The sequence below is a fragment of the Pseudomonas putida genome (assembly GCF_028682475.1).
Classification (GTDB): domain Bacteria; phylum Pseudomonadota; class Gammaproteobacteria; order Pseudomonadales; family Pseudomonadaceae; genus Aquipseudomonas; species Aquipseudomonas putida_AG.
Genome location: NZ_JANHLE010000015.1, coordinates 1 through 55,912 on the forward strand (window position 1 = coordinate 1; position 55,912 = coordinate 55,912).

Genomic DNA, 55,912 nt, shown 5'->3' on the forward strand with positions numbered 1-55,912 from the left:
TTGAAGATCGATGTCAGTAGCGTGGACCATCCGGTGGTCATTGATGGTCTGAGCGTCGACGGTGGCGAACTGACCGTCTACGAAAAAAATCTCAGCGACGGCAGCAGCCCGGATTCACCCGCGTTAGCCCACACGGGCAGCTTCACCGTGACCGCGCCGGATGGCCTGCAAACCCTGACTGTGGGGGGGATCAACGTGGTCAGTGGCGGCCATGTCGCCGGCTTCCCGCAAACGGGTACGACGCCCTTGGGTAATTCGTTGACCATCACCGGCTACAACGCCAGTACCGGCGTGGTCAGTTACACCTACACCTTGCTGGACAGCGAAAACCATTTGAATGCCAATGGCACCAACAGCCTCAACGAGCCCATCAATGTCACGGCAATCGATAAAGACGGCAGCACTGCCCAGGCAACCCTGGATGTAAACATCGTCGACGATGTAGCTGCGGTGGTGGGCGCCGAGCGCTCGGTGACGCCGGGGCAGGTCGATACCAACCTGCTGCTGATCGTCGACGTATCCGGCAGTATGAACGATCCATCCGGTGTCGTGGGCAAGACCCGTCTGCAACTGGCCAAGGATGCCATCAGCGCTTTGCTCGACAAGTATGACGAAATGGGCGACGTCAAAGTCCAGATCGTCACCTTCAGTTCCTCCGCATCTGAACAATCCGACGTCTGGGTATCGGTCGCCCAGGCCAAGCAGATCGTTGCCGGGCTGTCGGCGGGTGGTGGTACCAACTACGATAATGCGGTGGCCGAAGCGAAGTCCGCCTTTGCCAACGGTGGCAGTCTGACCGGGGCGCAGAACATCGGCTACTTCTTCTCCGACGGCAATCCGTCCTCGACCTCACAAGGCATCGGGACCGACGACGAGATTGCCTGGAAATCCTTCCTCGACAGCAACGGGATCAAGTCCTACGCCATTGGTCTGGGTGACGGCGTCAACGCCAGCAATCTCAACCCGCTGGCCTATGACGGTAGTACCCATACCAATACCAACGCTGTGGTGGTCACCGATCTCAATGCGTTGAATCAGGTGTTATCCGGTACGGTGCAAGGTGCGCCGATCACCGGCAGTCTGATGAGCGGCGGCACGTTCGGCGCCGATGGCGGCTTTATCAAAGCATTGCTGGTCGATGGTACGACCTACACTTATGACCCGAAAGGGCAGGGCAGTTACAGCGCCAGCGGTGTCGATCGCGGCTCCTTCGACACGGCGACCAACACCTTCAACATCAAAACCATCAAGGGCGGTACCTTGCTGGTCGATATGGATACTGGCGAGTTCACCTACACACCACCGAAAGACAACGGCAATACCGTCAGCGAGAACATCGGCTTCACTGCCAGCGACAACGATGGTGACCTGAGCAGCGCCAACCTGGTGGTCAACGTCTATTCCAATGCCGCGCCGGTGGCCGGCGCTGACCATATCATCACCAACATCCTCTCCAGCACCATCACCGTGCCGGCCGAAGCGCTGCTGGCCAACGACAGCGATGCCAACAACGATTTGCTCAGTGCATCGCCGATCAGCTTCACGACCAATTGGGCGGCCAAGGGGGCGGGGTTCACGGTGGGGTCTGGCACGCCTACGGTCAGTTTCTCGGGAACTTCCAGTAGCTTGGCCAACCAGTCGAAGGACTTGCTGCGCAGTGCCTTCCGCACCGCCACGAACACCACCACGGCAGCGCTGCTGATCAATGGTTATCTGGGCACGCTCGCCAGTGGTGCCAATGCCGAGGACGTACTGACCGTCACCCTGAAAAAAGGCGAGACGCTCAAGCTTGATCACGACCGCCCCCTCGGCAACATCCTGATGGAATGGAAGGATGAAAACGGCATTTACCAGACCATTGCCGATGGCAGTAGCTTTACCGCCAGTCATGACGGGGTGTACAGCATCCACGTGGTCAACCTGCTCAATCCTGTCGGAGGTAATGCCGACGGACTGGAAAGGTATGCCCTGACCATGACCGTCGACTACGCCAACGCCCAGAACGAAACCTACAACGGCACCTATACGGTCAGTGACGGGCATGGGGGTACCGGCACGGGCAATGTGGATATCACTTATCAGCAAGGCGGTGTGCTGACCGGGACCGATGGTCATGACACCTTGCTGGGCGGGACAGGTGCCGACACCCTCAATGCCGGTGCTGGCAATGATGTGCTGATCGGTGGCGACGGTAACGACATCCTCAATGCCGGCGATGGCGATGACTTGCTGATTGGCGGCAGTGGCAATGACCAGCTCAATGGTGGTGCCGGTATCGATACTGCCAGTTACGCCGGTGCCAGCGGCGGGGTGACCGTAAGCCTGGCGAACCTTGCAGCGCAGAATACCGGCGGGGCAGGGACCGATACCTTGAGCGGTATCGAGAACCTGATCGGTTCGGACTACAACGATAGCTTGACCGGCGACGCCAATGCCAACCTGCTCAGGGGCGGCCTGGGCAACGATGCGTTGAATGGTGGTGGCGGTAACGATGTGCTGATCGGCGGGTCGGGGAACAACACCCTCACGGGCGGTGACGGTAACGATCTCTTCCTCTGGCAGCAGGGTAATAGCGGACGTGACCTCGTCACTGATTTCACCCCGGGTACCGATCGGCTCGACCTGTCGCAGTTGCTCCAGGGGGAAAATGCGACATCGGCGTCACTGGATGATTATCTGCACTTCAAGGTCACCGGTAGTGGCGCTGGCGTGGTGTCGACCATCGAGGTGAGTGCGGTGGCGGGGGCTGCGCCGACCCAGATCATTGACCTGGCGGGGGTCAACCTGGCTCAGCATTATGGGGTGACGGCGGGGGCGGGCGGTCTGATTGCCGCCGGGCAGGATACCGCGACCATCATCAATGGAATGCTCAATGATCATTCATTGAAGGTGGATACGGTGTAGTGGTCGGGGGCACGGTGGGAGCGGGCTTGCCCCGCGAATGCGGTTTGTCAGTTACATCGCATCGCGGGGCAAGCCCGCTCCCACGGGCAGCTCGCAACAGAATCAGGACGGACGACGCAGGGTCTTTTGCCGCAAGATGTAAATGCTGACCAGCACCGCACTGGTCAGCATGAACCCGCGCGCCCAGATCAACGGCACCAGGTAGCAAGACAGGCCAATGCTCAGCCACATCAAGGCGATGGCGTAGACCTTGCCTTTGAGCGGAATCCCCTCACCACTGAGGTAATCACGAATCCACGGCCCAAGCCGCGGATGATTGACCAGCCAATGGTGAAAACGCGGAGAGCTGCGGGCAAAACAGGCCGCGGCCAGCAGCAGGAAAGGAGTGGTCGGCAACACCGGCAGGAAGATGCCGATCACTCCCAGCGCGACGCTGAGCCAGCCGGTGGCCAGCAGCAGGTAGCGCATTGACGCCGACTCAGTGGTGGCGTGGCTTGAGCAAAGCAGGTGCAGGTTTTTCGTCAGGCGCGTGCTGCAGCAGGTACAGCGCGGTCAGCGCCTCTGGAATCTGCACGATCATGTCGTCCATCAGGTTGTGGTCGCTGGCGATGTCGGCGAACTCAGGCTGTTCGTCGAACAGACCGGAGCCGACCATGATCGGCAGCAGCATCTCGCTGACTTCTTCCTCGGCGGTCTCGAACCAGGCTTCTTCGCGCATGAACACGCCTTCCATGAAGCCGATGCACCAGCCGCGCAGGTCGGAGTCGTCCGGCTCGTCGCCCAGGTCCAGGTCGCACGGCAGCTCGAATTCCTCGTCGCTGGCCAGCTGACGAGCGATGTGCGCCTTGAGCTGGATCAGCGTGGCTTCGATCTCTTCACGCTGGGCGGCGTCCTTGTAATGCGGCTCTTCGGCGAACAGGGCGTCGATCCATTCGCGCTCGGGAACCACCTCGGTACCAATCGACAATGCAGTCAGGTAGCCGTGGGCGGCAACGTAGTCCAGCGCTTCTTCGTGCAGCTCGTCGGCGTCGAGGAAGGCTTGCAGGCGGTTCAATTGCTCGGCGAAGGACATTACAGGGCTACCTTGGGAATAAACGATGATCGAATTCTAGCATCTTGCAGCGCTTGCGAGGCAAAGGATGACGCCTATCGCAGAGCGCCCTGTGCGAGGCGACGCTCGGGTATAATGCCCGGCTTTTGTACCTGGGCATGCTGGAACGGCAGCTCAGGTAAAAGCCGCTTACGCATTTTCAGGTGTGGCGGGGAAGGTTTTCATCCAGCCTGTGGCCAGGATGGTTCTGCGATTTATGGAGTTTTTATGCTCGAACAGGCTCAGCGCGTCCTCAAGGACATCTTCGGCTACGACAGTTTTCGGGGACGCCAGGGGGCGATCATCGAATGCGTGGCCAAGGGTGGCGATGCGCTGGTCCTGATGCCCACCGGGGGCGGCAAGTCCCTGTGCTTCCAGGTCCCGGCGTTGTTGCGTCCGGGCCTGGCGGTGGTGGTGTCACCGCTGATCGCGCTGATGGAAGACCAGGTGGCAACCCTGGATGAACTGGGTGTCGCCGCCGCCTCGCTGAATTCGACCCTGAGCGCGGAGCAGCAGCGTGAGCTGGCCGGGCGCATTCGCCGTGGCGAGGTGAAGATGCTCTACCTGGCACCGGAACGTCTGGTGCAGCCGCGCATGCTGGATTTCCTGCGTACCCTGGATATCGCCTTGTTCGCGATCGACGAAGCCCACTGTGTATCGCAATGGGGTCATGACTTCCGTCCCGAGTACCTGCAGCTGGGGCAACTGGCCGAGCTGTTCCCGCAGGTGCCACGCATTGCCCTGACCGCCACGGCGGACATGCGCACCCGCGAAGAAATCGTCACGCGCCTGCACCTGCAGAACGCCGAGCGTTTCCTGTCGAGTTTCGACCGGCCGAACATCTTCTACCGTATCGTGCCCAAAGAGCAGCCGCGCAAGCAGCTGCTGGCGTTCCTCACTGAGCGTCGCGGCAACGCCGGCATTGTCTACTGCCTGTCGCGAAAAAAGGTCGACGATGTCGCCGCCTACCTGTGTGACCAGGGTTTCCCGGCCCTGCCGTATCACGCCGGCCTGCCTGCCGAGACCCGCGCCTCCAACCAGCGCCGTTTCCTCAACGAGGAAGGCCTGATCATGGTCGCCACCATCGCCTTCGGCATGGGTATCGATAAACCCAACGTGCGCTTTGTCGCTCACCTGGACCTGCCCAAGTCACTGGAAGCCTACTACCAGGAAACCGGCCGCGCCGGCCGCGATGGCCTGCCTGCCGATGCCTGGATGGCCTACGGGCTGCAGGACATGGTGATGCTCAAGCAGATGCTGCAGAACTCCGAAGGTGACGAGCGCCACAAGCGCATCGAGCAACACAAGCTCGACGCCATGCTCGCCCTCTGTGAAGAAACCCGCTGCCGCCGGCAGATCCTGCTCAACTACTTCGATGAAGAACTGCCGCAGCCTTGCGGGCATTGCGACAACTGCATCGATGGCGTGCAGACCTGGGACGCTACCGAACCTGCGCGCCAGGCCCTGTCGGCGGTGTACCGCACCGGTCAGCGCTATGGTGTCGGCCACCTGGTGGATGTATTGCTGGGGCGCGACAACGAGAAAATCCGCAACTTCGGCCATGAGAAGCTAGCCGTTTATGGTGTCGGCAAGGCCCGCTCCGAAGGCGAATGGCGCTCGCTGTTCCGCCAGCTGGTGGCGCGCGGCCTGGCCGATATCGACCTGGAAGGGTATGGCGGTTTGCGTCTGTCCGATAGCTGCCGCCCGTTGTTGCGCGGCGAAGTGAGCCTGGAGTTGCGCCGCGACCTCAAGCCGCAGACCAGCAGCAAAAGCAGTGGCAGCGGCGGCAGCCCGGCCAGTCAGCTGGTGCGTGGCGAGGAGCGCGAACAATGGGAAGCGCTGCGTGCGCTGCGGCGCAAGCTGGCCGAGGAGCACGGCGTGCCACCTTACGTCATCTTCCCCGACTCGACCTTGCTGGAGATGCTGCGCAGCCAGCCGGGCAGCCTCAGCGAAATGGCCCAGGTCAGTGGCGTCGGTGCGCGCAAGCTGGAACGCTACGGTGCGGCGTTCCTCGACGTACTGGGCGGTGCCGCCGAGGCGCCACCGCAGGTGGCCGACCTGCGCCACGAACTGACCAGCCTGGCCCGTGCCGGCATGACCCCGGCGCAAATCGCCGGGCAGTTGAACTGCAGTGAAAAGAACGTCTACAGCCTGCTCGCCGAAGCCATTGGCCGTCAGCAGCTGTCGCTGGAGCAGGCCCTGGACTTGCCAGAGGACCTGCTCGCCGAAGTGCAGGATGCGTTCCTCGATGGCGAGGGCGAACTACCCCCGGTATCGGCGATTGCCGAGCAGTTTGGTGGCCGTGTGCCGGAAGGGGTTCTATATTGCGTTCGAGCGGCGTTAGCCGCTGAATTCGAGATGTAAACGGTGTTTTGTCATCTTTTATAACGATTGTCAGACAGGTTGAACCGTGGCGAGCCTTGCCTGTTGCGCAGGAGCATGGTTAGCTGACTAATAATTAGTACTGATGATGAGTTTTTTATGCCGTTGACCGATCACCACCGCTTCGGAATGCAGCTGGCCCAGATGTCGCGGGGCTGGCGTGCCGAACTGGACCGCCGCCTGGCTGGCCTCAATCTGTCCCAGGCCCGCTGGCTGGTGTTGCTGCACCTGGCCCGATTCGACGAGGCACCGACCCAGCGCGAACTGGCTCAGAGTGTGGGGGTCGAGGGGCCAACCCTGGCGCGTTTGCTCGACAGCCTCGAGTCCCAGGGGTTGGTGCGGCGTCAGGCTGTAGTGGAAGACCGCCGGGCGAAAAAGATCCTCCTGTGCCCACCGGCCAAACCCTTGATCGAGCAGATCGAAACCATTGCCAATGCCTTGCGCGTCGAACTTTTCACTGGGGTCGACGAAGAGGAATTGCGCGTGTGCATGAAGGTCCACGCGCGCATCCTGGCCAACCTGGAAAAGTCCTGAGCGGCCTCAGAAGGTGTGACCCAGGTTCAGGTACAACGCCTTCTGATTTTCGCTGTTGGCCCCGTAACTGAAGTTCAGCGGGCCCAGTGGCGTCTCGAAACCAACGAAAACACTGGCGGCATTGATATAGCCGCTGTCGAATTCGTTGTCATTGTTCCAGGCCCTGCCGCGTTCCAGCGAGCCACCCAGGTACAGCGGGAAGTCCAGCGGCAGGTAGGCGCGTGGCGTCAGCCGACGGTAGTAGACCACGCGCATCAGGCTGATGTTCTGCCCGGACACCGAATCCTGACGAAAGCCTGACAGCTGGCGGGCGCCACCGAGGACAAAGCTTGAGGTCACCACCTCGGCCTCATCCAGGGTCCGGCCGTACTGGCTGCCCAGGACCCAGGTATTGGCGCCGCTGCTCAGGGCCTTGTCGAGTTTGAAGTTCCACTGCCGGTAACGCTGGTCGGAGCCCAGGTCCGGTTCGAACTGGCGCAGTGTCAAACTGATGTCTTCCCCGCTGTGCGGGAAGTAGACGTTGTCCAGGGTGTCGAACGAATACTTCAGCTCGTAGAAACCTTCGTTGAAGCTGAAGTGCGGCAGATCCTGATCGCCAATGCGCACTTCGGCATTGCCCCAGGCCTGGCCGACGCCGAAGCGCACTTCACCGCTGTTGCCGATCTGACGCCCCAGGTTCAGGCCGAAACCGTAGCGTTCCAGGCGGTACTCGGCAATCGGGTCGTCGTCCAGCGTGGCTTCGATGTTCTGCGAACCGAGGTCCAGATAAGGCGCGATGAAGTAGCGTGAGCCGGCATCCAGTGGTTGGTAGAACTCGCTGTACAGCTCTTGCTGATCGCCGATCTGCGCCCGGGTCAGCCACTCGCCGCCCAGTTCGTTGATCCCGTTGACCCGATAGCTGGCGCCAATGTTGAAGGCGCTGTCGCCACGCATGTCATCCGACAGGTTCAGGCCCAGGCGCAGGTAGTCGGTACCGCCGCGGCGGCCACGGGCGTTGATCACCAGGGTGTTGTCGCTGCCCTTGTGCACCACCCGGTATTGCACCCGGTCGAAGTAGTCCAGCCCATAAAGGGTGCCCATGTCGGTCTGCAGACGTCCCAGCTCCAGAGGTTCGCCGATCGGCTGGCGAATGTAGAAGCGGATCACGTCGTCACTGACCTTCGAGTCGTTCTCGATTCTGATGGCGGTAATCACCGGCGTACGCTGGCTCGGCGAGCGCGCGATATTCAGTTCGGCGTCATCGCCGTCAGGGCGTTTGAGTAACGCCAGGCGCGGGTCCAGGGCTCGGGTGGCACGGTAGCCGGCATCGATCATTTCTGCGGCCCTGCCAAAATCGGTGACCCCGAAACTGGCCAGCGGCGGCTGGATCAGGATGTCGTCGCGATGCAGTTGGGCCAGTTGTTCCTCGGAATTGCGCCGGGTCATCAGGGTGATCGACTGGTTGAGCACATCGACCACGGTGGTCAGTTGCTTGCGATCGCGCAGCGGCGAGCCGATGTCGACCACAATCGCTATATCCACGCCCATCTCGCGGGCGACATCCAGGGGAATGTTGTCGACCATGCCGCCATCGACCAGCAGCCGGCCATCCAGATCGACCGGGGCGAATACCGCAGGAATCGACATGCTGGCGCGAATCACCTGGGGCAGGTGGCCGCGGCGGAACACGACTTTCTCGCCACTGGCGATGTCGGTGGCCACCGCGCGGAACGGGATTGGCAGCTTGTCGAAGTCGCGGGTATCGCTGGTGTGCGCCAGCAGGCTTTCCAGCAGCAGGGCCAGGTTCTGCCCCTGGATCACCCCGAGCGGCAAGCCGAGGCTGCCGTCGTCGCGGAAACTGAGCTTCTGCTTGACCAGAAAGTCGCGGTCATCCTGCTTGCGCCGGAACGGCACGTCCTTGCGTGGTGGGGCATCGGAGAGTGCCTGTTGCCAATCGATACCCAGGGCGAGTTTTTCCAGCTCGTCGATTTTGTAGCCGGAGGCATACAGGCCACCGATCACCGCCCCCATGCTGGTGCCGGCGATGGCATCGACCTTGATGCCTTGCTCTTCCAGGGCTTTGAGCACACCGATATGGGCCAGGCCACGGGCGGCACCGCCAGACAGCACCAGGCCGATTTTCGGTCGTGGTGGTTCGGCGGCCAGGAGCGGGAAGGAAACGACGATCAGCAACAGACTCAACAGCAAACGGTGCATCTTGGCTCTCGGAGCTAAGGCTAAAGACCGCTAGTATAAGCGTCCCCGCCTGTCATGAGTCTGTCACCCCATGAATGCCCATAAAGCCGAAATCGTCATTACTTACTGCACCCAGTGCCAGTGGCTGCTGCGGGCCGCCTGGCTGGCCCAGGAACTGCTCAGTACGTTCAGTGACGACCTTGCCCGGGTGGCCCTTGAGCCCGCCACAGGCGGTGCCTTCCGTATCACCTGCGACGGCGTGCAGATCTGGGAGCGCAAGGCCGATGGTGGTTTCCCGGAAGCCAAGGTCCTCAAGCAGCGGGTGCGCGACCAGATCGATCCGCAGCGCGACCTGGGTCACAACGACCGCTCGTGACTGGCGTCAGCCTTCGACGGTAGCTGCCTTGCTGACCTGGTTGCTGGCGGCCAGGCGGCTGGAGACGACGATGGCGAGGATGATCAATGCGCCACCGAGGAGCATGCGCGGGGTCGGTGCTTCGGCGAAGATCAGCCAGGCCAGGGCGATGCCGTAGACTGGCTCGAGGGCGAACACCACTGCCGCCGTGCGCGCCTTGATCACGGCCAGGCTGGCGACGAAAAGACTGTGGGCGACGCCGGTACAGAACACCCCGAGCAGGCCGATCCACAGCCAGTCCATGGCTGCGACTTCGGTCAGTACCGGCGCGGCGGCTGGCAACAGGCACAGGGCGACCACTGCGTTCTGGCACATCGCCGCCTGCACCGCTGGTATGCGCGCGCTCGACGCCCGGTTGGTCAAGGACAGTAACGAAAACAGCAGGCCTGATAGCAACGACCAGAGCAGGCCACCGGTGGCCTGGCTGGCCAGGTCGAAGTCGGGGATGACCAGTACCAGGCCGATGCTTACCAGCAGCACCAGGATGATTTCATTGGTGCGAACCCGCTCGCGGAACAGCAGGCCTTCCAGGATCACAGTGAAGGCCGGAAAGCTGGCAAAGCCCAAGGTGGCAATCGCCACGCCGGCGACTTTGACGGCAATGAAAAAACTCACCCAGTGCCCGGCCAGCAACATGCCTCCCAACAGCAGGCGACGCCAATCCTGAGCTTGCAGCGGTTGCCAGGCTTTTTGCGCAAAACGGGCGAAGAGGCCGAGCGCCAGGACGGCGAAGACCGCGCGGCCAAAAACGATGACCGACGGCGCCGCCTGGGCCAGCTTGCCGAAGACCCCGGTCAGGCCGAAGAACAGTGCGCCGATATGCAGGGCGCCGAGGGCGGTGCGATGGTTCATGGTGATCCTTGGTGGCAACGGTATCGCGGGGCAAGCCCGCTCCCACAGCCGGTGGGAGCGGGCTTGCCCCGCGATAAGAAGTGTAAGAGAACAATGCCGCAGGTGTCTGTCGCACGCCTCGCGCTACTTGTCGCCAGGCTCTTGTCGTAACGCTCGCGGCGAACAGCCAAAGGCTTTGAGCACGGCGGCAGAAAAGGCGCTTTGCGAGCTGTAGCCGACCTGGCTGGCGACTTCGCCGATGGCCAGGTCCGTCTCGGCCAGCAGCCTGCGTGCTTTGAGCAGCCGGCGTTGGCGGATGTAGTCCATCGGCGTGATCGACGCCTCGGCGATGAAGCGCGCATGCAGGCGAGCACTGGAAAGCCCGGCCAAAGCGGCCAGGTCGGCAACCTGCAACGGGTAAGCGGCATTTTGCTCGATGTAGGCATCGAAGCTGGCAAAGGGCAGTTGCCTGTGTGCGGTGACCGGGTCTGCTGCAGTGCTCAGGCTGGCCAGCAGCAACACAGCGCCCTGTTGGGCAATCAGCGGGTTGTTCACCGGGCCGGCCGCCAGCCAGTCGACCAGTTGCTGTTGGTGGTTGTTCAGCAGCAGCGAGCCGCGGCGTTCCAGCAGCCGCTGGCTGGCCGCAGCCTGTTCGCCCAGGCTGCGTTCGAGCCAGGCGTCACCCGGCACATCAAAGACCAGGCAATGGCTGCCCCTGACACTGCCGCAGGTATGGTGGGCGCCGCCCGGCACCACGATCAAGCCCTGACGCTCGATCCGCGCGCCGCGACCGTCAAGCTCGAAGTCCAGTTGCCCACGCAAGCCGAACACCAGTTGTGGATGCTCATGGCTGTGGGCGATCAGGTCGTGTGTGTAGTGACGCAGGGAGAGAATCGAGCCGCTGCTCATTGCCGTGTCCTCCAGGCAGTGGCCGCAGTGTACAGGCTCAGGCAGGGCGCTGGCTTGCCATCAGATCGATGTTAATTCGTCACGGGCGCTTCACTGCCCGCTGACACGCTGACTCAGGCGTCCGCGCTCAACGAGTGCAGCGCGGCCTTGTAGATCGACTGGCGCGGCTGGGCGAACAAACGCTTGAGCATGGGTTCGAAAAAGCTCAGTGGCAGGTTGTCGTAGCCGGGATCAAAGGCTGCGGCATCGTAGCGGGCACAGCATTCGATGGTCTGCTGGTACAGGGACTGTGCCACCCATTCTACCGTTACCGTCTGTCGGGACAGTGGCCGCTGAGGACGCGTTTCCGGCCTTGCGGGCCGAAATCAGAACGATACGTTGCCGCGCAGCATGTCGCGGTACATGGCGAAATCGCCAATGAGGCTGTAGAGCGGATGTTTGAAGGTGGCGGGGCGATTTTTCTCGTAAAAGAAATGGCCGATCCAGGCAAATCCGTAGCCGGCAAACGGCAGCGCCAGCAATACAGCCCACTTGCCGCTGCCCAGGGTGTAGGCGAGCAGGGCGATGACCAGGGTGGTACCGACGAAGTGCAGGCGCCGACAGGTCGGGTTGCTGTGCTCTTGCAGGTAATACGGGTAGAACTCGGAAAAACTGCGAAATGGCTGATCACTGTTCACGGCACAGCTCCTGAAGCGCTCGATACTGATAAAGATAGACTGCGTGGAGCCTGAACTGAGTCTAGAGTGAGTTAAATTGCCAGGCAGTGACAATAAGCGCCAATTGAGTATCCTTTGCGTTCGCCGCAGGAGCGGTCAGTTCGAACATAAGAAGCCAGCCATGAGCGAGAGAACCACGTCAGCAAGCTGGGCATCAGGGATCGTCAAGGCACTCGAGCTGGAAGGGCTGGATTGCCGTGCCATGTTCAAACAACTCGGCCTGGATTTCGCCGCGCTGGACGACCCCGACGCACGTTTCACCCAGGACTCCATGACCCGTCTGTGGCAACTGGCGGTCGATCTTTCCGGCAACCAGGCGATTGGCCTGAACATGGCCCGGGTGGTCCGGCCGGCGTCATTCCACGTGGTCGGATACGCCTTGATGTCGAGCCGCACCCTGGCCGAAGGGTTCGAGCGCCTGGTGCGCTACCAGCGCATTATTGCCGAAAGCTCCGATCTGAGCTTCCGCCTGGAACCGGACGGCTACGCCTTGATCCTCACCGTTCACGGCGACCATCTACCGCCCACCAGGCACAGTGCCGAGGCCTCGCTGGCGTGTGCCTTGGCGTTGTGCAGCTGGCTCAGCGGGCGGGTGATTCAGCCGCGGCGGGTGTTGATCCAGGGGCCGCAGCCACAGGATGTGACGCCCTACAAAACCGCCTTTCATGCCCCGCTGGTGTTTGCTGCGGCGGTTGATGCGCTGGTGTTCGAACGTGCCGACATGGAAGCGCCGCTGCCGACGGCCAACGAAGCTATGGCCATCTTGCATGATCGCTTTGCCGGTGAGTACCTGGCGCGATTTTCCGAAAGCCGCGTGACCCACCGTGCCCGCCAGGTGCTGTGCCGGGTGTTGCCTCAGGGCGAGCCCAAGCGCGAGACGGTGGCTCAGGCCCTGCATCTTTCCCAGCGCACCTTGCAGCGGCGCTTGCAGGAAGAGGGCACCAGTTTTCAGACCCTGCTCGACGATACCCGCAGGGAGCTTGCCGAACAGTACCTGACGCAGCCGAGCATGACCTTGCTGGAAACGGCTTATTTGCTCGGGTTTGCCGATCCGAGCAATTTCTTCCGGGCGTTTCGCCGCTGGTTCGACGCCACCCCTGGCGAGTACCGGATACGCATGGGCGCCAGTGCAACTGCCCCAGCGTGTGCCGAGGGCGGCGAAGCGTTGGTCAGTGACGCCAGAACGCCGGCATACACAGCACCAGCACCGTAATGATCTCCAGGCGTCCGAGCAGCATGCCGGCCGCCAGAATCCACTTCGCCGCATCCGGCAGGGTGGCGAAGTTGCCGGCCGGGCCAATGGTTTCGCCCAGGCCCGGGCCGACCCCGGAGACCGTGCTGGCGGCACCGGTCAACGCGGTCATCCAGTCCACGCCAAGCAACGACAACAGCAAGGCGATGATGCAGATGGTGATGGCAAAGAAGAACGAGAAGGTCAGAATCGAGCGGACAATCTCTTCATCCAGACGGTGGCCGTTGTATTTCTGCTTGATCACCGCCCGTGGGTGGATCAACTGATTAAGGTTGGCCTTGAGCAGGATGTAGGCGACCTGGAAGCGGAAGATCTTGATCCCGCCGGCGGTCGAGCCGGAGCAGCCACCGACAAAGCCCAGGTAAAAGAACAGCATCAGCGAGAAATTGCCCCACAGGCTGTAGTCGCCAAGGGCAAAGCCGGTGGTGGTGACCACCGAGGTGACGTTCAGCGCCACGTGCCGCAAGGCATCCAGCCAGTGCAGTTTGGTAGTGGCCCAGTACCAGGTGCCGAGCACCAGCCAGGTGACCAGCAGCATGGCCAGCAGGCCCTGGACCTGCTGGTCCTTGATCAGTGCCTTGCGGTTGCCGCGCAGGGTGGCCACGTAGAGTGCAAAGGGCATACTGCCTAGGATCATCACTACCACTGCCACCCAGTGCACCGCAGGCTGGTCCCATTTGGCCAGGGACTGGTCGGAGGTGGAGAAACCGCCGGTGGAGATTGCCGACATGGCATGGTTGATCGCATCGAACACGTTCATGCCCGCCAGCCAGAACGCCACGCCGCCCAGGGCGGTGAAGCCGACGTAAACTGCAACGATCGACTTGGCGACCATGTGCGAGCGCGGCATGACCTTTTCGGAACGGTCCGAGGATTCGGTCTGGAACAGGCGCATGCCACCGATGCGCAGCAGTGGCAGAATCGCTACGGCCATGGCGATAAAACCGATACCGCCGAGCCAGTGCAGCAGTGAGCGCCACATCAGGATGCCCGGCGACATGCTGTCCAGGCCGCTGAGCACCGTAGCGCCGGTCGCGGTGATCCCGGACATGCTTTCGAAGAAGGCGTCGGTGTAGCTGATGTGCTGGGTCAGCAGAAACGGCAGGGCGGCGAAGATGCACACTACCAGCCAGCTGCTGACGGTCAGCAGGTACATGTCGCGCGGGCGCAGGTGCACATGTTCCGGGCGCCCCTGGATCACCAGGGCCAGGCCGGCGACAAAGGTGATCATGCTGGCCCAGAGAAATGACGGCAGGTCACCGGTGCGATCGAAGATCACCAGGGTGGCCATGGGCACGACCATGCTGATCGCCAGGGTGATCAGGAAGATGCCGATGATGAAACCAATGATCCTTAAGGTCGGCAACGCCATGTGATCTGCTCTGACTCGTAACGGAAGGGCGCCATTCTACCTATGGACCTTTTTAAGTAAACGCTAGAATAGCTGCACATTTCTCTTTAGGGGGTAGCCGATGGAGGCTCTCGACGCATTGCTCAACCGTGTTTCCGTACCACGCCTGGTGGAGCCCGCGCCCAATGCCGCACAGCGCGAGGGTCTGTTTCAGGCCGCGTTGCGGGCGCCAGATCACGGCCAGCTGCGGCCGTGGCGCTTTCTGACGGTCGAGGGTGAGGGCCGCGAAAAGCTCGGCGCACTGCTGGCCGAAGCGGTGAAAATTGAAGGTGACGCCACTGAGGCCGCCCTCGACAAGGCCCGCGCCATGCCATTGCGTGCGCCATTGCTGGTGGTGGTGATTGCGCGTTTGCACGATCACTTCAAGGTGCCCGCCTCGGAGCAGCGTCTGGCGGCCGGTTGTGCGGCGCATGGCATTCTGCTGGCAGCGCATGCCCAGGGTATCGGCGCGGTCTGGCGTACCGGCGAGCTGGCTTACAGCAAGCATGTGGCCAAGGGCCTGGGGCTGGCGGATAACGAGGAGATCATTGCCTTCCTGTACCTCGGGACCCCGCTGAACGAGCCGCGTACGGCGCCGGTGCTGGCCACGGCTGATTTCGTGACTGCCTGGGGCTGATCGGCCTGATCGCGGGGCAAGCCCGCTCCCACAGGGGGATGTAGAACCGGTGGGAGCGGGCTTGCCCCGCGATACGATTCCAGATCAGGCACTCAACTCCAGCCTGGCAACAAACCCGCCCTGCGGGTGATTTTCCAGTGTCAGGCTCCCGCCATGGCGCTCCGCCGCCTTGCGCGCAATGGCCAGCCCCAGGCCATGACCCGCCGCGCTCTGTCCAGGTGCACGGAAAAACGGCTCGCCCAGTTGCGCCAGGTATTCTTCAGCCACTCCCGGCCCATGGTCGCGCACGCTGATTACGATGCGCTCGTTGTCCCGCAGCGCGGTGATTTCGATCATTTGCCCGGGCGGATTGAAGCGCAGGGCATTGCGCAGCAGATTGTCCAGCGCTCGCTCGATAAGGGTTGGCCAGCCTTGCAGGCTCAGTCCTCTTTCCTGATGCAGCAGAATCTGCTGCTCCGGCGCGCTGAGCTGGGCGTCCTTGTGCACCGACTGCAACACAGCATCCAGGTCCACCGGCTCGGCCCGCGCCTGTTCGGCATCGACCCGTGCCAACACCAGGATTTCACTGATCAACGCTTCCAGGCGGTCACATTCGCGCGTCAGGCGCGGCCACAGCGCCTGGCGCTGCTCCGGCCCGGCTCGTTCCGCCAAGGCCAGGGCGATGCGTAAGCGGGCCAGCGGCGAGCGCAGTTCATGGGAGACATCGCGCAACAGTTGGCGCTGGCTGCCGATCAGGCTCTGCAGGCGTGAGCCCATACGGTTGAAGTCATTGGCCAGTACCCCGAACTCGTCGCGGCGATTGGCCAGGCGTGCCAGGCTGTTTTGCTGGTAGGTGGTCTGTCCAAGGTCATGCACCGCACCCCGCAGGCGGCTCAATGGCCGGGTGATGGAGAGCGTCACGAACAGGCTGAACAGGGTCAGCACCACCAGGGCAATGCCTAACGCACTCAGTGGCCAAAGCAGGCTGTCGCGGTGCCAGGCATCCAGTTCCGGGTGCGGAATACGGTAGATCAGCAGGTAGGTATCGCCACTCTCAGGGCTGGTGTATTCCTCGGTCAGGCGCCGCCAGGGCAGGCGTCGGTCGTCGTTGTGCCGACGCGCCTCGAAGGCCGCCGCACGCCGCGGGAAGGTGCCCGGCACCACCGCTTCGCCGCTGTCGTTGAGGACCTGTACGTCAATGTTGTAGTGGCGTTTGCGTCTTTCCAGAAAGTGCTGCGCCGAATCCGGCCCTTGCTGTTCGTAGCGCTGGGTCCATTTCTGCGCCAGGGTATTGAGGCCCGGATGACGGCTGAGGATCCAGGCATCCTGATTCAACATATGCCCGAGCAGGATCGACAGGCCCGCGACCAGGGCAATGGCCAGCCAGAAGCTGGCCAGGATGCGCCAGAACAATGAACGCAAGGGAGGCTCCTTCAACGACAAAAAGCCCGGCCTGCACAAGGGCAGGCCGGGTGGGGTGGCTGACAGCTTACTGAGCCTTGCTGGCTTTTTCAGCTTTCCAGGCGTTGAACTCTTCCAGTTCGGCTTGGCGTTTTTCCTGCTCTTTCTTCAGCTCATCGTATTTCTTCTGCTGATCAGGTTTGAGCAGGGCGCGAATGTCGGCCTGGGTCTTGTCCTTGCTGGCTTTGAGCTCTTCTTTCAGGGCTTTCTGCTCTGCTGCCGGGAGCTTTTCCAGGTAGCTCTTGGTGATTTCCTGACGGTTTTTCATCTGTTCGCCCATCAGTTTGCCGATCTGCTGACGCTGGTCGCGGCTCAGGTCCAGCTGGGCGAAAGGCGCTCCACCGCGGTGGTGCTCGCCATAGTGCCGGCCGCCTTCTGGCATGGCCATGGCAACGGTTGGCAGTGCGCTGGCGAACATCAGGGCGATAAGGGTCTTGCGCATGGTGTCTCTCCTTTCAGGGGGCCGGTGATTACCGGATGAGCCCAGTTTAGGGAGATCAAGGTCAACGGCGGTCAGGCAAGGGTAAAGCTTAGGTAAAGATGGCCGGGCGCCGTGCTGACATTACAGGCTGTAGTAGTAGCCGCGGCTGCGCAGGGCAACGATGCGCGGACGGCCGTCAGGGTGCGGGCCGATTTTCTTGCGCAGGTTGCTGACGTGCATGTCCAGGCTGCGGTCGTACAGGGTCAGCTTGCGGCCCAGGGCGATCTGCGCCAGCTCCTGTTTGTCCAGCGGCTCTCCCGGCTGCTTGAGCAGCGCTTCGAGAATGCGGCTTTCGGAGAGGGTCAGGGTCAGTTCATGTTCGTCGATACTGACCACGCCGCGGGCCGGGCTGAAGCACAGGTCACCGATTTCGACCTGGCTGGGCGTGGCGTTGGGGTGACTGCGCCGCAGTACCGCACGCAGGCGGGCGGTGAGCTCGCGCGGGTCACAGGGTTTGGCCAGGTAATCGTCGGCGCCCAGCTCAAGGCCAAGAATGCGGTCAAGCGGCTCGCCGCGTGCTGACAACATCAGCACCGGCAGCTCGGCATACTCGCTGCGCAGTTGCTTGAGCAGCTCCAGGCCGCTGCCATCGGGCAACATCACGTCCAGCACCACCGCCGCCGGCGCCTGCTCGGCCAGGGCCTTGCGCGCGCTCTGGCCGTCGTGGCAGGCCCTTACCACGAAACCTTCCTGGGTCAGCCAGCTGCCGAGCAGCTCGCAGAGTTCCTGGTCATCATCAATCAGTAACAGCTCGCTCATGACTCACTCAATTCAACCATTGCCGACGCTTTCTGTGTCCGCCGCTGGCAAAGATACCGCAGAGTGCCGCCAAGAGGGCAACTGCACCACCAATCACGAACCACTGTTGCTGGTCGGTGATCAGCCGTTCCGGGGCATTGGCCTGAAGTTCCTTGAGGGTCAGCTTGAGGCGCTGGTTCTCCTGGCGCAGGCGGGTGAGCTGGGCGCTTTCGCGTTCGCTGTCGGCATTGTGCAGTTGCTGGGTCAGCGCTTCGCGCAGGCGTTCGCTTTCCTGCAGGCGCTGTTGCAACTCGGTGATCTGGCTGCCGGCACTGAGCGACAGCGGGGTGCTTGAGGCAGTGGGCTCTTCGGCCTGGGTGAGCGGGCTCAGCAACAACAGGCACAGCAGCAGGGACAACGGACCTTGACGCATGGGGACTCCTGATTCTTGTCGATTCAGCAGGTTGTCGGCGGCAAGACGAGAATAATGAGCAGTTGCGTCAGTAAAAGCAGGGAATGCGGTGCGCATCACGGCGCACCGCATGTAGCGGATTACGGCAGGACTTGCTTGAACGGCTTGACGATGACGTTGGCGTACACGCCAGCAGCAATGTACGGGTCGGCATCGGCCCAGGCTTGAGCCGCAGCCAGGGAGTCGAATTCGGCAACGATCAGGCTGCCAGTGAAGCCGGCGGCACCTGGATCATTGCTGTCGATAGCCGGGTGCGGGCCGGCCAGCACCACGCGACCTTGTTCCTTGAGCTGCTGCAGGCGTTCGATATGCGCCGGGCGGGCGGCCAGGCGTTTTTCCAGGGACTCGGCAACGTCAGTGGCGATGATGGCGTAGAGCATGTCAATCCTCAGGCTTGGGAGTGGTGGGGTCGCTGTCGTGCAGGTGGCGGGACAGGTACACGCCCTGGCCCACCAGGAACAGTACGGTCATGCCCAGGCTGCCGAACACCTTGAAGTCGACCCAGATGTCCTGGAAGGTGAAGGCGACGAACAGGTTGGCAGCGCCGCAGAACAGGAAAAAGGCGATCCAGGCGACGTTCAGACGGCTCCAGACGGGCTCGGGCAGGCTGATGGCATGGCCCATGATGCGTTTGATCAGCACGCGGTCACCAATGAAGTGGCTGCCGGTGAACGCCAGGGCGAACAGCCAGTTGACCACCGGCGCCTTCCATTTGAGGAAGGTTTCGCTGTGGAAGGCGAGGGTCAGGCCGCCAAAAAACAGGCAGGCGAGCAGGGTCAGCCACTGGCCTTTTTCCAGCTTGCGCTGGCGGATGAACAGCGCGCCGTAGACCACCACGGAACTGATGATCAGCATGGCCGTAGCGCTGAAGATGCCTCCGACTTCGACGCTGTGACCGGCAAATTCGACGGCGCGAGGTTCGAGCTTGAAGACGATGAAGAACAGGAGCAGCGGGATGAAATCGATGAATTGTTTCACAGTGGCAGCCAGAAGCAGGATGTGACGGCATAATAACAAACATCAATGACAGCGAAAGCGCCACCTATGAATGTTGATCTGCACTGCCACAGTACGGCCTCCGACGGCGCCCTGTCGCCATCGGTACTGGTCGCCCGGGCCCATGAGCACGGCGTGCGGATGCTCTCGCTGACTGATCACGACACCCTTGAAGGGCAACTCGAGGCCCGCGCCGCCGCGCAGGCCCTGGGCATGCAGTGGGTTAGCGGGATCGAGCTGTCGTGCACCTGGGGCGGCGCGACCATCCATGTGCTGGGCTACGATTTTGCCCTCGACGCCGCGCCTTTGCTTGAAGCCGTCGAGTCGCTGCACCGTGGGCGCTGGTTGCGTGCCGAAGAAATCGACCGGCGGTTGGGGCTCAAAGGCATGCCGGGGGCGCTGGAGGGCGCACGGGCCATCCAGCAGGAGCTGGGCGACAGCGGCAACGCCCCGGCGCGTCCGCACTTTGCCGAGTTCCTGGTGCGTGCAGGCCACGTCAAAGACCGCGCCGAGGCCTTTCGCAAGTGGTTGGGCGCCGGCAAGCTGGGCGACGTCAAGCTGCACTGGCCAACCCTCGACGAGACTGTGGATACCCTGCGCAAAGCCGATGCCTGGGTCAGCCTGGCGCACCCGATGCACTATGAATTAACACGCAGCAAGCGCCGCCGGCTGATTGCCGACTATATTCAAGCAGGCGGCCAGGCGCTGGAAGTAGTCAACGGCATGATGCCGGCCGAACAGGTGGGCACGATGTCCATCCTGGCCCGTGAGTTCGGTCTGCTGGCCAGTGCTGGCAGTGACTTCCATGGCCCTGGCACCTGGGGTGAGATCGGTGCCTACCGGCCATTGCCAGAGGACCTGCCACCTTTGTGGCGTCGATTCAAACATGAGCAGCCTATCGCGGCCGTCTGAACAGGAAGAGAATGTGAGTCAGTTTTTCCAGATTCATGCGGAGAACCCGCAACCGCGCCTGATCAAACAGGCCGTCGAAATCATTCGCAAGGGCGGTGTGGTGATCTATCCGACCGACTCCTCTTACGCCATGGGGTGTCAGATCGGCGATAAAAATGCCGTGGAGCGTGTTCGGCGCCTGCGCCAGCTGGACAAGAACCACAACTTCACGCTGATCTGTTGCGACCTGTCGCAAATGGGCCTGTTCGCCAAGATCGACACCGGAGTCTTCCGGCTACTCAAGGCGCACCTACCCGGGCCCTACACGTTCATTCTCAATGGTACCCGTGAGGTGCCGCGGCTGCTGCTGCACGAAAAACGCCGTACGATTGGCTTGCGTGTGCCGCAGAACCCTATTCTGCTCGCGTTGCTCGAAGAGCTTGGCGAGCCGCTGATGAGCGTCAGCTTGATCTTGCCGGGCAATGAAGAGCCCATGACTGACCCTTATGAGATTCGCGAACGCCTGGAGAAGCAGGTAGACCTGATCATCGACGGCGGCTACGGCGACCTCAAGGCGTCGACTGTGGTCGACTTGAGTGGCGATGAGCCTGAAGTCATCCGCGTCGGTTGTGGTGACCCGGCACCGTTCATGGTCGAAGCGTGAGTCAGGCGTCCACCCCCGAGCCGCACAGCGACCCACAAGCAGGCGCTCAGCAGGAACTGCCACTGGTGCTGGTCTATGGCGAGGCCATGACCGAAATGCCGGTGGACCTGTACATTCCACCGGACGCTCTGGAAGTGTTCCTCGAAGCCTTCGAGGGGCCGCTGGACCTGTTGCTCTACCTGATCCGCAAGCAGAACGTCGACATCCTCGATATTCCCGTGGCCGAGATCACCCGGCAGTACATGGGCTATGTCGAGTTGATGAAGACCGTGCGCCTGGAGCTGGCGGCCGAGTACCTGGTGATGGCGGCGATGCTGGCGGAGATCAAGTCACGCATGCTCTTGCCGCGATCGGCCGAGATCGAGGAAGAGGAGGGGGACCCGCGTGCCGAGCTGATTCGCCGCCTGCAGGAGTACGAACGCTTCAAGGCGGCGGCCGAGGGCATCGACGGGCTTAGCCGGGTCGGGCGCGAGATCATCGTGCCACGCCTCGAAGCGCCTCAGGCCAAGGTGCGCAAACTGTTGCCGGAAGTCAGTCTGGAAGAGTTGCTGATGTCGATGGCCGAGGTGTTGCGCCGCGGCGATCTGTTTGAGCATCACCAGATCAGCCGTGAGGCGTTATCGACCCGTGAGCGCATGAGTGAAGTGCTCGAACGCCTCAAGGGTGGCGGCTTTGTGCCGTTCGTCGAGCTGTTTACGGCTGAGGAAGGCAAGCTGGGCGTGGTGGTGACCTTCATGGCAATTCTTGAACTGGTGAAGGAATCCTTGATCGAACTGGTGCAAAATGAACCCTTTGCGCCGATCCACGTCCGCGCCCGGGCTGAGTGACAACGAGCAACGCCATGAACCTGAACGATCCGCGCGACCTGGCGCCCCTGCTTGAAGCCTTTTTGCTGGCCTCGGGAAAACCGCAATCACTGGACCGGCTGTTCGAGCTGTTCGAAGAAGCCGAGCGCCCTGAACCTGCCGTGTTCAAGAAAGCCCTGGAAGTATTGAGCAAGTCCTGCAAGGGGCGCGCTTTTGAACTCAAGGAAGTGGCGTCGGGTTATCGCCTGCAAATCCGTGAAGACTACGCCCCCTGGGTCGGCCGTTTGTGGGAAGAGCGACCGCAGCGCTACTCCCGCGCGCTGCTGGAGACCATGGCCCTGATCGCCTATCGTCAGCCCATCACCCGCGGCGAAATTGAAGACGTGCGCGGTGTGGCGGTCAACACAAACATCGTCAAGACCCTGCTCGAACGTGAATGGATTCGCATCGTTGGCTACCGTGAAGTACCGGGCAAACCGGCGATGTTCGCCACTACCAAGGCCTTCCTCGATCATTTCAACCTGAAGAACCTCGATGACCTGCCGGCCCTGGCCGATCTACGCGAGATGGAACCAGAGCCGGTGCTGGAACTCGATGATGCCCCGGTGCCGGCGCATCTGCAGGCCCTCGCCGATGAAAGCGCCGAGCCAGAGGAACCCAAGGAAGAAACCAGCTTCCGCAGCCTGTTGGTCGAGCTCGACACCATGGAGGAGGGCCTGAAGACCGACTTTGACGACCTGCTCGATGAAGAACCTGCGGCTGAAGAGACCCAGGCCCTTGACCCGGAGCCGGAAACGCCAAGGCAGTAAGCAGTGGCCTTCGGGCAGAATTAAGCGTCGGCCCGGAGAATTTCAGCTAGTCTCAGGTGCGCTCGGCGCGTGATCAGCGTATGATTCGCGACCTTTTTGGCGCTTGTTCGCCCAATCAGCTTTCAATACCTACACCGGGAGGTGCCCAGCATGAGTGAAAAAGACCTGCAAGAAACCCAGCCATTGCCGCCATCAGGCGAGAAACTGCAAAAAGTTCTCGCCCGTATCGGCGTGGGGTCGCGTCGTGACGTCGAGGCCTGGATCAGCCAGGGCCGGATCAAGGTCAACGGCGTCGATGCCACCCTGGGTCAGCGCGTCGATCTGCATGATGCGATTTCTGTCGATGGCCGTCTGATCAAGCGTGAAGAGTCCGCCGAGACCGTGCGCCGGGTGATCATGTACAACAAGCCCGATGGCGAGATCTGCACCCGCGACGACCCGGAAGGCCGTCCGACCGTGTTCGACCGCCTGCCACGGCCGAAAGAAGGCCGCTGGATCAACATCGGTCGCCTGGACATCAACACCACCGGCCTGCTGATGTTCACCACTGACGGTGAGCTGGCCAACCGTCTGATGCACCCTTCCTACGAGATGGACCGTGAGTACGCGGTGCGTGTGCGGGGTGAAGTCGACGAAGACATGATTGCCCGCCTCAAGGCCGGTGTCGTGCTCGAAGACGGTCCGGCGCGTTTTACCGACATCCAGGAAGCGCCTGGCGGTGAAGGCTTCAACCATTGGTACCACTGCGTGGTGATGGAAGGCCGTAACCGTGAAGTGCGTCGCCTGTGGGAGTCCCAGGGCCTGGTGGTCAGCCGTCTGAAGCGCGTGCGTTTCGGCCCGGTGTTCCTCAACTCCGACCTGCCGATGGGACGCTGGCGCGAAATGAGCCAGCAGGAAGTCGATATCCTCGCGGCTGAAGTTGGTCTGACCCCGGTGGCGATGCCGGTGTTGAACCACAAGTCCAAGGACAAGCTGGAGCGTCTGCAGCGCAAATCCACCCGTCCGCTGGGCCGTGGTGAGCGTGTGCGTACGCTGCGTCCGGCACAAGAGGGTGCAGCCGCAGCCGAGCGTCCGGCTCGTCAACCGCGTGGGGGTGAAACCGAGCGTCCAGCCCGTCAACCCCGTGGCGGTGAAGTCGAGCGTCCGGCTCGCCAGCCTCGTGGCGAAGCCCCGGGCAAGGATGCAGGCCGTGGTCGCAGCACCGTGGCGGAACGCCCGAGCGAGATGAACAAGCGTGGCAAGCCTGCACCCAAGCGTCCAGGCAGCACCCGCAACAAGCCTCGCCCTTAAGGGCTTGAATGAAAAAGCCAACCTTCGGGTTGGCTTTTTTTTGCCTGTAAAAACCGTGTGTTACAGGCGGCTCCGTAAGCACTGGAAAGTTTCTGAACCGCTACGTAAACAAAACGTTACAAAGCTGCCAGCCCTGTAGGGCGGTTTCCGTGATCTGCCGTTGCTGTAAACAGAACTTGCCGCAAAGCTCGGCCCAGTGCGATTTACGTGCACGTCAAGTGCTTGCCCGCAACCCTTGGGAACGGTGAGATGTGTGCCATTGCCGTGTGCAAAGCCGGGCCGGAGAGCCGGGCATTCAATAAGAACAAATGGAGGCGCCATGTACGCCGATTACCCTCCCAGGCTTCATTCTTTCCTCAGGAACGGTGCGTTTTGTCATCAGACAATTACGCAACGTGTTGACCCCTGCGCGTCTGCAGGGGTATACAATGCGCCGCGTTTTACCTGTGACCCCAATGCGTACCGCGCACTCTTGCTGACACCCGGCTGATTTACCCACGGCGTTTGCCCTGGATGGGCAGCAGTTGGCCAAGATCCTCAAGGTAATCACCTTGTTAATTCCGCTGCGCCACGAGCGCGGTGGGTCCGATTCCGTCACAGATAAAAACAATGCAGGTGACTTCGTTCATGAGTGGACAAAACACGCATTCAGGCGAGCTGAAACGCGGCCTGAAAAATCGCCATATCCAGTTGATCGCCCTGGGCGGTGCAATTGGTACCGGGTTGTTTCTCGGATCGGCCGGGGTGATGAAATCGGCGGGTCCGTCGATGATTCTCGGCTATGCGATCTGTGGCTTCATCGCCTTCATGATCATGCGCCAGCTCGGCGAGATGATCGTCGAAGAGCCGGTGGCCGGTTCCTTCAGTCACTTTGCCCACAAATACTGGGGCGGTTTCGCCGGCTTCCTGTCCGGTTGGAACTGCTGGGTCCTGTACATCCTGGTCGGCATGTCGGAACTGACCGCCGTCGGCAAGTACGTGCACTATTGGTGGCCGGAGATCCCGACCTGGGCCTCGGCGGCAGCCTTCTTCATCCTGATCAACGCGATCAACCTGGCCAACGTCAAGGTGTTCGGTGAGGCCGAGTTCTGGTTCGCGATCATCAAGGTCCTGGCTATCGTCGGCATGATTGCCCTGGGCAGCTACATGCTGGTCAGCGGTAGCGGTGGTCCGCAGGCGTCGGTGAGCAACCTGTGGGAGCATGGTGGCTTCTTCCCTAACGGGGTGAGCGGCCTGGTCATGGCCTTGGCGATCATCATGTTCTCCTTTGGCGGCCTGGAAATGCTCGGTTTCACCGCGGCAGAGGCCGACAAGCCGAAAACCGTGATCCCGAAAGCGATCAACCAGGTGATCTACCGTATCTTGATTTTCTACATCGGTGCCCTGGTGGTGCTGCTGTCGCTGACTCCATGGGACAGCCTGGTCGCCAGCCTCGATGCCTCCGGTGGCACCTATGGCGCCAGCCCGTTCGTGCAGGTGTTCTCGCTGCTGGGTAGCGATGTTGCAGCACACATCCTCAACTTCGTGGTCCTGACTGCGGCACTGTCGGTGTACAACAGCGGCACCTACTGCAACGCCCGTATGCTCTACGGCATGGCTGAGCAGGGCGATGCCCCGGCAGGCCTGGCGAAGATCGACAAGCGCGGTGTGCCCGTGCGTTCGATCCTGGCCTCGGCTGCCGTGACCCTGGTGGCGGTGCTGCTCAACTACTTCATCCCGCAGCATGCCCTGGAGCTGCTGATGTCGCTGGTGGTGGCGGCCCTGGTGATCAACTGGGCGATGATCAGCTACTCGCACCTGAAGTTCCGCCAGCACATGGACAAGACCGGCCAGAAGCCGCTGTTCAAGGCGTTGTGGTACCCCTATGGCAACTACATCGTCCTGGCCTTTGTGGTGCTGATTCTGGGCATCATGCTGCAGATTCCAGGTATCCAGATATCGGTGTACGCGATTCCGGTGTGGCTGGTGGTGATGTTTGCCTGCTACGGCCTGAAGAACAATCGTCAGGCCCGTCGCCTGTCTGAGGCGAGCACTGCGGCCAAGTAAGGCGCAGTGTGTGCTGAAGAAGCCCGGCCTTGCGCCGGGCTTTTTGTTTTTGCGGTATCCTCATGGCCTTATCAGGCCTGTGACCCATGTTGATCATTTCCAATTCCGTGCACATCCCCGACCAGGAAATCGAACTGACGGCTATCCGCGCCCAGGGCGCAGGTGGGCAGAACGTCAACAAGGTTTCCAGTGCCATGCACCTGCGTTTCGATACTCAGGCCTCCTCCTTGCCGCCGTTCTATAAAGAGCGCTTGCTGGCGTTGCGCGACAGTCGCATTACCCGTGACGGGGTGATCATCATCAAGGCCCAGCAATATCGCACCCAGGAGCAGAACCGTGCCGATGCGCTGGAGCGCTTGCGGGAAATGATTGTAGCGGCGGTCAAAGTCGAGAAGGCGCGACGCCCGACACGGCCGACACTGGGGTCGAAAACCCGGCGGCTGGACACCAAGAGCAAGCGGGGGACGATCAAGGCCGGTCGCGGCAAAGTCGATTACTGAGGCGTGGAGCGGTTTGGCGGGGAATTCTTGACGGTGTGAAAACGCGTTGACGGGGTAGTCCCTGCATCAGCCGTTTTCACACAGTCTGACGGTTGCGCGGTTATTCCTGGTCGGCGCTGGAGGTTTCTTCGCCGTCGTAGTCAGCCTGGGCTGGCTCGGCGCTGTGAGTGGCAGGTGTCTGCTCTTCTGGGTTCAGGCTTGGGAAGGGAAGATTCGGGATTTCATGCATCTCGTCGTTCCTCGCAAGTGAGTGTGGAAAGGCTGCGCAAGGCGCGCGTGGCTTGTAAAAAGCTCGTGCAGGATACAGGAGTCTGGATGACAGTATGAATTTTCCTGCCGATTGGTGTTGAGGCTAGGGGCTGCTGTGCACCCCATCACCGGCAAGGCCGGCTCCCACAACAGCCATTGCAATGCAGACTGTGTGGGAGCTGGCCTTGCCAGCGATGCTTTTAGCGACAGACGTCAGCGATAGCTGCAGCCAGTGCCTTGAGGCGTGCCGCATCGGCGCCGGCGATGTTCGCCCGGCCAGTGCCGACCATGTACACACTATGGCGCTCACGCAGTTGCTTGACCTGCTCCGGCGACAAGCCGGTGTAGGAGAACATCCCGCGTTGCGCGGCGATGTGGGCAAAGCGTTCGTTCAGGCCGTGCGGTGCCAGTGCTTCGACCAGCCCGACCCGCAGTTGGGCAATGCGCTGGCGCATGGCCTCGACTTCTTCGATCCACAGCTTCTTCAGCGCGGCGTCACCGAGAATCAGTGCAACCACCGCAGCACCATGATCCGGCGGCGTCGACCACAGGTTGCGTGCCAGCAACGCCAGTTGACTGCGGACATCCAGCAACTTCTCGGCATCATGGCTGCACACCAGCAGGGCGCCGGTACGCTCACGGTAGAGGCCGAAGTTTTTCGAGCAGGAGCTGGTGATCAGCAGTTCGGGCAGTTCGGCGGCAAACAGCCGTACCGCCCAGGCATCTTCTTCCAGGCCATCGCCAAAGCCCTGATAGGCGAAATCGATCAATGGCAGCAGTTCGCGACGGCGGACCACTTCCAGTACCGCGCGCCAGTCGTCCTGAGACAGGTCGAAGCCGGTCGGGTTGTGGCAACAGGCGTGCAGCAGCACCACGTCGCCTTTGGGCGCCGCTTCCAGGGCGGCCAGCATCCCGCTGACGTTGAGGCGGTTATCCGCACCGACGTAAGGGTAATGGCTGACCTTGAGGCCGGCACCGGCGAAGATGGTTTCATGGATCGGCCAGGTCGGATCGCTCAGCCAGATGCCGCGGCCCGGCAGGCAGTGTGCGATGAACTCCGCGGCAAGGCGCAGTGCGCCGGTGCCACCCGGTGTCTGGGTGGCGCCGGCGCGTTTGCTGGCCAGCAAGGCCGAGCCGCTACCGAGCACCAGTTCGCTGATCAGGCGCCCGAAGTCAGCGTCGCCATGACCGCCAACGTAGCTCTTGCTCGACTGTTGCTCGAGCAGGCGCTGTTCGGCCAGTTTGACCGCCGCCGGGATCGGCGTCAGGCCCTGGGCGTCCTTGAAGACGCCCACGCCCAGGTCGAACTTGTCCGGGTTGCTGTCGTTGGCATAGGCCTCCATCAGCCCCAGGATCGGATCGCCGGGTACGCGCCCGATGGCGCTGAAGTGCATTACTTGCGGCCTTCGGCGGTTTTGGCGACCTCGTCGGTACGCGCGGCCATGATGAAGTCGTTGCGGTGCAGGCCTTTGATCGAGTGGCTCCACCAGGTCACGGTGACTTTGCCCCACTCGGTCAGCAGGCCAGGGTGATGGCCTTCGGCTTCGGAGATCTCGCCGACGGCATTGGTGAAGGCCAGGGCGTGTTTGAAATTCTTGAACAGGAAGACTTTTTCCAGCTGCATGATGCCGTCACGGACTTCGATGTTCCAATCCGGGATCTGCTTGATCAGTACCGGCAGTTCTTCATCGCTGACCTGTGGAGCATCGGCACGGCAGGCTTCGCAGTGGGCTTGGTTCAAGGCGTTCATAAGGTTTTCCGCAAGTGGTTTGTTATTGGTTTGCAAGGTGGCTCAGGCAGCAACCTTAGGTGGAAATTTCGGTGCGTGCAGGCCCATCTTCATCGCTGTGTGAACCATGCCCATGATGTCTTCGTGGGCCAGGTCGAACAGGCGCTTGAGGTTCGGCAGGGCAAAGTACACAGGTTGCAGGATGTCGATGCGATACGGCGTACGCATGGCTTCCAGCGGGTCGAAGGCCTGGTGTTCAGGCTCGTCGGACAGGCTGTAGACCGTTTCTTTCGGCGAAGAAAGGATGCCGCCGCCGTAGATCTTGCGACCCTGCGGGGTATCGACCAGGCCAAACTCGATGGTCATCCAGTACAGGCGGGCCAGGTAGACGCGCTCTTCCTTGGTGGCCTGCAGGCCGAGTTTGCCGTAGGTGTGGGTGAATTCGGCGAACCAGGGGTTGGTCAGCAGTGGGCAGTGGCCGAAGATCTCGTGGAAAATATCCGGCTCTTGCAGGTAGTCGAGCTCTTCTTCGGTACGAATGAAGGTCGCCACCGGAAAGCGCTTGCTGGCCAGCAGTTCGAAAAAGGTCTGGAAAGGAATCAGCGCGGGCACGCGGGCAACTTGCCAACCGGTGGTGGCGCCCAGCACTTTGTTGATCTCGCCCAACTGCGGGATGCGGTCGTGCGGCAGGCCCAGTTGTTCGATGCCGTCCAGGTATTCCTGGCACGCGCGGCCCTCGATCACTTTCAGTTGGCGGGTAATCAGGGTGTTCCACACCGCGTGTTCCTGTTGCGGGTAGTCGATAAACCCTTGCGCATCGGGCTCGCGAGCCACGTATTGCGTCTGTTTCATACTGCTCTCCTGCTGAGGGCCGTTCTTGTTATGTGATCAAGCCGTTGCTTAAGTGATAACTCGCGGCGCCGCACATTGCATCGGTGCTACAGCGTGTAGGGCTGGATAAACGAGGTGTTTTCTGTAACGATTATTTTACGATTTTGCCAGGGTGCCGGAAAATCGAGGGGAGTTGAGTCTCGGTAATCGGCGTTTTGTCACGTAATCTTTACGAAAATTCTTCCGGACTGGTAAAAAAGTGCCAGCCCGGTAGCTGTCAGGGCTCGTTCCAGACCTATATGTAGGACACTTCATGCGTATCAAAGTGCATTGCCAGAACCGCATCGGCATTCTGCGCGACATCCTCAACCTGCTGGTGGAGTACGGCATCAACGTCGCCCGCGGCGAGGTCGGCGGCGAGCATGGCAATGCCATCTATCTGCACTGTCCCAACCTGATCAACCTGCAGTTCCAGGCCTTGCGCCCCAAGTTCGAGTCGATTGCCGGGGTGTTCGGGGTCAAGCGCGTGGGCTTGATGCCGAGCGAACGACGGCACATGGAACTCAATGCCTTGCTGGGGGCGCTGGATTTCCCGGTGCTGTCGATCGACATGGGCGGCTCCATCGTCGCCGCGAACCGGGCGGCGGCGCAGTTGCTCGGGGTGCGGGTGGATGAGGTGCCGGGCATCCCCTTGTCGCGCTATGCCGAAGACTTTGACCTACCTGAACTGGTGCGGGCCAACAAGTCGCGGATCAATGGCCTGCGGGTCAAGGTCAAGGGCGATGTGTTCCTGGCCGATATCGCGCCGCTGCAATCCGAGCATGACGACAGCGAGGCGCTGGCAGGCGCGGTGTTGACCCTGCACCGCGCCGACCGCATCGGCGAACGTATCTACAATGTGCGCAAGCAGGAGTTGCGCGGCTTCGACAGCATTTTTCAGAGTTCGCGGGTCATGGCGGCGGTGGTGCGCGAGGCGCGGCGTATGGCACCGCTGGACGCGCCACTGTTGATTGAAGGGGAGACCGGTACCGGCAAGGAACTGCTGGCCCGTGCCTGTCACCTCGCCAGCCCGCGCGGGCAAGCGCCGTTGATGGCGCTCAATTGCGCCGGTCTGCCGGAGTCGATGGCTGAGACCGAGTTGTTCGGCTATGGGCCGGGAGCGTTCGAAGGCGCGCGGGCTGAAGGCAAGCTGGGTTTGCTGGAGCTGACCGCCGGTGGCACGCTGTTTCTCGATGGCGTGGGTGAGATGAGCCCGCGTTTGCAGGTCAAGTTGCTGCGCTTTTTGCAGGATGGCTGCTTCCGTCGGGTCGGCAGCGACGAGGAGGTGTATCTGGATGTGCGGGTTATCTGCGCGACCCAGGTCGACCTCTCGGAGCTCTGCGCGCGCGGTGAATTCCGTCAGGACCTTTACCATCGTCTCAATGTGCTTTCATTGCATATCCCGCCGCTGCGCGAGTGCCTGGATGGCTTGTCGCCGCTGGTCGAGCACTTTCTCGATCAGGCCAGCCGCCAGATCGGTTGCCCATTGCCGCGCCTGGCCCCGGCGGCCATGGAGCGCCTGAGTCAGTATCACTGGCCGGGTAACGTGCGTCAGTTGGAGAACGTATTGTTCCAGGCGGTATCGCTGTGTGATGGCGGGGTGGTCAAGAGCGAACACATTCGCTTGCCGGACTATGGTGCACGGCAACCGCTGGGTGAGTTTTCCCTGGACGGTGACTTGGGTGAGATTATCGGGCGCTTTGAAAAAGCGGTGCTGGAACAATTGATGAGTGAATACCCGAGCAGTCGGGCATTGGGCAAGCGTCTCGGTGTTTCACATACCACGATAGCCAACAAGTTGCGCGAACATGGTGTTGGCAAGTCGGCGGAATGAGTCAACTGTAATGACAGAAATGTCAGCGTTGATTGGTTGTAGCGCAACGATTCAATATCGATTGTTTGAACTGCGCGCCTCGGTCAGTGGTGATCGAGGCGCGGCGAGCGGTAATCTTCAGATTATCCGTTGGAGCAACCGTTACCCATCACACGGTACTCGAGAATATGCCGCTGGCCCTGCGAGTCTTCATAGGTCATGCGCGCCGGGACCACTTCGCAGACGTTCGGGACTTCGCTCATGGAAATGACTTTGGCGATGTCCAGGTGCTGCGAGTAACTGTACTGTTCAACCGGAATCTGCTCGGCGCCGCCGTTTGCAACTTCGTCGGCGACTGCCGCGGTGCAAAGACTGCCAAGTACCAATGCCAGTAAAGCTTTCATTTTCATTTTACCTGTCTAAGGTCGTAAGGGGGCACGCAGCGCTTGTGGCGCCGCGTGTACAACTAAAGTTCAACTATCACAGTTATCTCGGGATTAACGGCCTTCGTGGGGGCTGTAACAAGAAGTTAATCGCGATGCCGTTGCTGGCGGTGCGAATTTTAGGGGCGAGGGCCTGGGTTAAACAGATGATGTTTTGATAAACACTGTTGGCGAAAACTGTAACAATCGCTTGCTTGACAGGGTTGGAATTTATTTTTTGGTACCAGTGCCCGGTCTTGAGCCTGCGGTCAAGTGCATGGGTGCAAAAGAGCAGGGCGTTACTACCAACGTCGAATGGCCTACCGGGTCTGGTACAGTTACAACGAGGTCATACAAAAACAACTATTACACCGAGGTAGATAAAGATGAGTGCGGCTCCCCTGTATCCCGTTCGTCCCGAGGTTGCGGCCACCACCCTGACTGACGAGGCGACCTACAAGGCGATGTACCAGCAGTCGGTGATCAACCCGGACGGCTTCTGGCGTGAGCAGGCGCAGCGCCTGGACTGGATCAAGCCCTTCACCAAGGTCAAGCAGACCTCCTTCGACGACCACCATGTTGATATCAAGTGGTTTGCCGACGGCACTCTGAACGTCTCCTACAACTGCCTGGACCGCCACCTTGCCGAGCGCGGTGATCAGGTCGCCATCATCTGGGAAGGCGACGATCCTTCCGAACACCGCAACATTACCTACCGCGAACTGCACGAGCAGGTGTGCAAGTTCGCCAACGCCCTGCGCGGCCAGGACGTGCACCGTGGTGACGTGGTCACCATCTATATGCCGATGATTCCCGAGGCGGTGGTGGCGATGCTGGCCTGCGCCCGTATCGGTGCGATCCACTCGGTGGTCTTCGGTGGCTTCTCTCCTGAAGCGCTGGCCGGCCGTATCATCGACTGCAAATCGAAGGTGGTGATCACCGCTGACGAAGGTCTGCGTGGCGGTCGTCGCACACCGCTCAAGGCCAATGTCGACCTGGCCCTGACCAACCCGGAAACCGCCAGTGTGCAGAAGATCATCGTGTGCAAGCGCACCGGTGGCGACATTGCCTGGCACCAGCATCGTGACATCTGGTACGAAGACCTGATGAAGGTCGCTTCCAGCCACTGCGCGCCGAAAGAGATGGGCGCCGAGGAAGCGTTGTTCATCCTCTATACCTCCGGCTCCACCGGCAAGCCCAAGGGTGTGCTGCATACCACGGGGGGTTACCTGGTCTACGCTGCGCTGACCCACGAGCGGGTGTTCGACTACCGTCCGGGTGAAGTCTACTGGTGCACCGCCGACGTCGGCTGGGTGACCGGTCACAGCTACATCGTCTACGGTCCGCTGGCCAATGGCGCGACCACCGTGCTGTTTGAAGGTGTACCGAACTATCCAGACATCACGCGCGTGTCGAAGATCATCGACAAGCACAAGGTCAATATCCTCTACACCGCCCCGACTGCCATCCGCGCGATGATGGCCGAAGGTCAGGCCGCTGTGGCCGGTGCCGATGGCTCGAGCCTGCGTCTGCTCGGTTCGGTGGGTGAGCCGATCAACCCGGAAGCCTGGAACTGGTACTACCAGACCGTTGGTAAAGAGCGCTGCCCGATTGTCGATACCTGGTGGCAGACCGAAACCGGTGGCGTGCTGATCAGCCCGCTGCCAGGTGCTACCGCGCTCAAGCCGGGTTCGGCGACCCGTCCGTTCTTCGGTGTGGTGCCGGCGCTGGTGGATAACCTCGGCAACCTGATCGATGGTGCGGCCGAAGGCAACCTGGTGATCCTCGATTCCTGGCCGGGCCAGTCGCGTTCGCTGTACGGCGATCACGATCGTTTCGTCGATACCTACTTCAAGACCTTCCGTGGCATGTACTTCACCGGTGACGGTGCCCGTCGCGATGAAGACGGCTACTACTGGATCACCGGTCGCGTTGACGATGTGCTCAACGTTTCCGGGCACCGTATGGGTACTGCGGAGATCGAAAGCGCCATGGTTGCCCACCCGAAAGTGGCCGAGGCTGCGGTGGTCGGTGTGCCGCACGACATCAAGGGGCAGGGCATCTATGTCTACGTCACCCTTAACGGTGGTGAGGAGCCGAATGAGGCGCTGCGTCTGGAGTTGAAGAACTGGGTGCGTAAAGAGATCGGCCCGATTGCTTCGCCGGATGTCATCCAGTGGGCGCCAGGCCTGCCCAAGACCCGTTCGGGCAAGATCATGCGCCGCATCCTGCGCAAGATTGCCACGGCTGAGTACGACGCCCTGGGCGATATCTCGACCTTGGCTGATCCGAGTGTGGTGCAGCATCTGATCGATACCCACAAGGATATGAGCAAGGCGTCGGCCTAAAAGCTTCGCGGGGCAAGCCCGCACCCACCCGGATGATTGTAGTCCTGGTGGGAGCGGGCTTGTCCCGCGATGAGGTGCTCCAATCCACACCAAGCCCCGCCCGGCTCTGCCAGCGGGGCTTGGTGCTTTCTGTTACTCCGACAATCATCGGTAACCTTTCTGTCACCACAATGGTTCGGCAACGGGGCAAAGCGAAACGTTTTCGCCTGCTAACAGGGCGCTTCCTTCACTGATTTCAATCCGCTGAAACGCTACGCTTGCCGGATTAGAAGGCTTTGCCAATAATAGGCCCGCTTATTGCTTCATTGATTGGTTATTTGTCTTTTGCTTTTGCATATTCCGTGAAAGCTGTCAATATCTCCGGCCCCGCGTTCCTGCGCTTCTGTAACTAGTTGTCGCATTGAAGAAATATCGGCTTCGGAGCTGTCGTTAAAATGCCGATCACTCGCTCGTGGCGTTCGACCTTCGTCGACCCTGCGCAGCTCGCGTTGTACCCATTCGCATATCGGGCAGTTTTACCGGCTGCCTTGTATTGCCCTTTACCGATGGAGTTCCAGATGAAGAAACTCGCACTGCTTGGCGCCCTGGCGCTATCTGTGTTTTCCCTGGCATCGCTGGCTGATGAGAAACCGCTGAAAATCGGTATCGAGGCCGCCTACCCACCGTTCGCCTCGAAGGCGCCAGATGGCAGCATCGTTGGCTTCGACTACGACATCGGCAACGCCCTGTGCGAAGAGATGAAGGTCAAGTGCACCTGGGTCGAGCAAGAATTCGACGGCCTGATCCCGGCACTGAAAGTGCGCAAGATCGACGCCATCCTCTCGTCCATGTCGATCACCGACGATCGCAAGAAGTCCGTGGACTTCACTGGCAAGTACTACCTGACCCCGGCGCGCCTGGTGATGAAGGAAGGTACTACCGTCAGCGACAACCTGAGCGAGCTCAAGGGCAAGAAGATCGGCGTTCAGCGCGGCTCGATCCACGACCGTTTCGCCAAGGAAGTCCTGGCTCCGCAAGGCGCCACCATCGTTCCTTACGGCACCCAGAACGAAATCTACCTGGACGTCGCTGCCGGTCGCCTGGATGGCACCGTGGCCGATGCTACGCTGCTTGAAGATGGCTTCCTCAAGACTGACGCCGGCAAGGGCTACGCCTTCGTCGGTCCGTCCTTCACTGACGTGAAGTACTTCGGTGACGGCGTCGGCATTGCCGTGCGCAAGGGCGACAAAGCCAACCTGGACCGCATCAACGCTGCCATCGCCGCTATTCGCGCCAATGGCAAGTACAAGCAGATCCAGGACAAGTACTTCAACTTCGACATCTACGGCCCTGAAGCCAAGTAAATCGTCGAGGTTTCACCTGTGTAATGGTGCAAGCAGCAGAGGCTCTGAGGTTTGCACCATTTTTTCATCCCTAAGGTCGAGGACCTCATCATGTTGAAAGGCTACGGGGCAGTTATCCTCGACGGCGTGTGGCTTACGCTGCAGCTTGCCTTGTCGTCCATGGCCCTGGCCATTGTACTCGGCCTTATCGGTGTGGCCCTGCGTCTGTCGCCAGTGCGCTGGCTGGCGTGGCTGGGCGACCTGTATTCCACGGTGATCCGCGGGATCCCCGACCTGGTTCTGATCCTGCTGATCTTCTACGGTGGTCAGGACCTGCTCAACCGTGTAGCACCGCTGCTCGGTTATGACGATTACATCGACCTCAATCCGCTGATGGCGGGTATCGGTACCCTGGGCTTCATTTTCGGTGCCTATCTTTCGGAAACCTTCCGTGGTGCCTTCATGGCCATCCCCAAGGGCCAGGCCGAGGCCGGCATGGCTTACGGCATGAGCAGCCTGCAGGTGTTCTTCCGGGTCATGGTGCCGCAGATGATCCGCCTGGCAATCCCCGGCTTCACCAACAACTGGCTGGTCCTGACCAAGGCCACGGCGCTGATTTCGGTGGTCGGCCTGCAGGACATGATGTTCAAGGCCAAGCAGGCGGCAGATGCCACCCGCGAACCTTTCACCTTCTTCCTGGCGGTCGCGGCCCTGTACCTGGTGATCACCAGTGTCTCGCTGTTGGCCCTGCGTTACCTCGAGAAGCGCTACTCGGTTGGCGTAAAGGCGGCTGAACTATGATTTTCGACTACAACGTCATCTGGGAAGCGCTGCCGCTGTACCTGGGCGGTTTGCTGACCACCCTCAAGCTGTTGGCGCTGTCGCTGCTGTTCGGTTTGCTGGCGGCGATCCCGCTGGGGTTGATGCGGGTGTCCAAGCAGCCGCTGGTGAACATGACCGCCTGGCTCTACACCTACGTCATCCGCGGCACGCCGATGCTGGTGCAGCTGTTCCTGATCTACTACGGTCTGGCCCAGTTCGAAGCCGTGCGGGAAAGCTTCCTCTGGCCATGGCTGTCGAGCGCGACCTTCTGCGCCTGCCTGGCCTTCGCCATCAACACCAGTGCCTACACGGCGGAAATCATTGCCGGTAGCCTCAAGGCCACGCCCCATGGCGAGATCGAAGCCGCCAAGGCGATGGGCATGTCGCGGGTCAAGATGTACCGTCGCATCCTGCTGCCGTCGGCCCTGCGCCGGGCGCTGCCGCAGTACAGTAACGAAGTGATCATGATGCTGCAGACCACCAGTCTGGCGTCGATCGTTACCCTGATCGACATCACCGGTGCGGCGCGCACGGTCAACGCCCAGTACTACCTGCCGTTCGAGGCCTATATCACCGCCGGCGTGTTCTACCTGTGCCTGACCTTCATTCTGGTACGCCTGTTCAAGCTGGCCGAGCGCCGCTGGCTCGGCTACCTGGCGCCGCGCAAGCACTGAGGCCTGCGCCAACTTTTTCGCCCTGAGCGTTAGCTCAAGACTGACTGCTTTGTGAGAATCGACAGCATGTACAAACTCGAAATCCAAGATCTGCATAAACGCTACGGCAGTCACGAAGTGCTCAAGGGTGTGTCCCTGGCGGCCAAGGCAGGCGACGTGATCAGCATCATCGGTTCCAGCGGTTCGGGAAAAAGTACCTTCCTGCGCTGCATCAACCTGCTTGAGCAGCCGCATGCGGGCAAGATCCTGCTCAACAATGAAGAGCTCAAGCTGGTGGCCAACAAGGACGGCGCGCTCAAGGCTGCCGATCCAAAACAGCTGCAACGCATGCGCTCGCGGCTGTCGATGGTGTTCCAGCACTTCAATCTGTGGTCGCACATGACTGCGCTGGAAAACATCATCGAAGCGCCGATTCACGTGTTGGGCATGTCGAAGAAGGACGCTCTGGAAAAAGCCGAACATTACCTGGCCAAGGTGGGTGTTGCTCATCGTAAAGACGCCTACCCTGGGCATATGTCCGGTGGTGAGCAGCAGCGTGTGGCGATTGCCCGTGCGCTGGCCATGGAGCCGGAAGTCATGCTGTTCGACGAGCCGACCTCGGCACTCGATCCCGAGTTGGTCGGTGACGTGCTCAAGGTCATGCAGGCACTGGCCCAGGAAGGCCGGACCATGGTGGTGGTGACCCACGAGATGGGCTTTGCCCGCGAGGTCTCGAACCAGTTGGTATTCCTGCATAAAGGCCTGGTGGAAGAGAGCGGCAATCCTCGCGAGGTGCTGGTCAATCCGCAATCCGAGCGCCTGCAGCAGTTCCTTTCGGGCAGCCTCAAGTAAGATTGCCGATCCGCACCAAAATGGGTCATGCTGCGAGTTTGTCGCAGCATGACCAGGCTCTATCTTGTTGATCCCTCCTCAGGTTCCGGACCGCACCCCATGACCACCCAGCGCATCGGTTTTCTCATCTGGCCCAGCACCAAAGCCCTGACCCTGGCGCTGGCCGAAGAGGTTTTGCGGGTTGCCCAGCGTGTCCATCCAGAGGTGGTCTACGAGTTGGCGTTTCTGCAGGCCGAGCCCCCAGCCGAAGGTGCCTGGCGCTTGCCGGGTGAGCCGTGGGCAGGGCGCCTGGAAGGTTGCCAGAAGCTGTTTTTGCTGGCCGATGAGCCGCCTCAGGCGGTGGCATCCGGGCTGGCCAGCGCGCTCAAGCAGTTGGCCCGTGCCGGTTGTGTCGTCGGTGGGTTGTCGGCAGGGGTTTATCCCTTGGCGCAGCTGGGTTTGCTCGACGGCTATCGCGCGGCAGTGCACTGGCGCTGGCAGGATGATTTTGCCGAGCGCTTTCCCAAGGTTATCGCCACCAGCCATCTGTTCGACTGGGACCGTGATCGCCTGACCGCGTGTGGCGGGATGTCGGTGATCGATCTGTTGCTGGCGGTGCTGGCCCGCGATCATGGTGCCGAGCTTGCCGGTGCGGTGTCGGAAGAGTTGGTGGTCGAGCGGATTCGCGAGGGCGGTGAGCGTCAGCGAATTCCGCTGCAGAACCGTCTGGGCTCAAGTCACCCGAAGCTGACCCAGGCCGTGCTGCTTATGGAAGCCAATATTGAAGAACCGTTGACCACCGACGAGATTGCTCAGCACGTCTGCGTTTCGCGCCGTCAGCTGGAGCGGATCTTCAAGCAGTACCTCAATCGTGTGCCGAGCCAGTATTACCTGGAGCTACGCCTGAACAAGGCGCGGCAGATGCTGATGCAGACAAGCAAGTCGATCATCCAGATCGGCCTGTCCTGTGGCTTCTCTTCGGGGCCGCACTTCTCCAGCGCGTATCGCAACTTCTTCGGCGCAACGCCGCGGGAAGATCGCAATCAGCGACGAAGCAGCAGCCCTTTTGAGTTGTCTTCGGTGCCTGCCGAGCGCGGTTGATTTTAATCGCGGGGCAAGCCCCGCTCCCACAGTCAGTGATAGCTGTGGGAGCGGGCTTGTCCCGCGATCGAACCGTCCATACAGAATCTCCCACCCATCCCCGCGCACCGTTTAAACTGCGCCTTTGCGACCCTATTTGTCGCATTGCCGTAAGCCTTGGTAAAACAGGGTTTGGCGCTATAAGAAGTTGTCGCTTGGCGGCAAGGTCGGGCGCCGATCTGTCCTTACAATCCCCCCATCGCTCGCCAGTTTCAGGCAGGCGTTCCTCTTCAGGAGACTCCGATGTCCGCTCCGCAAGCTCCGGTGCAACGCGCCGATTTCGACCAGGTAATGGTGCCCAATTACGCACCGGCGGCCTTTATCCCCGTTCGTGGTGCGGGCTCTCGAGTCTGGGATCAGTCGGGCCGCGAGCTGATCGACTTCGCCGGCGGGATTGCCGTAAACGTTCTGGGTCATGCCCACCCGGCGCTGGTTGGCGCGCTGACCGAGCAGGCCAACAAGCTGTGGCACGTGTCCAACGTGTTCACCAACGAGCCGGCCCTGCGCCTGGCCCACAAGCTGGTCGACGCGACCTTCGCTGAGCGGGCGTTCTTCTGCAACTCCGGCGCCGAAGCCAACGAGGCCGCGTTCAAGCTGGCCCGTCGTGTCGCCCACGACCGTTTCGGCCCGGAAAAGCACGAAATCATCGCCACGGTTAACAGCTTCCACGGCCGTACCCTGTTCACCGTCAGTGTCGGCGGTCAGCCGAAGTACTCCGACGGTTTCGGCCCGAAGATCACCGGCATCAGCCATGTGCCGTACAACGATCTGGAAGCGCTCAAGGCACAGATCTCCGACAAGACCTGCGCCGTGGTCATCGAGCCGATCCAGGGCGAGAGCGGTGTGGTCCCGGCAGACGTCGCCTACCTGCAAGGCGCCCGCGAGCTGTGCGACAAGCACAACGCGCTGCTGATCTTCGACGAAGTGCAGACCGGCGTTGGCCGTACCGGCGAGCTGTTCGCCTACATGCACTACGGCGTGACCCCGGACATCCTCTCCAGCGCCAAGAGCCTGGGTGGCGGTTTCCCGATCGGCGCCATGCTGACCACCGAAGCCCTGGCCAAGCACCTGACCGTCGGCACCCACGGCACCACCTACGGCGGCAACCCGCTGGCGTGCGCCGTGGCCAATGCGGTGCTGGACGTGGTCAACACCCCTGAGGTGCTGGCGGGTGTCAAGGCCAAGCATCAGAAGTTCAAGGCCCGCCTGGAGCAGATCGGCGAGAAGTACGGCCTGTTCACCCAGGTGCGTGGTGTTGGCCTGCTGATCGGTTGCGTGCTCACCGAATCCTGGAAAGGCAAGGCCAAGGAGGTGTTCAACGCCGCCGAGAAAGAAGGCCTGATGGTGCTGCAAGCCGGTCCTGATGTGGTGCGTTTCGCCCCGAGCCTGGTGGTCGAAGATGCCGATATCGACGAAGGCCTGGACCGTTTCGAACGCGCTGCGGCAAAACTGACCCAGGCCTGATTGACGCCTGCGGTCCTTTCGCCGGCCCTTCGGGGCCGGTGAATCCGAATTCCAGAGCCAGTGCCCAGCGGGCGCTTGCTGATATTTCCTGTGCCGGCGATGGCTGGCCTGTTTTCCCGAAAGGAGTGACACCATGCTGGTGATGCGCCCCGCGCAAATGGCTGATCTGGGCGAAGTACAGCGTCTGGCAGCGGACAGCCCCATTGGTGTCACGTCCTTGCCGGATGATGCCGAGCGCCTGAGCGACAAGATTGCCGCCTCGGAAACCTCCTTCGCTGCCGAAGTCAGCTTCAACGGCGAAGAGAGCTATTTTTTTGTGCTTGAAGACAGCACCACCGGCAAGCTGGTTGGCTGCTCGGCGATCGTCGCCTCGGCGGGCTATTCCGAGCCGTTCTACAGCTTCCGTAACGAGACTTTTGTGCACGCTTCGCGTGAGCTGAAGATCCACAACAAGATCCATGTGCTTTCGCAGTGCCATGACCTGACCGGCAACAGCCTGCTGACCAGCTTCTACGTCCTGCCAGAACTCGTCGGCAGCGGCTGGTCGGAACTCAACTCCCGTGGCCGTCTGCTGTTCATGGCTGCTCATCCCGAGCGGTTCGCCGATTCGGTGGTGACCGAGATCGTCGGTTACAGCGACGAGAACGGCGACTCGCCATTCTGGGATGCCATCGGGCGTAATTTCTTCGACCTCAACTACGCCGAGGCCGAGCGCCTGTGCGGGCTCAAGAGCCGGACCTTCCTGGCCGAGCTGATGCCGCATTACCCGATCTACGTGCCGCTGCTGCCGGATGCCGCGCAAGAGGCCATGGGCCAGGTGCATCCGCGTGCGCAGATCACCTTCGACATCCTGATGCGCGAAGGCTTCGAGACCGATCACTACATCGATATTTTCGACGGTGGCCCGACCTTGCATGCGCGGGTCTCGAGCATCCGTTCGATTGCCCAGAGTCGCGTGGTGCCGGTCAAGCTCGATAGTACCGTGGTCAAGGGCGGACGCCCTTACCTGGTGTGCAATGGTCAGTTGCAGGATTACCGCGCGGTGCTCCTGGAGCTGGACTGGGTGCCTGGCAAACCGGTCACCCTGAGTCTTGAAGCCGCCGAAGCCCTGGGCGTCGGTGAGGGCGCCAGCGTGCGCCTGGTCGCGGTTTGATTCCTGCGGTTCGATAACCGAGCCCCCAGGTCGAGTTTCGCGGCAGGCCAAAGGCCGCCGCCCGAGGAGATAGCATGATCGTTCGTCCCGTACGCAGCAGCGATTTACCGGCGCTGATCGAGTTGGCGCGCAGCACCGGCACCGGCCTGACCACCTTGCCGGCCAACGAGGAGCGCCTGTCGCACCGGGTCAGCTGGGCCGAGAAGAGCTTCCGTGGTGAAGCGGAGCGCGGCGACGCTGACTACCTGTTCGTGCTGGAAAACGACGACGGCGTGGTGGTGGGGATTTCCGCCATCGCCGGCGCGGTCGGCTTGCGTGAGCCCTGGTACAACTACCGGGTCGGCCTGACGGTCAGCGCCTCGCAGGAGCTGAACATCTACCGCGAGATCCCGACACTGTTCCTCGCCAACGACCTGACCGGCAACTCCGAACTGTGCTCGTTGTTCCTGCGCAGCGACCATCGCAGTGGCCTCAACGGCCGTCTGCTGGCCAAGGCGCGCCTGCTGTTCATCGCCGAGTTTGCCGAACTGTTCGGCAACAAGATCATTGCCGAAATGCGCGGCATGTCGGATGAGCAGGGGCGTTCGCCGTTCTGGGAGAGCCTGGGCCGGCACTTCTTCAAAATGGAGTTCAGCCAGGCCGATTACCTGACCGGTGTCGGCAACAAGGCGTTCATCGCCGAGCTGATGCCCAAATTTCCGCTGTACACCTGTTTCCTTTCCGAAGCTGCGCGTGGCGTGATCGGTCGTGTCCACACCGACACCGAGCCGGCCTTGGCCATGCTCAAGAGCGAAGGTTTCAGCTACCAGGGCTATGTCGACATCTTCGATGCGGGCCCGGCTGTGGAATGCGAAACCTCCAAGATCCGTGCGGTGCACGACAGCCAGGCGCTGGTATTGGCCGTCGGCACGCCGGGCGACGATGCTACGCCGTTCATCATCCATAACCGTAAGCGCGAAGAGTGCCGCATCACTGCGGCGCCGGCGCGCCTGGCGGCCGGTACCCTGGTGGTCGATCCGTTGACCGCAAAACGCTTGCGCCTGAGTGCCGGTGACCAGGTGCGTGCCGTGCCGCTGTCTGCTGCCCGGGAGGCCAAATAATGACGACTCACTTTATCGCCGGCAGCTGGCAGGCAGGGCAGGGCGAAGCACTGCAATCGCTCGATCCGGTCAGCCAAAAGGTGGTCTGGCAAGGCCAGGGCGCTAACGCCGAGCAGGTCGACAGCGCCGTCAAGGCAGCACGTCAGGCCTTTGCCGGCTGGGCATTGCAGTCGCTTGAGGCACGCATCAGTGTCCTCGAAGCCTTTGCCGCAGCACTCAAGGCTAACGCTGACGAGCTGGCCCGCTGCATCGGTGAAGAGACCGGCAAGCCGCTGTGGGAGGCCACTACTGAAGTGACCAGCATGGTCAACAAGGTCGCCATTTCAGTGCAGAGCTACCGCGAGCGCACCGGTGAGAAAAGCGGCCCGCTGGCCGATGCCACCGCCGTACTGCGGCACAAGCCGCACGGTGTGGTCGCGGTGTTCGGCCCCTATAACTTCCCGGGCCACCTGCCTAACGGTCACATCGTTCCGGCGCTGCTGGCCGGTAACACCGTGGTGTTCAAGCCCAGCGAACTGACCCCCAAGGTGGCCGAGCTGACGGTCAAGTGCTGGATCGAAGCCGGCCTGCCAGCGGGCGTCCTGAACCTGGTTCAGGGCGCACGCGAAACCGGCGTGGCCCTCGCTGCCAACCCGGGCATCGATGGTTTGTTCTTCACCGGTTCTAGCCGTACCGGCAACCTGTTGCACCAGCAATTCGCCGGCCGCCCGGACAAGATCCTGGCCCTGGAAATGGGTGGCAACAACCCGCTGGTGGTCGATGAGGTCAAGGACCTGGACGCAGCGGTCTACACCATCATCCAGTCGGCATTCATCTCCGCGGGCCAGCGCTGCACTTGCGCCCGCCGCCTGCTGGTACCGCAAGGCGCGTGGGGCGATTCGCTGCTCAAGCGGCTGGTCGAGGTGTGCAAGACCATCGCCGTCGGCGCCTTCGATCAACAACCGGCACCGTTCATGGGCTCGGTCATCTCGCTGGCAGCAGCCAAGGCATTGCTCGATGCCCAGGCGCAGTTGCTCGGCAACGGCGGTGTCTCGCTGCTGGCAATGACCCAGCCGCAAGCCAACGCTGCCCTGTTGACCCCCGGTATCGTCGACGTGACCGCCGTGGCCGATCGCCCGGACGAAGAGTTCTTCGGGCCATTGCTGCAGGTCATTCGCTACAGCGATTTCGACGCGGCGATTGCCGAAGCCAACAACACCCAGTACGGCCTCGCCGCCGGCCTGTTGTCTGACTCCCATGCCCGTTATCAGTACTTCTGGCTGCAAAGCCGCGCGGGCATCGTCAACTGGAACAAGCAGCTGACCGGTGCGGCCAGCACTGCGCCGTTCGGTGGCGTGGGTGCCAGCGGCAACCACCGTGCCAGTGCCTACTATGCAGCCGACTATTGCGCGTACCCAGTCGCCTCGCTGGAGACCGCCAGCCTGACCCTGCCTGCCACGCTGACGCCAGGCGTCTCCCTATAACAAAAGGTCCACGGAGCCTTGCCGATGAAATCGTTTGAAGTGAACTTTGATGGTCTGGTGGGACCGACGCATAACTACGGCGGGCTGTCCTACGGCAACGTTGCCTCGCAGAGCAACAGCCAGCAGGCGTCCAACCCGCGCGAAGCCGCGCGTCAGGGCCTGGCGAAGATGAAGGCGTTGATGGAGATGGGTTTCCAGCAGGGTGTGCTCGCCCCGCAGGAGCGTCCGGACGTTGGCGCACTGCGCCGTCTGGGCTTCTCCGGTACGGATGCCGAGGTGATCCAGCGCGCCGCCAAAGAAGCGATGCCCTTGCTGGTCGCCAGCTGCTCGGCATCGAGCATGTGGGTGGCCAATGCCGCCACGGTCAGCCCGAGTGCCGATACTGCCGACGGTCGCGTGCACTTCACGGCTGCCAACCTCAATTGCAAGTATCACCGCAGCATCGAGCACCCGACCACCAGCCGTGTGCTGGGGGCGATGTTCGCCGACAGCAAGCACTTTGCCCACCATGCCGCGTTGCCGGCGGTGGCGCAGTTCGGTGATGAAGGTGCGGCCAACCACACGCGCTTCTGCCGCAGCTACGGCGAGGCTGGCGTGGAGTTCTTCGTCTATGGCCGCAGCGCCTTCGACACCCGCTACCCGGCGCCGCAGAAGTACCCGGCGCGCCAGACCCTCGAGGCTTCCCAGGCGGTCGCCCGTCTGCACGGCCTGAGCGAGGAGGGTGTGGTGTTTGCCCAGCAGAACCCTTCGGTGATCGACCAGGGTGTGTTCCACAACGACGTGATCGCGGTGGGCAACGGCGAGGTGCTGTTCTACCACGAAGACGCCTTCCTCGAGACCGAGGCGATGCTTGGCCAACTGCAAGCTAAACTGGCTAAACGGGGTGGCAACTTCAAGGCGATCTGCGTACCGCGCTCGGCTGTCACGGTAGAGGATGCAGTGCGTTCATACCTGTTCAACAGCCAGCTGCTGTCCCGTGCCGACGGTTCGATGCTGCTGATCGTCCCGGAAGAGTGCCGTAACAACGAGCGGGTCTGGGCCTATCTGTCGGCCTTGACCGGCCAGGGCGGTCCGGTGGCCGAGGTCAAGGTGTTCGACCTCAAGCAGAGCATGCAGAACGGCGGTGGCCCGGCGTGCCTGCGTTTGCGCGTGGCACTCAACGAAACTGAACTGGCAGCGGTCAATCCAGGGGTTATCATGACGGCGCCGCTGTACGACACCCTGACCCAGTGGGTCGACAAGCACTACCGCGACCGCCTGAGCGAAGCCGACCTGGCGGACCCGCAACTGTTGCTGGAGTGCCGTACGGCACTGGATGAACTGACCCAGATCCTCAAACTGGGTTCGGTCTATCCGTTCCAACTCCAACCTTGAGAGAGAATTCGACTATGTCCGACACCCTGCAGCTGATCCTTGAAGATGACGATGGTACCCAGCTGGAAACTTCCTGCACCCGCTTTGCGGTGGTCTGGCAAGGCAAGGAGGTATGGATTCAGCAGGATGGCCGTGGTCAGCTGCTGATCGGTGTCGACGTCGAAGAAGACGACGAAGAGTACGCCAACCTGTTGCTGCGTCCGCTGGCCACCAACCTGGTCAGCCTGCAGCTGGAAATGGAACCGGCCGACGCTGGCGGCGACGATGATCACGTTCATGGTCCGGATTGCGGCCACCATCACTAAGGAATAGCCCATGCTCGCCCTCGGCAAACTGCTCGAACTGACCCTTGCCGGTCGTGAACCGGCAGAGAAGACCCAGCTGACTGTCGATGGCGTGCGCATGCGCTGGCTTGGTGAGGGCGCACTTGAAGTGCGCCCCCCTGAGGCGCGTGACAACGGCATGGACCTGCTGCTGTCTGCAGGGATCCACGGTAACGAAACCGCCCCCATCGAGCTGCTTGACGAGTTGCTGCATGGCATTGCCAGAGGCGAAATCAAGCCGCGGGCGCGGATTCTGTTCCTGTTTGGCAACCCCGAGGCGATCCGCAAAGGGGAGCGTTATCTGGAGCAGGACGTCAATCGCCTGTTCAACGGTCGGCATGAGCTGTCCAGCGGCACCGAAGCGTTGCGCGCTTGCGAGCTGGAGCGTTTGGCCACCACCTTTTTCAGTGTGCCCGGGCGTACCCGGTTGCACTACGATCTGCACACCGCCATTCGTGGTTCGAAGATCGAACAATTTGCACTCTATCCGTTCAAGGACGGTCGCCAGCACTCTCGTCGCGAACTGGCGCGTCTGCGTGCGGCAGGCATGGAGGCGGTGTTGCTGCAAAGCAAGACATCGGTCACCTTTACGGCCTTCACCTACGAAACCCTCGATGCTGAGGCCTTTACCTTGGAGCTGGGCAAGGCGCGGCCGTTTGGGCAGAACGAACAGGTCAACCTTGAGCGTCTGGAAACCCGTCTGAAGCAGATCATCGAAGGCAACGAGCCTGAAGCGCCTGAGGCGCTGGATGGCCTACAGCTGTTCAGCGTGGCCCGCGAGATCATCAAGCACAGCGACAGTTTCCACCTGCATCTGCCGGCGGATATCGAGAACTTCTCGGAGTTGTCCAAGGGCTACCTGCTGGCAGAAGACCTGAGCAGCACGCGCTGGATCGTCGAAGAGGAGGGCGCGCGCATCATTTTCCCCAATCCCAAGGTCAAGAACGGCTTGCGCGCGGGGATTCTGATTGTGCCAACCACGCCCGATCAGCTGGCCTGAATCGGGCTGTAGGTGCAGCTGTCAGTGGGAGCGGGCTTGCCCCGCGATCGCAGTGGCTGACACTCCGCAATCGCGGGGCAAGCCCGCTCCCACCAGAATCAGCCTACGCGTTTCTGTGGCACGTCATTGCGGCGCAGGGCGCGCAGCTTCTGCAAGGTATCGGCACAAGTCTTCGCCGCCTCAGCACCCTTGACCAGGAAATGCTCGAAGTAGAAGTTCTGGTGCTCATCGCCCGCATGGAAGTGATGCGGAGTCAGCACCACCGAGAACACCGGCACTTCGGTTTCCAGCTGAACCTGCATCAGGCCGCTGATGACTGACTGGGCCACGAACTCATGGCGGTACAGGCCGCCATCGACGACCAGGCCAGCGGCAACAATGCCGGCATAGCGGCCGCCACGGGCCAGCAGCTTGGCGTGCAGAGGGATTTCGAAGGCGCCACCGACTTCAAAGAAATCGATATCGCTGGCCTGATAGCCCAGATTCCCCATTTCCTCGACGAAGGCTTTACGTGCCTGATCGACAATATCCTTGTGCCAGCAGGCCTGGATGAAGGCGATGCGCTCGTGGGAAGGGTTTTTGCTATCGATTGCGGTAGGTTGCATTGAAACGGACTCCTGTTTGTATGAGAAACAGGGCATCTGGATCGAAGGGGATTTCGCCGCGCAGGTGCGCAACGACAGGCACAGGCGTGCCTATCCCGTTCTCTCTTTATCCGGACTATGACCGTCGGCCCCGGAATCACACCGGGTCTGCTGACCTTGCAGGGCAAGCCTGCAAGCGCTCGCGGGCTATGCGCAATGGGCGCAATTACCGCCGGTGGGGAATTGCACCCCGCCCTGAGAACGTTGCCACCGAGCGTCGGCGGCGGAGAATTATTAGCACATATGTAAAGCAAACGTATAGGCTGCTAACGATTTTTTTGCGGATGAATGGCATTTCATCCGGGAAACCTTGCCAATTCCACCTCGCATCCCCAGTAATACGAGATCAGCTGATGGTTGCAGAGCGTCCAATTGACGGTTTCTATAGCATAAACACACTGCATCCGAGCCTAAGGCCCGATATAATGCGGCCCTTTGCCGTCGTTTCGTCAATTTGACGCAAGCATTTGCCGTAAGGCCGCCGTTTCCGTGGAAGAACCTATGAAAAGCGCAGAAATCCGTGAAGCCTTCCTTCGCTTCTTCGAAGAGCAGGGACATACCCGAGTTGCCTCCAGCTCCTTGATTCCGGGCAACGACCCGACCCTGCTGTTCACCAACGCGGGGATGAACCAGTTCAAGGACTGCTTCCTTGGCCAGGAAAAGCGCGCCTACACCCGCGCGACCAGCAGCCAGAAGTGCGTGCGCGCCGGTGGCAAGAACAGCGACCTGGAAAACGTCGGCTACACCGCCCGTCACCACACCTTCTTCGAAATGCTGGGTAACTTCAGCTTCGGTGACTACTTCAAGAAAGATGCGATCACCTACGCCTGGACCTTCCTGACCAAGGTGCTGGGCCTGCCGGAAGAAAAGCTCTGGGTCACCGTCTATGCCAGCGATGACGAGGCATACGACATCTGGACCCAGGAAATTGGCGTCCCGGCCGAGCGCATGGTGCGCATTGGCGACAACAAAGGCGCGCCGTACGCCTCCGACAACTTCTGGACCATGGGCGATACCGGCCCGTGCGGTCCTTGCACCGAGATCTTCTACGATCACGGCCCGGACATCTGGGGCGGCCCACCCGGCTCGCCGGAAGAAGACGGTGACCGTTACATCGAGATCTGGAACAACGTCTTCATGCAGTTCAACCGCACCGCTGACGGCGTGCTGCACCCGCTGCCGGCACCGTCGGTGGACACCGGCATGGGCCTGGAGCGCATCAGCGCGGTCATGCAGCACGTGCACTCGAACTACGAGATCGACCTGTTCCGTAGTCTGCTCGAAGCTTCTGCCGCCGCCATCGGCTGCAAGAACGAAGAGCAGTCGTCGCTCAAGGTGGTGTCCGACCACATCCGTTCATGCGGCTTCCTGATTGCCGACGGCGTGCTGCCGTCCAACGAAGGTCGCGGTTACGTACTGCGCCGGATCATTCGTCGTGCCTGCCGTCACGGCAACAAGCTGGGCGCCACCGGCAGCTTCTTCTACAAGATCGTTGCCGCGCTGGTCGCCGAGATGGGCGAAGCCTTCCCTGAGCTCAAGCAGCAACAGGCCAACATCGAGCGCGTGCTCAAGGCTGAAGAAGAGCAGTTCGCCAAGACCCTGGAGCAAGGCCTGAAGATCCTCGAGCAGGATCTGGCCGAGCTTAAAGGCAGCGTGGTTCCAGGTGACGTGGTGTTCAAGCTCTATGACACCTACGGCTTCCCGATGGACCTGACCGCCGACATCGCTCGCGAGCGCGAGCTGACCATCGACGAAGAAGGTTTTGAGCGCGAGATGGAAGCGCAGCGTGAGCGCGCGCGTTCCGCCAGCGCCTTTGGCCTGGACTACAACACCCTGGTCAAAGTCGATGTAGCCACCGAGTTCACCGGCTACACCAGCACCGAAGGCGAAGCGAACATCGTTGCTCTTTATAAGGACGGCAAAGTCGTCGAGCAACTGGCTGAAGGCGAGCAGGGCGTGGTGATCCTCGACCGCACGCCGTTCTACGCCGAATCCGGTGGCCAGGTCGGTGACACCGGTTACCTGCAAGCCGCCAATGTACGCTTCGATGTGCGCGACACCACCAAGACCGGTGGCGCCTTCCTGCACCACGGCGTAGTCGCCAGCGGCACGCTGGTGGTCGGCTCCAAGGTTCAGGCCAAGGTCGATGCCGATGTGCAGCACGCCACTTCGCTGAACCACTCCGCTACTCACCTGCTGCATGCAGCCTTGCGTCAGGTGCTGGGCGATCACGTACAACAGAAAGGCTCGCTGGTCGACAGCCAGCGCCTGCGTTTCGACTTCAGCCACTTCGAAGCGGTCAAGCCGGAGCAGCTCAAGGCTCTGGAAGACATCGTCAACCGCGAAGTGCGCAAGAACTCCGAGGTGCAAACCGAAGAGACCGATATCGATACCGCCAAGCAGAAGGGCGCCATGGCGCTGTTCGGCGAGAAGTACGGCGACAGCGTGCGCGTCCTGAGCATGGGCGGTGATTTCTCCGTCGAGCTGTGCGGTGGTATCCACGCCAAGCGTACCGGTGATATCGGCCTGCTCAAGATCATCAGCGAAGGCGGTGTGGCCTCCGGTGTGCGCCGTATCGAAGCGGTGACCGGCGAGGCGGCACTGGCTTACCTCAATGCTGCCGAAGAGCAACTCAAGGAAGCCGCGCAGCTGGTCAAAGGCAGTCGCGACAACCTGATCGACAAGCTGTCGGCGGTGCTCGAGCGCAACCGCCAGCTGGAAAAACAGCTGGAGCAACTGCAGGCCAAGGCCGCCAGTGCTGCCGGTGACGACCTTTCCAACTCGGCTGTCGAGGTCAAGGGCGTCAAGGTCCTGGCTGCACGCCTGGATGGTCAGGACGGCAAGGCGCTGCTGGCGCTGGTCGATCAGCTGAAGAACAAACTCGGCCGCGCAGTGATCCTGCTCGGCAGTGTCCATGAGGAAAAGGTCGTACTGGTTGCCGGTGTGACCAAGGACCTGACTGGCCAACTCAAAGCCGGTGATTTGATGAAGCAAGCCGCTGCCGCAGTGGGCGGCAAGGGTGGCGGTCGTCCGGACATGGCGCAAGGTGGTGGCGTTGATACCGCCGCGCTGGACAATGCGCTGGCCTTGACCGTGCCATTTGTGGAGCAGGGCGTTTAAGGCGCTGTTTGGCCCGTCGTCTAGTGGCGGGCCATGGCGTCGTTTGAATGTTTATTGGGTGCCCTTCATGGGCTGAGGCGGCTTTGAAATGGCGTTGATCGTACAGAAATTTGGCGGCACTTCGGTCGGCACGGTCGAGCGAATCGAGCAGGTTGCCGACAAGGTCAAGAAATTCCGCGAGGCCGGCGATGACCTGGTGGTCGTGCTGTCGGCGATGAGTGGCGAAACCAATCGCCTGATCGACCTGGCCAAGCAGATCAGTGATCAGCCGGTTCCGCGTGAGCTGGATGTGATCGTGTCCACCGGTGAGCAGGTGACCATCGCCTTGTTGGCCATGGCCCTGATGAAGCGGGGGATTCCTGCGGTGTCGTACACCGGCAACCAGGTGCGCATCCTCACTGACAGCGCGCACAACAAGGCGCGCATCCTGCAGATCGACGACCAGAAGATTCGTGCCGATATCAAGGCCGGTCGCGTGGTGGTGGTCGCAGGCTTCCAGGGGGTGGACGAGCACGGCAACATCACCACGCTCGGTCGCGGTGGCTCCGACACTACCGGTGTTGCCCTGGCGGCTGCCCTGAAGGCGGACGAGTGCCAGATCTACACCGACGTCGATGGTGTCTACACCACCGATCCGCGTGTGGTGGCCCAGGCACAGCGCCTGGACAAGATCACCTTCGAAGAGATGCTGGAAATGGCCAGCCTCGGTTCCAAGGTCCTGCAGATCCGTGCCGTCGAGTTCGCCGGCAAGTACAACGTTCCGCTGCGCGTGCTGCACAGCTTCCAGGAGGGTCCGGGTACCCTCATTACTATTGATGAAGAGGAATCCATGGAACAGCCGATCATTTCCGGCATCGCCTTCAATCGCGATGAAGCCAAGCTGACCATTCGCGGCGTGCCGGATACCCCGGGCGTTGCCTTCAAGATCCTCGGTCCGATCAGCGCCGCAAATATTGAAGTCGACATGATCGTGCAGAACGTTTCGCACGATAACACCACCGACTTCACCTTCACCGTGCACCGCAACGACTACGACAAGGCCCACAAGGTCCTGGACAAAACCGCCGAGGAGCTCAACGCTCGCGAAGTGGTGGGCGACACCAACATCGCCAAGGTCTCGATCGTTGGCGTTGGCATGCGTTCCCATGCCGGTGTTGCCAGCCGCATGTTCGAAGCCCTGGCTAAAGAGAGCATCAACATCCAGATGATCTCCACCTCCGAGATCAAGGTCTCGGTAGTGATCGAAGAGAAGTACCTGGAGCTGGCGGTACGCGCCCTGCATACCGCTTTCGAACTGGACGCCCCTACCCGACAGGGTGAGTAAGGCGTTGCCTCAAGGGCGCGGCTATGCCGCGCCCTTTGCATTTCTGGCGGGTGTGAGAAATCTGTCGTTTTACTCGCGCTAGTCAATACTTAGGCGTAGGTCGGTGGCCGTCACAGGCTGAAGGCTGAAGCCCTTTTTTTTGCAGACTGTTGTCCCTGAACTGAATTTCGTGAGGAGAAAGGTATGTTGATTCTGACTCGTCGGTGCGCCGAGAGCTTGATCATTGGCGACGGCGAAATCACTGTGACCGTGCTCGGCGTCAAAGGAAACCAGGTGCGAATCGGTGTAAACGCCCCTAAAGAAGTGGCCGTCCACCGCGAGGAAATCTACCTGCGGATCAAGAAAGAGAAGGACGAAGAACCAAGCCATTAATTTTTATCGAGTTTTTTTCAAAAAAGAGTTTGCAAACGGGGAAAGCTCTGGTTATTATACGCCCCGTGTTGCGGAGAGGTGGCCGAGTGGCCGAAGGCGCTCCCCTGCTAAGGGAGTATACCTCACAAGGGTATCGGGGGTTCGAATCCCCCCTTCTCCGCCATTATTCATGTAGGACGCTGTAATCTGCCTGAATCGCCTAAGTCGTTGAAATTAAACGAAAAAGTGGTTGGCAAAAAGATTTAGCGGCCTATAATGCGCGGTAACAAATGCACTCATAGCTCAGCTGGATAGAGTACTCGGCTACGAACCGAGCGGTCGGAGGTTCGAATCCTCCTGAGTGCACCATACGACGAAGCGGTTTTCATCTAGAAAGCTGCTTCAGCTTCAACCAGAGGTGATCTGGTCCATCAAGCGCCAACCCTGCACTCATAGCTCAGCTGGATAGAGTACTCGGCTACGAACCGAGCGGTCGGAGGTTCGAATCCTCCTGAGTGCACCATACGACGAAACAGTTTTCATCTTGAAAGTTGTTTCAGCTTCAACCAGAGGTGACCTGGTCCATCAAGCGCCAACCCTGCACTCATAGCTCAGCTGGATAGAGTACTCGGCTACGAACCGAGCGGTCGGAGGTTCGAATCCTCCTGAGTGCACCATACAACAGAAAGCCCGCCTACTCAGGCGGGCTTTTTGCTTTTCTGCGTTCTGTGTTTTTCTTCCTGACATGTGTTTTTTTTATCTTGGTCGCCGTCGCACTGATAGTGGCCGAGATTGTCCTGACGATGTCTCGCAAACGATTGTTCTAACCACGATTTTTTCAGCCCCCTGACAGCTCAAGCGGTGTATGATTGCGCCCGTCAGCCCCGCCGGGGCTTGTGGAAAACCACCATGGACTTACCCAGTAGTTACTCAATAGCAAGTTTTGCCAATCAAGATCTGACTGATTGATTCTCCCGGCGTGCTCCGCTGCTGGGAGTGGAGTTCGCCTATGACTGAAATCGAAGTAAAAAAGACGCAAGAGAGCTTGCAGGATCGCCTGGCTCAGGTGGTCGAACTGCTGCAGCGTCAACGCGTGGTCGAAGACCTGACCCACCGTCAGGAAGGTCATCACCATGACCTGGTAGAAAACCTCGTTCACCGCCAGAACCTCGTCGAGCTGCAGCGCAAGCTCGATGACCTGCACTCCGCTGACGTCGCCTACATTCTCGAAGCCTTGCCCCTGGACGACCGCCTGACGGTCTGGCAGCTGGTCAAGGCCGAGCGCGATGGCGACATCCTCCTGGAAGTATCCGACTCGGTTCGTGAAACCCTGATCGCCGACATGGACGATCATGAGCTGCTCGCCGCCGCCAAGGAGATGGACGCCGACGAACTGGCCGACCTGGCGCCAGAGCTGCCTCGTGACGTTGTCCATGAGCTGATGGAAACCCTCGATGCCCAGCAGCGTGAGCGCGTCCGCTCCGCGCTGAGCTATGACGAGGAGCAGGTCGGTGCGCTGATGGACTTCGAGATGGTCACCATCCGTGAAGACGTCAGCCTGGAGGTGGTGCTGCGTTACCTGCGCCGGCTCAAGGAGCTGCCAGGGCATACCGACAAACTCTTTGTGGTCGATTACGACGGCATCCTCAAGGGTGTGCTGCCGATCAAGCGCCTGCTGGTCAACGACCCCGAGAAGCAGGTGGCCGAAGTCATGGCCGATGACCCGGTGGTGTTCCAGCCGGAAGAAGACGCTTACGACGCCGCGCAGGCGTTCGAGCGTTACGACCTGGTATCGGCACCGGTCGTGGACAAGAACGGTCGCCTGATCGGCCGTCTGACCATCGATGAGATGGTCGACCTGATTCGTGAGGAAAGCGAGACCGAAGTGCTGAACATGGCCGGTCTGCGCGAAGAGGAAGACATCTTTGCTTCGGTCTGGCGCTCGTTGCGTAACCGTTGGGCGTGGCTGGCGATCAACCTGATTACTGCATTTGTCGCTTCGCGGGTGATCGGCCTGTTCGAAGGCTCGATCGAGAAGCTGGTAGCGCTGGCGGCACTGATGCCGATCGTAGCGGGTATCGGCGGCAACTCCGGCAACCAGACCATCACCATGATTGTGCGTGCCATGGCGCTCGACCAGGTCAGCCCTGGCAACACTACGCGGCTGATGCGCAAGGAGCTGGCGGTGGCCTTGATCAATGGCCTGGTATGGGGCGGTGTGATCGGTGTGGTGGCGTATCTGTTGTATGGCAGCTGGTCGCTGGGTGTGGTGATGACCGCGGCAATGACTCTCAATCTATTGCTTGCGGCACTGATGGGCGTATTGATTCCAATGACCCTGGCACGCCTGGGGCGCGATCCGGCCATGGGTGCCAGTGTGATGATCACGGCCATGACCGACAGTGGCGGGTTCTTTATCTTCCTTGGCCTTGCAACCATCTTCCTCTTGTAAGGGCTGCAGCCCAGACACAAAAAAAGCCAGCATTCGCTAGCTTTTTTTATTGCGGCGGGCAGTGAATCAGGAGGCGTCCGCGGCCATCTCGACGTCGTGAGCAATCAAGGCTACCAGCGCGTTCTGCTGGCGATGGGAAAGTTGGCGGAAGCGTTGCAGCAATTCACGTTCGTGCAGCGACAGCTCCGGGCTGTCCAGGCGCATGCTCAGCTCGTCACCCAGGGCTCCTTCCTGGATCAGGCTCTGCTCCAGGCGGGCGATGATCTCCGAGTTCATGCTGCGATGGTGGTGGCGCGCTACTTCGGCAATGCGCTCACGCATTCCGTCGGGGAGGCGGACGACGAATTTGTCAGCGGTGCGGCTAGAGTAAACAGCCTGTTTCATTGGGCGCATATAATTGACCGGTTTTAGTTCAGGGGAAGCGGTTCTCGAAATTGGCCGCACGATCTCAGTACGACCATCACGGCGACAAAATGTTCAACCTGAATTGTGAATGAGGTGTGAATCATGCCTCATTGTCGCCGGTTCCTTGGCGTCAATTCTGTGACAAATATTGAACCGGATGGAGGCGTTTTGCCAGTACCAATTATCAGAAATGAGCACTGGTTTGAAAAGTTTTCATTTTTCATTAAGCGCTCCGTCGCTGTCTTTGCCATCACCTGCTGGTAACAGGCGAAAAAGGCCGTTGAAAGCGTCTAGAATGCGCAGGCTTCCTTACCGATGAGCATAGTGGCTATGCAGCATGACGCAAGCGCCGCGCCCCGTACAGCACTCCCTGGGCGCCTGGTTTATTTGATGGGGCCTTCCGGCTCCGGCAAGGACTCGCTGATTGATGCCGCCCGGGAAGCCTTGGCGACTCACCATGTGGCAGTCGCCCGGCGGGTGATCACCCGTTCGGCTGAGGCCAAGGGTGAGGATGCCGTTGGCGTTTCGCCCGAGCGTTTTGCACACATGCGTGCTGCGGGTGACTTTGCCTTGCACTGGCGGGCCAATGGTCTGGACTATGGCATCCCAGCGCAGATCGACCACTGGTTGCAGCAGGGGCGGAGTGTGTTGGTCAATGGCTCGCGCGCACATCTGGCTGAGGCGCGGCAACGTTATCCTGATCTTCTGGCGGTATTGCTGACCGTCGAGCCGCAGGTATTGCGTCAGCGCCTGCTCGCCCGTGGCCGGGAGAGCCTGGAGGATATCGAGCGTCGTCTGGCGCGCAGCCAGCAACTGCAGTTGCCTGGTGAGGATGTGTACCTGCTGGATAACTCCGCCCGGCTCGATGACACCGTGGCACGGTTGCTCGAGTTTCTGCGTGAGCAGGGTCTGCTGGCTGGCCGTTGAGGCTTAGAAGATCAGCCGCTGTCCGGCTGCGGGTTGTAGTCTGGGCTGCTGGATCGAGGCCGGCAGCGTTTCTGCAGCGGTGTCGAACTTGATCAGATGTGGCGTCATCGCCGACGCGGCTTCGGCTGGAGACGTTACCACAGTGCCCTGCGGTTGCAGGACCAAGGCTGCCAGTACAGCCAAGGCCAGGGCGTTGAGTAAAAGCAGTGTGCGGTTCATCAGGCATTCTCCACAGCAGTGAAGGG

The 55,912-nt window shown here is 61.0% G+C and carries 52 protein-coding genes, 4 tRNA genes, 2 pseudogenes and 1 riboswitch; of the genes and pseudogenes, 36 read left to right on the forward strand and 22 right to left on the reverse strand.

Annotated elements, in window-relative coordinates; genetic code table 11:
- Positions 1–2,904: type I secretion C-terminal target domain-containing protein (locus tag NPS47_RS14095; protein ID WP_274295513.1), on the forward strand; the 2,904-nt coding region annotated here is incomplete at its 5' end.
- 102 nt (positions 2,905–3,006) lie between these two features.
- On the opposite strand, the gene NPS47_RS14100 is transcribed toward NPS47_RS14095, so the two are convergent.
- Together NPS47_RS14100 and NPS47_RS14105 are read right to left on the reverse strand one after the other, a co-directional pair.
- Entirely contained in the window at positions 3,007–3,372 is a 366-nt protein-coding gene (locus tag NPS47_RS14100; protein ID WP_038613547.1) for a YbaN family protein, read from the reverse strand.
- 10 nt (positions 3,373–3,382) lie between these two features.
- Positions 3,383–3,976 (reverse strand): YecA family protein, encoded by a 594-nt coding sequence (locus NPS47_RS14105; RefSeq protein ID WP_274295514.1) that lies wholly within the window; start codon positions 3,974–3,976, stop codon positions 3,383–3,385.
- A gap of 246 nt (positions 3,977–4,222) precedes the next feature.
- Between NPS47_RS14105 and recQ the strand changes: the two genes are divergently transcribed.
- Together recQ and NPS47_RS14115 are read left to right on the forward strand one after the other, a co-directional pair.
- Complete coding sequence (gene recQ, locus NPS47_RS14110) at positions 4,223–6,358, forward strand: DNA helicase RecQ (RefSeq protein WP_274295515.1); 2,136 nt, start codon at positions 4,223–4,225, stop codon at positions 6,356–6,358.
- Between the two features lie 117 nt (positions 6,359–6,475).
- Positions 6,476–6,910 (forward strand): MarR family transcriptional regulator, encoded by a 435-nt coding sequence (locus NPS47_RS14115; protein ID WP_038613540.1) that lies wholly within the window; start codon positions 6,476–6,478, stop codon positions 6,908–6,910.
- 6 nt (positions 6,911–6,916) lie between these two features.
- On the opposite strand, the gene NPS47_RS14120 is transcribed toward NPS47_RS14115, so the two are convergent.
- A complete protein-coding gene (locus NPS47_RS14120) occupies positions 6,917–9,106 on the reverse strand; it encodes a patatin-like phospholipase family protein (protein ID WP_274295516.1) in 2,190 nt (729 codons plus the stop codon).
- A 70-nt stretch (positions 9,107–9,176) separates the two neighbouring features.
- On the opposite strand from NPS47_RS14120, the gene NPS47_RS14125 reads away from it, so the two are divergent.
- On the forward strand, positions 9,177–9,461 hold the full coding sequence (locus NPS47_RS14125; protein ID WP_274118089.1) for a SelT/SelW/SelH family protein: 285 nt from the start codon (positions 9,177–9,179) through the stop codon (positions 9,459–9,461).
- A gap of 6 nt (positions 9,462–9,467) precedes the next feature.
- Here NPS47_RS14125 and NPS47_RS14130 read toward each other — a convergent pair whose 3' ends face one another.
- From NPS47_RS14130 to NPS47_RS14145, 4 genes and pseudogenes are all read right to left on the reverse strand, one after another.
- Entirely contained in the window at positions 9,468–10,352 is an 885-nt protein-coding gene (locus tag NPS47_RS14130) for a DMT family transporter (RefSeq protein ID WP_274295517.1), read from the reverse strand.
- A 123-nt stretch (positions 10,353–10,475) separates the two neighbouring features.
- Positions 10,476–11,240 carry an AraC family transcriptional regulator gene (locus NPS47_RS14135; protein ID WP_274295518.1) on the reverse strand — a complete coding sequence of 255 codons (765 nt, stop codon included), beginning with the start codon at positions 11,238–11,240 and terminating at the stop codon, positions 10,476–10,478.
- A gap of 113 nt (positions 11,241–11,353) precedes the next feature.
- Positions 11,354–11,521 (reverse strand): annotated as a pseudogene (locus NPS47_RS14140) (phosphohydrolase); the annotation flags it as partial.
- 84 nt (positions 11,522–11,605) lie between these two features.
- A complete protein-coding gene (locus NPS47_RS14145) occupies positions 11,606–11,917 on the reverse strand; it encodes a DUF962 domain-containing protein (protein ID WP_274295519.1) in 312 nt (103 codons plus the stop codon).
- Between the two features lie 160 nt (positions 11,918–12,077).
- On the opposite strand from NPS47_RS14145, the gene NPS47_RS14150 reads away from it, so the two are divergent.
- The gene (locus NPS47_RS14150; RefSeq protein WP_274295520.1) at positions 12,078–13,169 is read left to right on the forward strand and encodes an AraC family transcriptional regulator; all 1,092 of its coding nucleotides are present in this window, start codon (positions 12,078–12,080) and stop codon (positions 13,167–13,169) included.
- On the opposite strand, the gene NPS47_RS14155 is transcribed toward NPS47_RS14150, so the two are convergent.
- Positions 13,126–14,580: a TrkH family potassium uptake protein gene (locus tag NPS47_RS14155; RefSeq protein WP_274295521.1), complete on the reverse strand. Its 1,455-nt coding sequence runs from the start codon at positions 14,578–14,580 to the stop codon at positions 13,126–13,128. The genes NPS47_RS14150 and NPS47_RS14155 overlap by 44 nt on opposite strands.
- Before the next feature lie 100 nt (positions 14,581–14,680).
- Between NPS47_RS14155 and NPS47_RS14160 the strand changes: the two genes are divergently transcribed.
- The gene (locus tag NPS47_RS14160; RefSeq protein WP_274295522.1) at positions 14,681–15,235 is read left to right on the forward strand and encodes an NAD(P)H nitroreductase; all 555 of its coding nucleotides are present in this window, start codon (positions 14,681–14,683) and stop codon (positions 15,233–15,235) included.
- Between the two features lie 84 nt (positions 15,236–15,319).
- Here the strand turns inward: NPS47_RS14160 and NPS47_RS14165 are convergent, their stop codons facing one another.
- The 6 genes from NPS47_RS14165 to NPS47_RS14190 all read right to left on the reverse strand — a co-directional run bounded on the left by NPS47_RS14165 (position 15,320) and on the right by NPS47_RS14190 (position 19,344).
- Positions 15,320–16,636: a sensor histidine kinase gene (locus tag NPS47_RS14165; protein ID WP_274295523.1), complete on the reverse strand. Its 1,317-nt coding sequence runs from the start codon at positions 16,634–16,636 to the stop codon at positions 15,320–15,322.
- A gap of 67 nt (positions 16,637–16,703) precedes the next feature.
- Complete coding sequence (locus tag NPS47_RS14170; protein ID WP_274295524.1) at positions 16,704–17,117, reverse strand: LTXXQ domain protein; 414 nt, start codon at positions 17,115–17,117, stop codon at positions 16,704–16,706.
- A 120-nt stretch (positions 17,118–17,237) separates the two neighbouring features.
- Positions 17,238–17,915, reverse strand: a complete 678-nt coding sequence (locus NPS47_RS14175) for a response regulator transcription factor (RefSeq protein ID WP_274295525.1) — start codon at positions 17,913–17,915, stop codon at positions 17,238–17,240.
- Positions 17,916–17,922: 7 nt separating this feature from the next.
- A complete protein-coding gene (locus tag NPS47_RS14180) occupies positions 17,923–18,327 on the reverse strand; it encodes a translation initiation factor 2 (RefSeq protein ID WP_274295526.1) in 405 nt (134 codons plus the stop codon).
- A gap of 119 nt (positions 18,328–18,446) precedes the next feature.
- On the reverse strand, positions 18,447–18,746 hold the full coding sequence (locus tag NPS47_RS14185; protein ID WP_274295527.1) for a YciI family protein: 300 nt from the start codon (positions 18,744–18,746) through the stop codon (positions 18,447–18,449).
- A 1-nt stretch (position 18,747) separates the two neighbouring features.
- Entirely contained in the window at positions 18,748–19,344 is a 597-nt protein-coding gene (locus tag NPS47_RS14190; RefSeq protein WP_274295528.1) for a septation protein A, read from the reverse strand.
- 66 nt (positions 19,345–19,410) lie between these two features.
- Between NPS47_RS14190 and NPS47_RS14195 the strand changes: the two genes are divergently transcribed.
- The 7 genes and pseudogenes from NPS47_RS14195 (at position 19,411) to arfB (ending at position 26,368) form a co-directional block, all read left to right on the forward strand.
- Positions 19,411–20,274 carry a PHP domain-containing protein gene (locus tag NPS47_RS14195; RefSeq protein ID WP_274295529.1) on the forward strand — a complete coding sequence of 288 codons (864 nt, stop codon included), beginning with the start codon at positions 19,411–19,413 and terminating at the stop codon, positions 20,272–20,274.
- Between the two features lie 13 nt (positions 20,275–20,287).
- Positions 20,288–20,917, forward strand: a complete 630-nt coding sequence (locus NPS47_RS14200) for an L-threonylcarbamoyladenylate synthase (protein WP_274295600.1) — start codon at positions 20,288–20,290, stop codon at positions 20,915–20,917.
- A gap of 128 nt (positions 20,918–21,045) precedes the next feature.
- On the forward strand, positions 21,046–21,744 hold the full coding sequence (locus tag NPS47_RS14205; protein ID WP_274295601.1) for a segregation and condensation protein A: 699 nt from the start codon (positions 21,046–21,048) through the stop codon (positions 21,742–21,744).
- Between the two features lie 14 nt (positions 21,745–21,758).
- Positions 21,759–22,517 (forward strand): annotated as a pseudogene (scpB, locus tag NPS47_RS14210) (SMC-Scp complex subunit ScpB); the annotation flags it as partial.
- 165 nt (positions 22,518–22,682) lie between these two features.
- A complete protein-coding gene (gene rluB, locus NPS47_RS14215; RefSeq protein ID WP_274295530.1) occupies positions 22,683–23,822 on the forward strand; it encodes a 23S rRNA pseudouridine(2605) synthase RluB in 1,140 nt (379 codons plus the stop codon).
- 627 nt (positions 23,823–24,449) lie between these two features.
- Complete coding sequence (locus NPS47_RS14220) at positions 24,450–25,868, forward strand: amino acid permease (protein WP_274295531.1); 1,419 nt, start codon at positions 24,450–24,452, stop codon at positions 25,866–25,868.
- An 86-nt stretch (positions 25,869–25,954) separates the two neighbouring features.
- Entirely contained in the window at positions 25,955–26,368 is a 414-nt protein-coding gene (arfB, locus tag NPS47_RS14225) for an alternative ribosome rescue aminoacyl-tRNA hydrolase ArfB (RefSeq protein ID WP_274295532.1), read from the forward strand.
- Between the two features lie 100 nt (positions 26,369–26,468).
- Here the strand turns inward: arfB and NPS47_RS14230 are convergent, their stop codons facing one another.
- From NPS47_RS14230 to phhA, 4 genes are all read right to left on the reverse strand, one after another.
- A complete protein-coding gene (locus tag NPS47_RS14230) occupies positions 26,469–26,597 on the reverse strand; it encodes a hypothetical protein (protein ID WP_274295533.1) in 129 nt (42 codons plus the stop codon).
- Positions 26,598–26,817: 220 nt separating this feature from the next.
- Positions 26,818–28,011, reverse strand: a complete 1,194-nt coding sequence (locus NPS47_RS14235; protein WP_274295534.1) for an amino acid aminotransferase — start codon at positions 28,009–28,011, stop codon at positions 26,818–26,820.
- Positions 28,011–28,367, reverse strand: coding sequence for a 4a-hydroxytetrahydrobiopterin dehydratase (locus NPS47_RS14240; protein WP_038613492.1), 357 nt, complete (start codon positions 28,365–28,367; stop codon positions 28,011–28,013). The genes NPS47_RS14235 and NPS47_RS14240 overlap by 1 nt, the downstream gene beginning before the upstream one ends.
- A 42-nt stretch (positions 28,368–28,409) precedes the next feature.
- Positions 28,410–29,198 carry a phenylalanine 4-monooxygenase gene (gene phhA / locus NPS47_RS14245; protein ID WP_191833067.1) on the reverse strand — a complete coding sequence of 263 codons (789 nt, stop codon included), beginning with the start codon at positions 29,196–29,198 and terminating at the stop codon, positions 28,410–28,412.
- A gap of 292 nt (positions 29,199–29,490) precedes the next feature.
- Between phhA and NPS47_RS14250 the strand changes: the two genes are divergently transcribed.
- Positions 29,491–31,050, forward strand: coding sequence for a sigma-54-dependent transcriptional regulator (locus tag NPS47_RS14250; protein WP_274295535.1), 1,560 nt, complete (start codon positions 29,491–29,493; stop codon positions 31,048–31,050).
- A 122-nt stretch (positions 31,051–31,172) separates the two neighbouring features.
- Here NPS47_RS14250 and NPS47_RS14255 read toward each other — a convergent pair whose 3' ends face one another.
- Positions 31,173–31,433: a DUF2790 domain-containing protein gene (locus tag NPS47_RS14255; RefSeq protein ID WP_274295536.1), complete on the reverse strand. Its 261-nt coding sequence runs from the start codon at positions 31,431–31,433 to the stop codon at positions 31,173–31,175.
- A 404-nt stretch (positions 31,434–31,837) separates the two neighbouring features.
- Between NPS47_RS14255 and acs the strand changes: the two genes are divergently transcribed.
- The 13 genes from acs (at position 31,838) to astE (ending at position 46,444) form a co-directional block, all read left to right on the forward strand.
- Entirely contained in the window at positions 31,838–33,799 is a 1,962-nt protein-coding gene (acs, locus tag NPS47_RS14260) for an acetate--CoA ligase (RefSeq protein WP_274295537.1), read from the forward strand.
- Positions 33,800–34,356: 557 nt separating this feature from the next.
- Positions 34,357–35,142, forward strand: coding sequence for an ABC transporter substrate-binding protein (locus NPS47_RS14265; RefSeq protein WP_274295538.1), 786 nt, complete (start codon positions 34,357–34,359; stop codon positions 35,140–35,142).
- Positions 35,143–35,232: 90 nt separating this feature from the next.
- Positions 35,233–35,922: an ABC transporter permease gene (locus NPS47_RS14270; protein WP_038613481.1), complete on the forward strand. Its 690-nt coding sequence runs from the start codon at positions 35,233–35,235 to the stop codon at positions 35,920–35,922.
- A complete protein-coding gene (locus tag NPS47_RS14275) occupies positions 35,919–36,617 on the forward strand; it encodes an ABC transporter permease (RefSeq protein ID WP_038613479.1) in 699 nt (232 codons plus the stop codon). The genes NPS47_RS14270 and NPS47_RS14275 overlap by 4 nt, the downstream gene beginning before the upstream one ends.
- A 66-nt stretch (positions 36,618–36,683) precedes the next feature.
- A complete protein-coding gene (locus NPS47_RS14280; protein WP_274295539.1) occupies positions 36,684–37,448 on the forward strand; it encodes an ABC transporter ATP-binding protein in 765 nt (254 codons plus the stop codon).
- Positions 37,449–37,547: 99 nt separating this feature from the next.
- Positions 37,548–38,528, forward strand: a complete 981-nt coding sequence (gene argR, locus NPS47_RS14285) for a transcriptional regulator ArgR (RefSeq protein ID WP_274295540.1) — start codon at positions 37,548–37,550, stop codon at positions 38,526–38,528.
- 282 nt (positions 38,529–38,810) lie between these two features.
- Complete coding sequence (locus NPS47_RS14290) at positions 38,811–40,031, forward strand: aspartate aminotransferase family protein (protein WP_274295541.1); 1,221 nt, start codon at positions 38,811–38,813, stop codon at positions 40,029–40,031.
- A gap of 133 nt (positions 40,032–40,164) precedes the next feature.
- Complete coding sequence (aruF, locus tag NPS47_RS14295) at positions 40,165–41,184, forward strand: arginine/ornithine succinyltransferase subunit alpha (protein WP_274295542.1); 1,020 nt, start codon at positions 40,165–40,167, stop codon at positions 41,182–41,184.
- Positions 41,185–41,258: 74 nt separating this feature from the next.
- A complete protein-coding gene (astA, locus tag NPS47_RS14300) occupies positions 41,259–42,284 on the forward strand; it encodes an arginine N-succinyltransferase (protein ID WP_274295543.1) in 1,026 nt (341 codons plus the stop codon).
- Positions 42,281–43,747, forward strand: coding sequence for a succinylglutamate-semialdehyde dehydrogenase (astD, locus tag NPS47_RS14305; RefSeq protein ID WP_274295602.1), 1,467 nt, complete (start codon positions 42,281–42,283; stop codon positions 43,745–43,747). The genes astA and astD overlap by 4 nt, the downstream gene beginning before the upstream one ends.
- 24 nt (positions 43,748–43,771) lie before the next feature.
- A complete protein-coding gene (astB, locus tag NPS47_RS14310) occupies positions 43,772–45,121 on the forward strand; it encodes an N-succinylarginine dihydrolase (protein ID WP_274295544.1) in 1,350 nt (449 codons plus the stop codon).
- Between the two features lie 14 nt (positions 45,122–45,135).
- Positions 45,136–45,426, forward strand: coding sequence for a hypothetical protein (locus NPS47_RS14315; RefSeq protein ID WP_038613463.1), 291 nt, complete (start codon positions 45,136–45,138; stop codon positions 45,424–45,426).
- Positions 45,427–45,436: 10 nt separating this feature from the next.
- A complete protein-coding gene (gene astE / locus NPS47_RS14320) occupies positions 45,437–46,444 on the forward strand; it encodes a succinylglutamate desuccinylase (protein WP_274295545.1) in 1,008 nt (335 codons plus the stop codon).
- Between the two features lie 98 nt (positions 46,445–46,542).
- Here astE and NPS47_RS14325 read toward each other — a convergent pair whose 3' ends face one another.
- A complete protein-coding gene (locus NPS47_RS14325) occupies positions 46,543–47,049 on the reverse strand; it encodes a 6,7-dimethyl-8-ribityllumazine synthase (RefSeq protein WP_274295546.1) in 507 nt (168 codons plus the stop codon).
- A gap of 93 nt (positions 47,050–47,142) precedes the next feature.
- Positions 47,143–47,295, reverse strand: a riboswitch (FMN riboswitch).
- 294 nt (positions 47,296–47,589) lie between these two features.
- Between NPS47_RS14325 and alaS the strand changes: the two genes are divergently transcribed.
- The 8 genes from alaS (at position 47,590) to mgtE (ending at position 54,335) form a co-directional block, all read left to right on the forward strand.
- Positions 47,590–50,208: an alanine--tRNA ligase gene (alaS, locus tag NPS47_RS14330; protein WP_274295547.1), complete on the forward strand. Its 2,619-nt coding sequence runs from the start codon at positions 47,590–47,592 to the stop codon at positions 50,206–50,208.
- Between the two features lie 88 nt (positions 50,209–50,296).
- Complete coding sequence (locus NPS47_RS14335; RefSeq protein WP_274295548.1) at positions 50,297–51,532, forward strand: aspartate kinase; 1,236 nt, start codon at positions 50,297–50,299, stop codon at positions 51,530–51,532.
- Between the two features lie 183 nt (positions 51,533–51,715).
- Complete coding sequence (gene csrA / locus NPS47_RS14340; RefSeq protein ID WP_002554426.1) at positions 51,716–51,904, forward strand: carbon storage regulator CsrA; 189 nt, start codon at positions 51,716–51,718, stop codon at positions 51,902–51,904.
- A 72-nt stretch (positions 51,905–51,976) separates the two neighbouring features.
- Positions 51,977–52,067 (forward strand) — tRNA-Ser (locus NPS47_RS14345).
- 108 nt (positions 52,068–52,175) lie between these two features.
- Positions 52,176–52,252, forward strand: a tRNA-Arg gene (locus tag NPS47_RS14350).
- 77 nt (positions 52,253–52,329) lie between these two features.
- Positions 52,330–52,406: transfer RNA gene (locus NPS47_RS14355), tRNA-Arg, on the forward strand.
- A 77-nt stretch (positions 52,407–52,483) separates the two neighbouring features.
- Positions 52,484–52,560, forward strand: a tRNA-Arg gene (locus NPS47_RS14360).
- A gap of 332 nt (positions 52,561–52,892) precedes the next feature.
- A complete protein-coding gene (mgtE, locus tag NPS47_RS14365) occupies positions 52,893–54,335 on the forward strand; it encodes a magnesium transporter (RefSeq protein ID WP_157193543.1) in 1,443 nt (480 codons plus the stop codon).
- A gap of 66 nt (positions 54,336–54,401) precedes the next feature.
- On the opposite strand, the gene NPS47_RS14370 is transcribed toward mgtE, so the two are convergent.
- Positions 54,402–54,728: an Arc family DNA-binding protein gene (locus NPS47_RS14370; protein WP_038616878.1), complete on the reverse strand. Its 327-nt coding sequence runs from the start codon at positions 54,726–54,728 to the stop codon at positions 54,402–54,404.
- Positions 54,729–55,070: 342 nt separating this feature from the next.
- Here NPS47_RS14370 and phnN point away from each other — a divergent pair, with 342 nt between their 5' ends.
- Positions 55,071–55,667 carry a phosphonate metabolism protein/1,5-bisphosphokinase (PRPP-forming) PhnN gene (gene phnN / locus NPS47_RS14375; RefSeq protein WP_274295549.1) on the forward strand — a complete coding sequence of 199 codons (597 nt, stop codon included), beginning with the start codon at positions 55,071–55,073 and terminating at the stop codon, positions 55,665–55,667.
- Positions 55,668–55,670: 3 nt separating this feature from the next.
- Here the strand turns inward: phnN and NPS47_RS14380 are convergent, their stop codons facing one another.
- Positions 55,671–55,886 carry a hypothetical protein gene (locus tag NPS47_RS14380; RefSeq protein WP_274295550.1) on the reverse strand — a complete coding sequence of 72 codons (216 nt, stop codon included), beginning with the start codon at positions 55,884–55,886 and terminating at the stop codon, positions 55,671–55,673.
- Positions 55,887–55,912: the final 26 nt, after the last annotated feature.

Bases quoted from the DNA above. Each gene is read 5' to 3' on its own strand.
- mgtE (WP_157193543.1), top strand. From the start codon at position 52,893: ATGACTGAAATCGAAGTAAAAAAGACGCAAGAGAGCTTGCAGGATCGC.
- astA (WP_274295543.1), top strand. From the start codon at position 41,259: ATGATCGTTCGTCCCGTACGCAGCAGCGATTTACCGGCGCTGATCGAG.
- NPS47_RS14280 (WP_274295539.1), top strand. From the start codon at position 36,684: ATGTACAAACTCGAAATCCAAGATCTGCATAAACGCTACGGCAGTCAC.
- phnN (WP_274295549.1), top strand. From the start codon at position 55,071: ATGCAGCATGACGCAAGCGCCGCGCCCCGTACAGCACTCCCTGGGCGC.
- NPS47_RS14335 (WP_274295548.1), top strand. From the start codon at position 50,297: ATGGCGTTGATCGTACAGAAATTTGGCGGCACTTCGGTCGGCACGGTC.
- NPS47_RS14135 (WP_274295518.1), bottom strand. From the start codon at position 11,240: ATGAGCAGCGGCTCGATTCTCTCCCTGCGTCACTACACACACGACCTG.
- NPS47_RS14250 (WP_274295535.1), top strand. From the start codon at position 29,491: ATGCGTATCAAAGTGCATTGCCAGAACCGCATCGGCATTCTGCGCGAC.
- NPS47_RS14255 (WP_274295536.1), bottom strand. From the start codon at position 31,433: ATGAAAGCTTTACTGGCATTGGTACTTGGCAGTCTTTGCACCGCGGCA.
- NPS47_RS14180 (WP_274295526.1), bottom strand. From the start codon at position 18,327: ATGCGTCAAGGTCCGTTGTCCCTGCTGCTGTGCCTGTTGTTGCTGAGC.
- NPS47_RS14175 (WP_274295525.1), bottom strand. From the start codon at position 17,915: ATGAGCGAGCTGTTACTGATTGATGATGACCAGGAACTCTGCGAGCTG.
- NPS47_RS14370 (WP_038616878.1), bottom strand. From the start codon at position 54,728: ATGCGCCCAATGAAACAGGCTGTTTACTCTAGCCGCACCGCTGACAAA.
- NPS47_RS14160 (WP_274295522.1), top strand. From the start codon at position 14,681: ATGGAGGCTCTCGACGCATTGCTCAACCGTGTTTCCGTACCACGCCTG.
- NPS47_RS14170 (WP_274295524.1), bottom strand. From the start codon at position 17,117: ATGCGCAAGACCCTTATCGCCCTGATGTTCGCCAGCGCACTGCCAACC.
- recQ (WP_274295515.1), top strand. From the start codon at position 4,223: ATGCTCGAACAGGCTCAGCGCGTCCTCAAGGACATCTTCGGCTACGAC.
- NPS47_RS14185 (WP_274295527.1), bottom strand. From the start codon at position 18,746: ATGCTCTACGCCATCATCGCCACTGACGTTGCCGAGTCCCTGGAAAAA.
- NPS47_RS14380 (WP_274295550.1), bottom strand. From the start codon at position 55,886: ATGAACCGCACACTGCTTTTACTCAACGCCCTGGCCTTGGCTGTACTG.
- acs (WP_274295537.1), top strand. From the start codon at position 31,838: ATGAGTGCGGCTCCCCTGTATCCCGTTCGTCCCGAGGTTGCGGCCACC.
- NPS47_RS14105 (WP_274295514.1), bottom strand. From the start codon at position 3,976: ATGTCCTTCGCCGAGCAATTGAACCGCCTGCAAGCCTTCCTCGACGCC.
- NPS47_RS14240 (WP_038613492.1), bottom strand. From the start codon at position 28,367: ATGAACGCCTTGAACCAAGCCCACTGCGAAGCCTGCCGTGCCGATGCT.
- NPS47_RS14230 (WP_274295533.1), bottom strand. From the start codon at position 26,597: ATGCATGAAATCCCGAATCTTCCCTTCCCAAGCCTGAACCCAGAAGAG.
- NPS47_RS14100 (WP_038613547.1), bottom strand. From the start codon at position 3,372: ATGCGCTACCTGCTGCTGGCCACCGGCTGGCTCAGCGTCGCGCTGGGA.
- NPS47_RS14130 (WP_274295517.1), bottom strand. From the start codon at position 10,352: ATGAACCATCGCACCGCCCTCGGCGCCCTGCATATCGGCGCACTGTTC.
- NPS47_RS14120 (WP_274295516.1), bottom strand. From the start codon at position 9,106: ATGCACCGTTTGCTGTTGAGTCTGTTGCTGATCGTCGTTTCCTTCCCG.
- arfB (WP_274295532.1), top strand. From the start codon at position 25,955: ATGTTGATCATTTCCAATTCCGTGCACATCCCCGACCAGGAAATCGAA.
- alaS (WP_274295547.1), top strand. From the start codon at position 47,590: ATGAAAAGCGCAGAAATCCGTGAAGCCTTCCTTCGCTTCTTCGAAGAG.
- NPS47_RS14315 (WP_038613463.1), top strand. From the start codon at position 45,136: ATGTCCGACACCCTGCAGCTGATCCTTGAAGATGACGATGGTACCCAG.
- NPS47_RS14115 (WP_038613540.1), top strand. From the start codon at position 6,476: ATGCCGTTGACCGATCACCACCGCTTCGGAATGCAGCTGGCCCAGATG.
- NPS47_RS14220 (WP_274295531.1), top strand. From the start codon at position 24,450: ATGAGTGGACAAAACACGCATTCAGGCGAGCTGAAACGCGGCCTGAAA.
- aruF (WP_274295542.1), top strand. From the start codon at position 40,165: ATGCTGGTGATGCGCCCCGCGCAAATGGCTGATCTGGGCGAAGTACAG.
- phhA (WP_191833067.1), bottom strand. From the start codon at position 29,198: ATGAAACAGACGCAATACGTGGCTCGCGAGCCCGATGCGCAAGGGTTT.
- NPS47_RS14290 (WP_274295541.1), top strand. From the start codon at position 38,811: ATGTCCGCTCCGCAAGCTCCGGTGCAACGCGCCGATTTCGACCAGGTA.
- NPS47_RS14325 (WP_274295546.1), bottom strand. From the start codon at position 47,049: ATGCAACCTACCGCAATCGATAGCAAAAACCCTTCCCACGAGCGCATC.
- NPS47_RS14275 (WP_038613479.1), top strand. From the start codon at position 35,919: ATGATTTTCGACTACAACGTCATCTGGGAAGCGCTGCCGCTGTACCTG.
- csrA (WP_002554426.1), top strand. From the start codon at position 51,716: ATGTTGATTCTGACTCGTCGGTGCGCCGAGAGCTTGATCATTGGCGAC.
- rluB (WP_274295530.1), top strand. From the start codon at position 22,683: ATGAGTGAAAAAGACCTGCAAGAAACCCAGCCATTGCCGCCATCAGGC.
- NPS47_RS14150 (WP_274295520.1), top strand. From the start codon at position 12,078: ATGAGCGAGAGAACCACGTCAGCAAGCTGGGCATCAGGGATCGTCAAG.
- NPS47_RS14125 (WP_274118089.1), top strand. From the start codon at position 9,177: ATGAATGCCCATAAAGCCGAAATCGTCATTACTTACTGCACCCAGTGC.
- NPS47_RS14155 (WP_274295521.1), bottom strand. From the start codon at position 14,580: ATGGCGTTGCCGACCTTAAGGATCATTGGTTTCATCATCGGCATCTTC.
- NPS47_RS14265 (WP_274295538.1), top strand. From the start codon at position 34,357: ATGAAGAAACTCGCACTGCTTGGCGCCCTGGCGCTATCTGTGTTTTCC.
- astB (WP_274295544.1), top strand. From the start codon at position 43,772: ATGAAATCGTTTGAAGTGAACTTTGATGGTCTGGTGGGACCGACGCAT.
- NPS47_RS14235 (WP_274295534.1), bottom strand. From the start codon at position 28,011: ATGCACTTCAGCGCCATCGGGCGCGTACCCGGCGATCCGATCCTGGGG.
- NPS47_RS14195 (WP_274295529.1), top strand. From the start codon at position 19,411: ATGAATGTTGATCTGCACTGCCACAGTACGGCCTCCGACGGCGCCCTG.
- NPS47_RS14270 (WP_038613481.1), top strand. From the start codon at position 35,233: ATGTTGAAAGGCTACGGGGCAGTTATCCTCGACGGCGTGTGGCTTACG.
- astE (WP_274295545.1), top strand. From the start codon at position 45,437: ATGCTCGCCCTCGGCAAACTGCTCGAACTGACCCTTGCCGGTCGTGAA.
- argR (WP_274295540.1), top strand. From the start codon at position 37,548: ATGACCACCCAGCGCATCGGTTTTCTCATCTGGCCCAGCACCAAAGCC.